Raw genomic sequence first — 57671 nt, 5'->3', positions numbered from 1 at the left:
CCTTGCTGTTGGCTTCAAATGCCGCATTGGCATCTACCAGGTGTGCGTTTTTATATTTGCTGCATAATTCCAGGATGATCAGATTCAGCCGGGAAGGCGCCCGGAAACGAAGGCCATCCAGGTCTCTCGCCTTATCGAAATATGCTTTTGCATTAGTAGTATCTCCTTTCTGAAAAAGTAATGTGCCCAGGTAATAATTACAACCGGCATGTACCGGGTAAATATTGTCTGCCGCCAGAAATGCATTTTGTGCAGCTGCGGAGTCGCCACTGGCTAATAACTGTTCTCCTTTTTTATACAGCGGTGTAAAGCCTGGAAACTTCGTGCTATCCGGTACGATGCTGATAAAAGGAAACAGGTCCTTTTCTGTGGACACCACGTTACTGAAAAAAACAGGCACCTGCGCTTCGTTGAGCAGTCGCAGGGTGTTGTCCATATTAGCAGTGAACTGCGTCATCCCCTTTTCGTATATGGCAGATCCGAAAGGGATTTCATGCTCGGCCACCATCAGCTCCATCCTTGTTTTACCTTCGCCTTCCGGGTTGGATGACTTCAGCGCGGATAATTGCTGCAAGGTATTCGCCATCAACTGCGTGATCCGGTACTCCCGCAATTGTAAGATCAGGTGAATCAGGAAAGGGCTGCCTGCTATCTTATCGGTGCTGCCGGTGCCGAGGCAACCATAGTACTCATTATGTCCGGTATAAATAAGTACGGCGTCCGGCTGATAAGGCAGTAATTCTTTTGCAAACCCCTCTACTGTATAGGAATTAACGCCCGTTAGTGATAGATTAATGACCTCTAGCCGCTTATCGGGGCAGTTATGCATTAACCGGTATTGCAGCCAGCGGTGAAACGAGCCATTATGAAAATAGGGATAGCCGATGGTAGTAGATTCTCCCAAAACAAAAATCCGAAGGGTATTGGTATCCTTTACTTTTTTAAATAACTCTCTGTTGCCGGTAGTGGCAATTTCCTGGTTGGAGAAATATTTACGGGAAGCATCGGGATTCAGTATATAATAGTCGTTGTTGCCGGGAGCAGTAATAAACAGCCGCAGGTCATGGCCATAGTGGAATAATCTTAGTCCTGATTCCAAACCACCCAGCAACATAAAGGGAAAAAGAATGCTGATGATTTTAATCACCAGCATTCTTTTCTTTTGTAATAAAGCGGCCTGAGTGCCATAGTCGTGGAATCTTGTCTTATTCATTTCAATGCAATTTATACGGCCAGCCTTAATAGCAGCACTAATAATGCACTAACAACAGGAAAAAATGAGAATTAAGTTTTAATTAAGTGGGGAGACAAAGGCCAAAGGTCTTCCTCTCCGCTTATTTGTCGCCTGAATAAGCAGTGAACGGATGCGGGAACTCTTCTCCGTACATGTGCAGGTATTCTTTGGTGAACTTATTGAAGGCTGTTTTCGACAGGGAGTGTCGGCCGAGCAGGACCAGGCTGCTACATTTCAGCCGCAGGGCTTCTTCATTGACCGGGTCAAACAGGAAGATGCTATCAGCAATTTCAATCAGGAGTTCCGGGTCTGTTTTAAACTGCAAAGCCGCTTCGGTTAAAATATCGAGGGCATTATTGGAGATCTCCGACTGAATATCTTCCAGCCAGCTGTAATTGGCATCAGGCAGGAAGGAGCCTCTCCGTAGAATACTCAGCAGCTCACGCACTGGTTGTTTTTGCAAAGGGCGCGGTGCCTGCAACAGGCGTTGAAAATCTGCCAGGTCCATGCGGATATCTGCAGTAGCATAGTGTAAGCTCCACCTGTCGGCTTCTTTCACGAATGCACAGGTGCCCAGCTTATCAAGTATAGCCTTCAGCTTCACCATATTTACAGACCTGTTGTTCTGTGCTTCCTTGCTGGATTTATCGCGCCATAAAGTAGCATATAGTTTATCAGAAGAAATACCTTTCCCGGAACGGATCGTATTAATGGCGATCAGCAGGAATAATTCCTTCAGTAATGGTGTAAAAAATTTGGTGACATCCTGTCCGTCTTTATCCTGTACTTCAAATGGACCGAAGAAAAAGACGTGGCCTTTTTTCCCGGCTTTAGGTACAGGAACGCTCTCTGCTTCTTCTATCAATGCCGGAGCTGGCGCCGGAGTAGCGGGTGCTGCAGGTATTACAGCCGCTGCTGTTCCTGCTGGCTGTCTGCGGCGCTTCTTCAGGAATAAAAGGATACCGAGCGCCCCCAGTGGAATCAGCAACAGGTAATACCAGCCGGCAAAATCCGGGAGACCGGAAGTATCAGTGATCATTACATCCGGTGGAAATTCCAGGGTGTATACTTTTACTGTAGTGATATTGTCTTTGGACGTGTACAGCGTTACTGCCACCAGCTTTTTACTGTCTTTGCAATAATATAGGTCGGCGAAAGATTTAATATCATGAAAAGAGTACGGGATCGCATCGGCCAGCGGAGCGTATTTAGGTTCCAGCAAAGATCCTTCAATCAGTTGCAGGGTGGTATTGAATTTATCATCCGGAAAAATAAGCGCATAGTAGGCTTTGGTATCCGGGTCTATGACCAGGCTGTTGGCAAAGCAAAACTGCGCCGGTGGTTCCGGTAACTGATAAATTTTATGAAAGGAATGGTCATTTACCGCAAAGGCCATTAAGTCGTAATAGTGCCGTGGGTTCACCACCTGGTTGCCGCTATTGCTGCCATATCCTCCCAGGATATAGGCAGTATCTCCATCCGGGGTGCTGCCAACGGCCGCCAGGTAGCGGGGAATGAGGCGTTCGCCGGTAGTGGGAATGGAATCCCATTTCCTGTCAGCGAAATGATAGCGTTGCACTGTATTTTTATACTGCATCTGGCCGTAGCCTCCCAGGACATAGAGCGATGAATCTGCTGCTGATATAAATTTATTGGCCTGCCAGAAAACGGTCAGCAGATCCGGCGAATAGGTCACGTCCCATTTACGGGTGGAAGAATCATATGCGCCGGCTTTCTTATGATCAATATAAAAGTTGTATAGTTTATTATTAAATGGATTGAACACCGACTGATTACCTGGCATCAGGCTATCCAGTCGTTGCGCGAGCCGGATGCCGTGCGTTTGTTCATTTTTAAAACAGATATTATACAAAGAGTCCGCGGATACAATATAAAGCACTTCCGTATTTCTGTCGAATGCCACACTTGGTGTACCATTGATTTCCCAATGCTCTACGAGGCTCCAGTTCCGATGTTTGGGTCCTATCCAGTTGGCGTTGTTGATAACAGCAGTTTTTCCTGCTACGATATCAGTGGCGGTATTGCCGGTATTTTCAGAGAGGGGCCAGTTGTACTTAACAGCGCCACTTTCTTTTACCAGTATATTCCGGAGGTTCATAGGTGGTATGTCTACCGTTTGAAATCCTTCGTAAGTATTGGTACCAAAAAATATGCGGGCACATACCGGTGCCCCTAATTTGGCAGGGCCCCTGGCAATAATTTTATCATTTACAGAGATAGCGGCTTCATTATGTTCTACATCAAACCGGATCGAAAAGTGCGTCCATTTGCCGAACAGCGCGAGTGAGTCTACTGCAAACGCCCGTGAAAAACTTTCTCCTATCAGAAAATTAAAGGTGCGTTCCTTTTGATTATATACCAGGTCTATATTCTGGTTGTTGGCCGCAATAACTCTTAGTACGTATCCGAAATAAGTTTCCTTATAGGGTAAGAAGTTCAGGTCGAAAGAAATCTCTGCGTCTTTCTTAAAACAGAGCGGCCCGGAGGAGGTGAGGTTCAGCGTTGTTCGTCTTTCCTGCACCACTTCATGACTAGAAAAGCGTAATCCATAGGACTGAGCATAACCAGCATTTGTAATCAGGTGAACAGATATAAATAGTAAAAGGATAAATTTCCACATACTCCGCTAAAAAACTAAAATAACTAACTATTTAATATTTTATAGATCTAACGCCACGTGGAATATACAAATAATAAACAAATTAGTGCTTTTTTATGCACTAATAATCAATGACAAATGTAAAATATACACGCTAAGCTGCCTATAACCTTCCTTATAAACAGTTGTTCTTTATTTTAAAAATTGGTTGACTAATACTTCCCATTCCTGCTCTTTCGTATAGGCAGGACGTTTGGTGCCAGCCCGGCGATACCAGTAGTCGGCATTTGATTCGTCTCCTTCTACCCTATGCAGATAGGCATGCACCCGGGCAGCCTCAGTTCCCGGTAAATCATCTACCAGGTMATGCGCTTTTTTCCAGTGGCCTTTGCCATCATACCACAGCGATTCCAGGTACACAGAAAGTTGCTTTGGAGGATGTGCATCCTGCAAGGATTGCTTAAATTCAATAAAATCCATCTTTAAATTTTAGCAGCTAATATAAATGTGGGATTCAAATATACGGAAGCAGGGACCAAAATGGCGCCTTATGATATTAAATTAGCACATAATCAATGATCTTCAACTGTAAGCGTCTATCCTATATTGTTTCCTTTCTTCCCCTTTCCCGAAAAAAAATACATTATTCTATCAGGTATCTTTTCAGGCCGGACTGGACGGAGTTTAAGCCGTAATAATTTTATGTTTTTATTTTTCAGGATTTTGTATTAATTTTTAGGTACTATTTGCTATGCAGATGGGCCCCAAAAATTAAGACAAGATCCTTTTTTTGACGCTGACATTGGCGGACACCTATAGTCTGGATACAGGAATCACTATTTGATTTTTAATTCAACCCCAAATAACTACTCATCTCCCCAAAAGGTTTTTATGCAAAACACAAAAGTTTTGATGTTACGCCCGTGCGGGCCAGTCCTGCTATTTCAACGGATCATGTGTAATTCACATGCTCTTATTTGTTAACTCTTAAAGCAGCAGGAGGCTGCAGCATATTATGCAACTCATCGTAACTGTTAAAAAACTAAACAAGCGGAATCGTGTCCCCGCCAAGCTTACCGACAAAAGCAGTATCATTGGCACGGTGCTCCAGGGATTTAAATTTGAAGGCACAGAAGTAAAAAACATCGCGGACCCTTCACTGGGCAAATGGTACAAAGACCGGGATGGTTATTTTTACTGGGGCGGCGGCCTGATGGCACTTCCCGAGCCTGCAAGGTTTCCATTGGAGGATTTGCCGATAAATCTTCCGGACAATTACCTGTTGGGGGCTGACGTTTCACATTACAACTCACGGCCCGACTGGGATGCGATGGTACATGCCGGTATCAGTTTTGTTTACATCAAAATTTCTGAAGGTGTAGGTACTCCCGATCAGAAAGCCAAAACGCATGCAGAGAATGCGCATGCAAATGGCCTCAAAACAGGTTATTATCATTTCTGCAGACCTGACACCCGGAACGGAGGCACACTGCAAACGGATGCCGTTGCAGAAGCAAATGCCGCGGTGATCATCCTGCAACAGCTCCCGGAACCGGCACTCCCGCTGGTGCTGGACCTGGAAGATCAAAGCAGCTGGGATACGCCCCTCTCCAAAAAAGATTACCTGGCCTGGATAGAAATATTCATTCAACAGATCATTCAATCTACCGGCGTTCCACCAGTGATCTATAGCAGGAAAGAATATCTCGACCGGAAGTTACCAAAGGACCATACATTGGGAAAATATCCCCTCTGGCTGGCCGCCTATTCCATCAGAGATGCGGACAAACTGAAATGCCCGGTAGGCTGGCAGGACTGGAGCATCTGGCAGTTCTCTGAAAAGGCACACATTGGTGGCAATACTATGCTGGATTTGAATATCATGAAAGACCTGACGGTGATAATACACTGATGATGGTTTTACCTGACCGTTTTTCCCGATGACAGGTGGCATCGGGTGTAATCTGCTGTGCGCTGCTTACTTAGCGTTCGATGCATTGCCCGCGCCGGAAAATTCCTTCACGGAATTATAGCCATTCATGGCGCTGATCGTAAAAACGCTATCTGCTACTTTATATTTTTTAAGTTGTTCTATGGCATGTGTAAACACGGTGGTCTCTATTACCTTTCCAACAGGCACCCGCGACTCCGTGACAGCTTTTACCGGCAGAAAAGAGGTTTGGTTGATATAATAAAACACCTTTACTTTTTTATTTCCGCCCCCCTCCATTTGCGGCATCAGCTTCCAGCATTTTTCACCGTTAACAACTTCCTCAGGCAGCAGCTGCATTTTATTAATAAGGCTATCTGCTTTATACTGCTGCAAAAAGATATTGGCAGAAATAATGAAAGGAAACAATAATTCATCGCTGCGCAGCCGTTTTACTTCGTCGGGATATTTACGTGCATCCGTTACCGTGGCTATTTTGTCAGATAGCTCCACAATCGTTGTTCCGTCGTATGCTTTGTGATAGGTACTATCATTCCTGACGGCGGCTAATTTGTAGCCGATCACCTTATCCTTACTATTTATTTTGAAATACGAGGTAGACACACTCACCGAATGAACCGGCCTCTGTCCGGGCACCGACTTTTTATAGTCCTCATTTAAGGTATACTGCCCTGCCGGTGTGCTTCCCACGGCGATATTGATCTTGTTAAGGATTTCCTTCAGTTCATTTTGTTGGGCAAGCGTAGTAAGACTATTCGCCAGCAGGATAAAAATAGGAATGATGTATTTCACTTGTTTAATTTATAGGGCATAGAAAAAATTCACTGCAATTTCCACACCTAATATATATAAAATAAATCATCCATTTGTTTTCAACCAATAAAAAAAGGTTTTCCTTACGATGCCTGGTTGATCTTTTGTTGCAGCCAGGCTTCAAAAGTCAGCAACGCGGGATGCCACTGCTGCAGGGCTGGAATATTTACCCGCAGGTCAGCGCTGTTCAGCCACTCCGCGGCTTCCGCGAGGCGCCCGTCTATTTGCTGTAAGGCTGCTGCCGGAATATTCACATAACTGATTTCCTTACCGGACAAACGGGCCATGCAGGCGGCTGTAGCGGCTACCGTTTGTGTATCTCCGGCCAGCTCGATGGATTGGCCGATGAAATATTGCGGTTGTGAAAATGCAATCGCGGCAAAGGCCCCGATATCTGTAGTACCTCATCATCCGCAGCAGTAGCGAATCCGGCCCCGTAGCGGTAAGCTATGCCCTCACGGAATATGGCCGCACCTTTATACCGGTGGCAGAAGCCATGCTCAACTGGGGATTGAATCACCGAAAAAAAGTGAAGGCAGCTATTTAATACTATCTCCATCATTTCATTTATTGTTATAAAAAAACAAGGGGCTGCAGATCAGCCCCTTCTATTATTACCTGATCAAAAGAGAATCTTCCACGATTCTATAGGTAGCCAGGGTTATTTTTTAAATTGTTGTTTAACGATGTTGAGATACAGTTCTCCGTAGCTCTGCGCAGGCTCCAGTTGCATATCTTCCTGCCAGTTATTAAATGCATCCACCATCACCATTCTTGTTTTACTGCTGGCATTCATTTTAGCCACATTACACAACTGCCTGAATAAAGCGCCGCTATCTGAACGCGGATAGTTTGGATTGGTACTGGTAGGGTTGCCTATGAGCCAGTTGTACGCTGGCGTAATATTCGGGACATAGTCCGCGCCGAAATTCTGCGCAAAATATTCTTTGGAATACTTCCAGTTCTGATCTATCGCCTGCGGCAGTACATACCTGCGGTCCCAGTTGCTGGGCTGTGAACTGAATGACTGGTGATAGATGGCATCTACACATCCTTTAAAGCGAATGGCGTAGCGTGCCGGCGGTGTCCAGCGATCCTGCATCCCTACAATGTAAGCCTGGATACCCTGTGCATTCAAACGATTCCTGAGGGTATCATAAATCGCTTTGTTATTATCTGAATACAGCACCTGTGCATTCTGAATATAGATCAGCAGCTTACCATCAATTTTCATGTAGTTGGCATCTTTCATATAAGGCACCGCCCTGCTGAAATCCTGAAAGAACTGCTCCAGCTTTACCTTGTCTTTTTCCAGCGGATTGGCAGCGCTGACGCCGTAGGATCCGGTAGAGAAATTATACATCATCGCAAACTTCATGTTGCCTTCGCCATCGGCATTGATAAATGAGCGGATCACGGTGGAATCCGATTTGAAATTGTTAGCGTCTCTGTTAGCCGAACGGAAAGAAAAAACAAAATAATCCAGTCCCGCTTTTTTACCGAAACCGATATGCTTTGCCATTACACCCGCAGTGGGCACACCACTGGGATAACCATAAGTGCCCACTACCGGCACTTCTTTAATGGCGCCATTCCAGCCACCAAAGCTGTAATAAAAAGCACCTACCACATAATCCTGTGTGACAGGTATTTCATTTATTTTATAATTCAGCACATTATCATCTACAGACGGTCCTGTCATGTCTTTCTTACATGCGTAAAACAACAGGCACACCACAGCAGCAAAAAGTATATTAAAACGTTTCATAATCACATTGTAGTTTATGGATGATAAGTCAGGGAAACACCATATCTGAAACCGTTGGCAGTGGCAGCTGCATCGAGCGACTGAATAGTGGTACCATACCATTTCCGCAGGAAAGCATAATCGTAGGTAGCGTTGGCGCTTGCCCAGTCAGGGATTTCGCGGTGTTTTGCAAAATGCAGCTCCTGGTAAATATCGTAATCATCTACACGGGCGGTACCTAAAGCTTGTAATGCACTCTGGTAACCAACAGGATTAAGATTCACCACAGATACCGGGTAGGACATTCTGCCAGGAATATCGGAATACGTTGGATTAGGCGAGTACGTGGCATTTCCACCAGGATTGGTATGTGGTGGCAGGTTAAACACCCATGTCCTGCGTTCCAGCGCCCAGCAATCAAAGCCGCCATCAGGGAAATAATTCAACCAGCGTTGTGTCCATATTTTGTAGTTATCATCCTGTGGAATATCAGTATTGACAAGGCTCAGGTAATTATTAAATCCTTTCCCTCTGGTGCCCCATTTAATACCATCCCTCGCCTTGTAAGCATCCCGCAGGGTGCTGTTGATTCCCCAGTAAGCAAAGTTCGCATCGATACCTGCATAGTAATATTGCTCCGGCGCCATAGCCCCACCATAGCCCAGTTTGGCCGCTTCGGCTTTCAGGAAAAGTGATTCAGAAAAAGACAACATAATAAACGGCCGGTTCGGCTGAAAGATGATCGGATTAGCATTTGAATAAGCCTTGATATCCACACCACCTACCACATCGGCAAGTCCGGCGAGATTGGTCCAGCCGGCCAGCTTCGTACCTGCTTTAGGCTGCCCCAGGTAAGGCACAGGATAAGTCACCACGCGCAGTGAATCGTCCAGGTCACTCGTAAGGGTATCTGTTACCAAAAAGCGATTAGCTAATGGTACTGTATCATAATAAACAGACAATCTCGGATCATTGTACGACCTGAAAAGTGTGAGCATATATTCGCTCAGTTTGGGCGCCTGCCCCGTAGCGGTAGGATTGTAAGGAAAGTAGCCATTGCCTTTGATATACTTTACGAAGTAAGGGTTTTCATTTCCATTCACATTTTCAAAACTCATCTTCGCGGTTTCCATTTCGTTACTGATGGTGGCTGCTTCTGATGCCATCACCTCCCGGATATGATCTGTGGCTACGCTACCCAGATTTTTCATGCACTGCAGCGCTATCTTCAACCGCAGCGTATTTGCAAACTTGACCCAGTTCTGCAGGTTACCGCTGTAAATAACATCATACGCCATTTTATCACCGGCAGGTTTTATTTTACCTGCTGCATCTTTTAAGGTAGTCAGCACATAACTGTATACGGCATCTTCACCATCGAATCCGATAGCGGAAAGATGTTCCGGATCATTGGCCTGTGTTAAGGGCACCGGGCCATAGTTACCTGCCAGGATGGAATACGCATAGGCTTTCACTATCCGGGCGATCTGCACCCGGTTATTAAAGGCGGAATCGTTTCCATAATTCAGCTCTATCTGTTGCAGATTCCCGAGTACACCCTGGTACATGGTTTGCCATAAACCGGCGTCCGTTACATCATACCGGTTGCTTTGCTGGCAAAGCAAATGGCCAAGATCCCAGTACTTGCTGGTATTGTGATTCGCCATCTGGATATTCAGGTTTTTTACAGCCGCCAGAATGCCGGCTTCCGGTGTAGCTTTTGTAAACTGTGTAGGATCAGTGTTGAGACGGGTAAAATCTTTTGTACAACCCCAACACATCATCACGATAAAAGAAAATATAACGACTGCTTTCATGTTACTCATTTAAAAAGTTACTTTCAGGTCAAATCCATAAATCGCATAAGGGAAAGATCCACCAGACTCAATACCCTGGGCATTACCCGTTGTATTAGCAGCTTCAGGATCTATACCCTGCGGCGTATGTTTAAAAAGTGTCCACAGATTTCTGCCTACAAAGGCCAGGCGGGTGCTTTTAAAAGGCGTGCCCTTTATGATCCTTGACGGAATAGTATAGCCGAATATCAGCTCACTGAGTTTAATGTTGGAAGCATTATAAGTAATGGCAGGCGTATTGTTTACTACCATATCCGAATTGTAAGTAGTGGGATTCATCCAGATGCTGCTTTTTATACCCGGCTGCATACGACCATCTTTATCGAGGATATATTTTCCCTGTTTATCTACCAAAGGGAAATAAGCGTCGGTATACCTGGCGCCTTTAGGTCTGTCCGCATCCTGGTAAGCCGTGTTACCTGTACTGGTGGCCTGCCCTACACCCATACGTTCCTGGTCGTTCTCACCCAGTATGACATTGCTCATCAGCCACTCATCCCTGCCAAACAAACTGGCGATGGTATTGCCCGCAAAATTGGCGCGGCCATAGGAAGCAGAATAAAGGATACCACCCCATTTCACGGTAAATAAAAACGATAAATCGAACGCGCCGTACTTAAAGTTGGATCCCAATGATCCAATCCAGTCAGGATGGAAATTACCCAGCAGTACATTCGGATCGGCAATCGTTCTGCCATTGGAGGGATTCACCAGGATAGTGTCGTGGCTTTTGTAAGGGGCATTACCTGTCAGTTGTCCGTAAGGCTGACCCACAATAGCATTGACAGTAGCACCTAGTGTGGTGCCGAGCGCCAGTTTATTAATACCCGGCGCCAGGGAAAGCACGGTATTACGGTTCATTGACCAATTGGCCAATACATTCCAACGCAGTTGCTTCGTTTGCAACGCTACCGCATTTACAGATACTTCCACACCTCTGTTCCTCATTTCACCAGCGTTCATCACGCGGGTAGAAAAACCTGTTTCCGTAGGGATCTGCGCTTTGATGATCTGATTAGTGGTGTTAGACTGATATACGTTGGTGGTTACCTGTAAGCGGCTTTGAAAGAAAGCCAGCTCCACACCCGCTTCGCGGGAAAATGTTTTTTCCGGTTTCAGTGCGTTGTTATTCAGCTGGTTACCGGAGCCATAGCTCAGGTAAGGAAAGCCCTGAAACAAGCCACCATAGGAGTAAGTAGTGATCAGCGATTGTGGCGGTGCTGCATTACCTACCTGGGCAACAGAAGCTCTCAGCTTACCATAATTCAGGATACTGGTTTTAGGTAAGAAGTTGGAGAAAATAAAACTTCCGCTCAGGGATGGATAGAAAAAAGAACTGTTGGCTACCGGTAAGGTGGATGACCAGTCGTTGCGAGCCGTAACATCGAAAAACAGGAAGTCCCTGAACCCAACGGTCGCACTACCGTAAATTGACTGCACATTAGACCGTACGTTGGATTCAAAAGCGAAGGGAAACGCGTTACTGTTTTGAATACTCGGCATATCATGTACCAACAGGGAAGAAATATTTGCGCCTCTGTTGAGATTATTGGTGGTCACGTATTCCGCTCCTGCGTTGGCTGTCAACGTAATGGATTTGCTTAATTTATTATTATACATGAACATTCCCTGGTAATCCCACATCTGGTTGTTCTGAGAAGAATTGGAGTAATATCCCAGCGGTGTTTTCAGTCCACCCAGCTCCTTATACTGATAAAAGCTGGCAAAAGCGATATCAGTAGATGCCTGCAAACGGAAACTCAGGTGACTGGTCAGTTTAGCCGTAGCCGTTATTCCTCCCAGAATCCTGTTGCGGGTATCTTCATTCTGATTTTCATATAACATCCACATAGGATTTTCCGTGTTGTTGACCGAGCCATAGGTAACAGAGTTACCATTTGCATCTGCCCACGGCATAAGTGCATCGATATTTAAGCTGCGGGGCATATACACGTAGGCCGACATAGGACTCGATGCGTCCAGGTTACGATAGGTACGGTTCTTTGTACCCTGATTGGTATACGTTATTCTTGTATCAATGTTGATGATATTTCCCAGCTTACGGCTGGCGGTCAATGCCAGGTTATGCCGCTTGATAATATTCTGGTTCTTCAGTACATCATCGCTGTTGGTAAAAGTGTAAGACAAACGGAAGGCGGAAAGCGCATCGGCCTTGCTGATAGAAATACCGGAAGCATTGGTGACACTGGGCTTATAAAAGGAGGTCACATTGCTGGGTTGAGGCGAGTAGCCACCTGGTATGGGTTTACCGTTAAAGTCGTTGTAAGGTTGTCCTAACATAGGCATGCCCCAGGTAGCGCCGTTGGTACCCATGCGCACCGCGCCGGTCCCCGGCACAATGTTGTTACCATTTCCCACCAGGAAGCCGTTGCCCCCCTCTCCATATACGTTCTGATAAGCGGGAAACTGTGTGATGCTATTGATTATAGTATTTTGATTAATTGCGATACCGAGATTGGCGTCTTCTATCTTGCCTTTTTTAGTCACCACGAGGATAGCCCCATTGGCGGCTCTTGACCCGTAAAGGGCCGCAGCATTAGGTCCCTGCAGCACCGTGATGGATTCCACATCATCAGGATTCAGATCGGCAGCGCCATTTCCAAAATCCAGTTTATCATCTGCGGAATTTTCACCCATATCATTGTTAATGGGCACCCCATCCACTACCCACAATGGCTGGTTGTTCTGGGTCATCGAGTTTTCCCCGCGGATCACCACCCTGCTGGAAGATCCCGGCTGCCCGTTGGTGGTCACCTGTAAGCCTGCTACCTTACCGGCCAAACCGTTTACGATGTTCAGGTCCCTGGCTTCCGTAAGGTTATCCGGGTTGACGGATTGTGAGGAATACCCGATTGATTTTTTTTGCCGGTTCAAACCAAGCGCACCGGATACAATCACATTTTTTAAATTAATAGCGGACGTCCTTAACGAAAACTGTACGGCTGTTTTCCCGTTAAGGGTAATTTCCTGGCTTTCATAACCCGTCATGGTTGCCCGTAAAATAATTTTCTCTGGCTCATTGACATAAATGGCGAAAGTACCGTCTTCAGATGTGGCCACGCCATTGCGGGTATCTTTGACCATAATACTAACACCAGGTAAGGGATTGTTTTTGTCATCAGTAGCCTTCCCCCTGATAAGGGTTCGCTGCGCCATTGCCTGCGTACAACAGAACAAGAGCAAGACTGGCAAGCAGAATTTCATCATTGATTGATAATTAATGGTTTAAAAAAGAAACGGGAATCGTGGAATTTTTTCAGAAAAAACGGTTGCTACCATGAAAAGATGGATAGGAAAGGACATCTTTCAGATCGTGGAATACAGTAACTAAGCGCATCGCTGAAAAAAAATAAATTATACTGCAAATCAATGATCTACACGCTAATAAATCCATTAACGATCGTATTAATGCGCCGTTAATCGATAGACTTTTTTTAAAAAAGAAGAAAAAAGGAGGATCAGGAGATGATTTCCTGGAAGTTCAAAACAAATGGTTCTCCATACATATGGAGGTAATCTTTGCAGAACTTTTCGTAAACAGACCGGGCGAGAGAAAGCCGGCCCTGCTGAACGAGACTTTTACATTTTATCCGGAGGGCTACTTCATGGATAGGATCAAAAACGAAAATGGCATTCGCTATTTCTATATAAGTTTCCGGAGTTGTAGTGGCGGGTAACTCATCTATGGCCATCAACAGCACATCCAGTGCTTTCGAGGAAATTTCAGATTTAATATCTTCCAGCCAGGCATATTCTGTGCGATACAGAAAGGTACCTTCTTTGACTATTTTCAATAAGGCCGTTAAACGTTCCGGCCCCAGCGCTCCCGACTTTACCAGCCAACTGAAATCTGCCAGGTCTATCCACAGCAATGCCGGATCGTACTGCATTTTCCACCTGCCCTCTTCCCTTAGCATTACACCGCTGCCCAACTTTTCCAGTATACCTTTTAGTTTCACCATGTTAACAGAGCGGTTGTTCCGCGCATCCCTCTCCGACTTATCATGCCAGAGCAGCTCATATAATTTTTCAGAAGAGATGCCTTTGCCTGACCATTCGGTATGTATGAGAATCAACAGGAACATTTCTTTGAGCAAGGGTGAAAACAAATGCGTCAACGAATTTTTGTCTTTGTCGATCACCTGGAATTCACCGAATAACAACAAGGCCGCTTTATTCTCTGACCGGTCGGGCCATCCCTCTTCAGCAGCAGCAGTGACTACTGGTGCAGGCGCCGGGGCGTGTACTACCGGCGCTTCTTCTTTTACAACAACAGGTATCACTTTTCCTTGCGGATTCCGCTTATATATATAATATATGATCACTCCCACCACGCTGGTGGCGGCCAGGAGTAACAGCCACCATTTCATCTTCATACCTGCTTTATTCCCCACAGGCGCCAATGACAACTGTCCGGGAGGAAAGGACAGGGAATAGATCCTTATTTCAGTAGACTTATCTCTGTCTGTTATCTGCGTTACAGCTATTAACTGGTTGCTGCGCGGGCAATAGAACAAATCCGCCCCGGAGCGGTTGTCCAGGAATGCATAGGGAATAGTGTCGGCTGTCAGTTGATACTCCGGGCGCAACAGCGAACCTTTGATCAGTTGGAGCCTTGATTTAAAGCGGTCGTTTGGAAACATCAGGGCGTAGTAACTATGATCGGTGGTATCGATGACCATAGAAGACGCAAATACAAATGGCTCCGCGGGTTCCCGTAAATTGAACAGCTTTTTAATACTTTTACTTTTCACATCAAACTGCAGCAGGTCGTAATAGTAGGTAGGGTTGAGCATCTGTTCTCCTGTACCACTGCCATAACCACCAAGGATATACGCGGTATCGCCTCCATGTGACGCACCCAGTGCTGCCAGGTATCTTGGCTTATAATCAGTTTGCTGCACGTTCACGATCTCCCATTTCCGGGTGGCAAATCCATAGCGCTGTACCAGGTTTTTATATTTCAGTTGCCCGTAACCTCCCAGAATATATAAGGCATTTTCACTGCTATTAATAAACTTATTCGTTTGCCAATATTCGGTGATGTCTACTGAATCAAATGACATATCCCAGTTGCGGTTGCCCGGCATATAGCCCGACAGTTGCCGCTGGTCGACATGAATACTGTATAAAATACGATCACCGGGATTATAGATAGCCTGAAATCCGGCAGAAAGATATACGGGTCTGATAAGCGCTTCGGACCGCATTACCTTATCACGCATGAGAAAATGATAGATGCTGTCGATACCCACGGCGTGTATTTCTTCTTCCGAAGGATCAAAAGTATAACTACCATTACCCTTCACCGTTAGTACCTGTAACAGTTGCCATTGCTGGTGCAAGGGCGTACCCCACACCGGATTATTGACAGTGGCTACTTTGCCATGGATACTGTCTACTGCAGTTTTTCCGCTCAGTTCATTCAGTGGCCAGTAAGCAAACAGTTGCTTGTCTTTAAACAACGACACCTCCTTTACCTGCATAGGCGGTAGATCCGTGGTTTTAAAATTATGCAACTGACAAGCACCAAAAAATATCCTGAAACACTGATCTTCCAGGTTTATTTTCGTACTGCCACAAGACTTCCCGTTCAGCGTCAGTGACAGTACCTGCTGATCATACTGCAGGGAACAGTTGTTCCAGCGATGAAATAGCGCAGCGCTGTCCAACTGAAAATCAAGATGGGCAAAGGTATCGCCGAAAATAATATTGAATTTCCTGTCTTTATGATTGTAGATAAGATCTATATGCTGCTGATGATTGTTAATCAATCTCACYAGGTATCCATAATAAACACTGCGATCGGGGAAAAAAGTAAAGTTAAACGATAAGCCAAAGCTGCCATCCAGACAAAGCGGTTCATTGCCATGCAGCACGAGCGATGTCCTTTTCTCCTGTACCTGCTCAAAGGAAGAGAAGACCAGGCCTTGCGATCTGGCAGGTAAACAATTGCCTGCGAAAAAAAATATCACTGCCCAAAAAATGAGAAGGGCTTTATGTGAGCAAATATTCATGGTGGAACACTAAAGGGCACATCGATCTGGTAACAGGCTGCAAGTTATAATATTAAATCATATCACCCTTGCCCACCCCATCTGCTAATAATGCCTGGATATACGCTTTATTTTGGTTGTTAGGGCTTCAAGGTAACAAAAGATCACCTGTTTTCCGAAAGGAGTTGTTTTATTCCTATTACTCTACTAATTTAGTAGAATAGTAACGTCAGCTTTTAGCCATTAGCTTTTAGCTTTTAGCTTTTAGTAAAATGCAGCGGAGATAAAAATATTTAAAATGCAGATGGACAACATCATTAGAAGAATTAAAGCGTTCACCCTTTTTTCTACAAGCTTGCTGCTGACTTCAGCGTCCATTCATGCGCAAAAGAAACCCAATATCATTGTCATACTGGCGGATGACATGGGCTTTTCTGACCTGGGTTGCTTTGGCTCGGAAATCCATACGCCTCACCTGGACCAGCTGGCAAAAGGCGGTCTGGTGATGAACCAGTTTTATAATGCCGGCAGGTGCTGCCCTTCCAGAGCGGCTTTGCTGACAGGCTTATATCCCCATCAGGCAGGTGTAGGCGATATGGTACAGAACAGAGGCTATCCCGCTTATCAGGGCTACCTGAACGATAGCTGCGCTACCATTGCCGAATTACTGAAAACGGCTGGCTATACCACCATCATCTCCGGCAAATGGCATGTAGGACTGGTACCTGCTGCATGGGCGGGCAACCGGGGCTTCGACAAATCCTTTACCCTGCAGAACAACGGGAGCAATTATTTTAATTCAAAGCCTCTGTATAACGATGGCAGAAAAGTGACCTTCCTGTTGAATAATAAAGAAGTGGTCAGAGAAGATACTTCTCTTTATTTAACACAGGCGATTACCAACTTTGCGGTAGAAGCACTGGAAGAGCAAAAAAACAAATCGAATCCGTTCTTCCTCTATGTAGCGTATAATGCTCCACACTGGCCCATACAGGCCCTGCCCGAAGACATTGCCCGCTACAAAGGAAAATACATCAGTGGCTGGGATAGCTTACGACAAAGCAGGTACGAAAAACTGATCGCTACCGGACTGATAAAAAAAGAGTGGCTGCTATCTTCCAAACTAACGAAGATACCGGCATGGAATACCTTGTCCGATGCAGAGAAAGACAAACAGGATACCAGGATGGCCATTTATGCTGCCATGATAGACCGCATGGACAGGGAAATAGGTCGATTGCTCGATAAACTGAAAGCTATTCACCAGGATGATAACACACTCATTCTTTTTCTGTCTGATAATGGCGGCAGCGCTGATGACGTAAAAAACTGGGATTATGTGATCCAGCAATCCGGTACGCCTGGTTCCGTAGCGTCTATCGACAGCTATGAAATTCCCTGGGGTACAGTGAGTAATACGCCTTTCCGGGGATTCAAAAAAAATACGCATGAAGGTGGCATCTCCACTCCTTTCATTGCTTACTTTCCCGGTGTGATTAAGGCAGGGACCATCAACCACCAGGTAGCGCATGTGATAGATATTATGCCTACCTGCTTAAATGCAGCCGGCATCCCTTATCCTGCTTCCTTCCATGAGCGAAAACTTACCCCGTTACCGGGTACTTCTCTTTACAACGCCTTTCGCAATAAACCGTTTAAAGAGCATACCACGCTGTGTTGGGAACATGAGGGCAGTCGCGCTGTGAGAAAAGGCAAATGGAAACTGGTTGCCGAAAAAGGGGATGTATGGGAATTGTATGACATGGAAAAAGACCGATCCGAAACACATAATATCGCCACACAAAACCCGGTCAAAGTGGCCGAGCTGCAACAGGATTATAATGCCTGGGCCGCCAAAGTGGGTGTGGTAGATTTGCCGTAACATCATACCGGCTGCACGTGTTACCGGATCATTCATATCACTGCTGACTTCTTTTTATAACAGCTCACCATAAATCCAATCGCTATCAGGAAGCATAACAGCGAAGGCAGGTACTGGCTATGTGGCTGGTACTGCGTTAAAACAGTACCGGAAAAAGCAGACAGCAATCCACTGAAAGCGCTGACCATTTTTAAAATATGCTCGTACAACCATATGTTAGCATTGGCATATCTGGCGGCAGGAATCAGGTAACGGACAAAATCCCAGGTCACTATAAAAACAAGGTATCCTACGCTGCTGTACATCACTACAGGTGCCCATATCATACCTATAGATCTGAAATAATACAGCACATACAGCACCGTTGCCACTGCCAGCAATGCAATACCTACATCCAATAGCTTTGGCTGGTTGGATCTGGTTTGTAAAATACGATAGCCCGAAAAACCCATATACCCGCTTAGCACCGTGATCAACAACAAAAATGTATTTCTACCAAAAACGAAGACACCCAGCAAACCGGTGATGATCACGATAACTAAAAGCCACAGGAATACTTTTCCCAACCGCCGGTGAAACCGGCCTCCTTTTCTGGCAACTAATGTCATAATACCCATTAATAAGGCGGCTGTGCCGCTCCCGATATGCACCAAAATATTGGCCTGATGTAATACTTCCATTGTCATCTTTTTTTAATGAGGAGATGATACAAATGAAAGATTTTTAACCCGCTCCGGGGTCCTGCAAGGTAGGGATGGACCAGTAAATACGGGCATTTTCAGGATTTCTGGTATTGAGACGGCGTAATGCCTACCATCTCTTTAAAAATTTTATTAAATGACGATTTTGACCGGAACCCGCAATCGTATCCGATATCAATAATAGCATAATGTGCGTAAGCAGGATCCTTTAACCGCTCTTTGACGGCAGCCACCCGATAGCTGTTGATGAAGGTAAAAAAGTTGACAGCCGCCTGCTGATTGATCACCTGCGACAGTTGATTGGTGGTCATTTCTAATTGGTCTGCCAGGGTCGCCAGACTCAGGTCCTCTTCTAAATAAGGTTTGTGCTCGTCCATATGCTGTTTCAGTTTATCAAACAGCCCGGCTGCCATCGTTTCATTCAGACCGGAGTTTTTATAGCTGGGCGCAGCAGTGTTTCCGGCAGCTTCCGGTATATTGGTAAAAATCACGGTCTGCCGCAAGCCAAAATAACCAATAAAGAAAATGTATGCCGCCAGGACACTTCCAACCACGGCAAACAAATCAGCATAAGTCAGCAGCCCGGTATCCACGCCAAACCTGATGAGGAGAAATAACACCACAAACTCTATGAGTAAAGAAATAACTACCCACTTCAACCAATTCAGATTTACTTCTTCTGTATAGGAATAGCTATCCGGTAACAATCGCTGATACAACAGCAATACCCGCAAACTCAATATGACATAGGTTCCCGGAACAATGGCCAGCAGCATATTTAAAGCCCCAGCTAACCAACCGGGTACACTTGTTCCAAAATGCAGGAACCCATTTGCCGCATGCACATTACCCGGATGCATGCTCACCAAACCTGCAATCACCCCATTGAATAGCACATAAGGCAATACATGCGCCCAGGTTCGCCGCCATTTAAATGCAGGCCCGAAAGCCAGGGAATAAATATACAGATAAAGCACAGGAGCACTCAGCAAGGGAAGCGAAAATCCCAATAATTGCAGGTATTCAGGAGCTACAGGATATGCAGAGAGGTTGTCATAATAGAATAATAATTGCAACGCTGTGGTCCCCAACCAGCCCATCAACAGCCGATCGGTTGTTGAATTCCTTCTTTTGGCATTCAACAGTAGTATGAGAAAGCATCCCTGTATAGCGCCGGATAGTATAATTGATCTAAGCAGCATTTATTCCTGTATTTTTAAAAGAAGCAAGCGCATTATTTCCCTGCTATGATCACCAAATCAGTCGTGGGCGTACCATCTGCCGCCGGATATACTTTGCGCGTAAGTGATATTATGTGAAAATCATTTGCTGTCAGCGCCACCGTTAAATAATCCGCCTGATGGTAATAGGTATAGGTAGTATCACCGGTACTGACAGATCTTTTAATACCTGATTTGCTGTAATCATCTTCCATAGTACTGATGTAAAGTATACCGGCAGCAGATAGTAATCTGGCGGCATCTGCAATAAATGTGATGACTTCTTCCTTTGACAAATAAGGAAACCCAAAACCACATATGATGGCATCATAGGTCCGGCCAATTTTACCGATATCCCTGGCATCCATTAACTGAAAAGTCGCCGCCGGGTTATTCAATGCAGCCAGCCGGATCATATTAGGCGCCAGATCAGTGCCGGTGATATTAAGGTCCGGCCGCTTTTGCAACAGGTACTTAGTGATATTACCAGGTCCGCAGGCCACATCTAAAACATTGGCCTGTTTCCGTGGAATGCTGTTACAAAACAAATCGAATGTATCATGATACAAATCTACATTCATGAATTTTTCCTGATACAGGTCCGCACGTTTATTGAATACATCAACGGACATCTGGTTATTATCCATATAGGGGTATGTTTGAAAAGCGGCTCCTGCAGCACTGATTACTATAACGCCGGAATAATGCGTTTGCCGATTAATTCAATAGCGTTTAATAATTTTTCGTGAGAAAGGCCTGCGTTATCCATTTGAAAAGTCACTCTTGAAATACCACCCAGGGCTTCGCTATGACGTTTTATTTTTTCGGCTACTTCTTCCGGGCTGCCGATCAATAAAGCGCCGCGGGCGCCTGCCTGCGCATCGAACTGAGCCCTGGTAACCGGAGGCCATCCCCTTTCTTTTCCAATCCTGGTGAATGTTTCTGCATAGCCGGGGAAATAATCTTCCACCGCCTGTTGTGTGGTATCTGCTACATATCCCAATGAGTGGAGACCTACTTTTAATTTTTCCGGGGCATGTCCGGCTTTGGCGCCGGCTTCGCGGTACAGATCTATCAGTGGCCGGAAGCGATGTGTTTCTCCTCCGATGATGGCTACCATGAGTGGCAGTCCGAGTGTACCGGCGCGCACAAATGATTGCGGTGTGCCACCTACGCCCAGCCAAACCGGCAAAGGATCCTGTACCGGCCGCGGATAAATGGCTACGTTGTTCAGCGGTGGCCGGAATTTGCCTTTCCACTTTACCACTTCATGGTCCCTGATGTGCAGAAACAAGTCCAGCTTTTCTATAAACAACGCATCATAATCTTCCAGGTTATACCCAAACAGCGGGTAGGCTTCCACGAAGGAGCCACGGCCCACTACTACCTCTGCGCGGCCACGGGAAATAATGTCGAGTGTAGCAAAGTTCTGGAAAACCCTTACCGGATCAGCGGCACTTAAAACTGTTACCGCACTCGTGAGCCGGATTTGTTTGGTGCGGGCTGCTGCTGCCGCCAATATCATGGTGGGGGCTGAATCCAGGAATTCTTTACGATGATGTTCTCCTATACCAAATACATGTAAACCTGCCTTGTCGGCCGCTTCTATCCTTGCCAGTAAACTGGCCATTTCATTCATATTGCCTGCCGCATCCAATGCGGTGTCTCTTGCATTTGTAGCTGCAAAGCTGTCGATTCCTACTTCCATAAAATGTGCTTTATTAAACTATCTGTAAGATATCCAATTTTTTGCGAGCACCATTGCCTGGCATGCTATGCTATTGCATACCGGCTTACCTCTTTTTATTCTCTTTTGGAAAATTGTAAATAAATACTAACTTGATCAATACTAATCACAAACGATCATAAACGATCATTTAAAAAACATCATGATATGAAACAGATGCTGACTATTTTAATTGCAGGCCCCTATCGTTCAGGAACCAACGATGATCCTGTTTTAATGGAACAGAATTTAAGGAAACTGGAAGAGATGGCGCTGCCTATATTCCGGGCAGGGCATATCCCTGTGATCGGGGAATGGTTTGCCTTACCGCTGCTGAGAGCAGGAGGCTCCACACGTCCCGGTGATGCGGTGTATGAAGAAATCCTATATCCTGTTGCTGGCCGCCTGATTACAAAATGTGATGCGGTATTAAGAATAGCAGGCGCCTCCAAAGGAGCGGATGAGGATGTACGCATTGCGCAGGAACGCGGACTACCGGTTTATTATKCCCTGGAAGATTTATTGGCGGCAGGGGCATAATTATCATTTCGGTATCTTGTAGAAAATTGACGCTATGAAATTTTTCATCAACGAAACAKATCAGATCGTGAATGAAGCAATAGATGGATTATTGACGAATCCGGATCTGGCGAAATTAGATAGCTTCCCTGCCATCAGGGTAGTGATACGTAAAGACTGGGACAAATCGAAAGTAGCTGTCATTTCCGGTGGAGGTTCAGGTCACGAACCCGCCCATGCCGGCTTTGTAGGAAAAGGTATGCTGACAGCGGCCGTATGCGGCGATATTTTTGCCTCCCCGAGCGTAGATGCTGTATTATCTGCCATCCTCGCAGCAACAGGTCCTAAAGGCTGTTTGCTGATCATAAAAAATTATACCGGCGACCGGCTTAATTTTGGTTTGGCTGCCGAACAGGCGCGCGCCCTGGGACACGAAGTGAGAACCGTTACCGTAGATGATGACGTGGCACTGGGACCCGATGTAAAAAAACGTGGCGTGGCAGGTACCCTGTTTGTTCATAAAGTAGCGGGACAACTGGCAGAAGAAGGAAAGTTACTCGATGAAATTGCGGACATCGCACAACAGGTGATTGATCGCACTTCGTCTATTGGTTTATCGCTGACAGAATGCCGGCACTTAGGCCAGCAAACTATCTCCCGCCTGAGCGATGAACAGGTGGAATTAGGCTTAGGCATTCACGGAGAACCCGGTATCAAAGTGATTGCATACGATAAGGCAGATCAACTCATGGCCATTGCCATGAAGACACTGTCGGAGAGCTTACCGGAAACAAACAACAGATATGCCCTGCTTTTTAACAACATGGGTAGCGTAAGCCCTGTTGAAATGAGTGTGCTGGTGAATGCTTTCCGTAAAACACCGTTAGGTGATAAAGTAGATTACATGATCGGTCCTGCCGCGTTGATGTCGTCTATCAATATGAGCGGATTTTCCGTGTCTTTACTTCAACTAAACGGGGTGATTGAAAAAGCCTTACTGGCACCGGCAACACCTGCTGCATGGCAGTTACAGGCATTTAAAAAGCCGGCCAGTATTGCCGCACCATCACTGCCTGCCACTCTTCCTTTCGAACCTTCGGATAATAGCCGGGTACAGGAAATTATTGCCTCCACAGGTAGCCTGCTGGTAGCCATTGAAAAAGAAATCAATGACCTCGATGCCAAAGTTGGTGATGGTGATGCCGGATCTACTTTTGCACTCACCGGCAAACGCCTGTTATCTAACATTTCACAACTACCATTGAACGATACCGGGAAACTACTACAAACCATAGGTCGTATCCTTGCCAGGGAAGCAGGGGGCTCCAGCGGAGTACTGCTATCTATTTTGTTTACTGCCGCCGGCAATACATATGCCACCCAACCCGATCTCGGCGCAGCATTGCTGGCTGGCTTGCAGAAAGTAAAAGATTATGGTGGCGCCCAGGCAGGCGACAGAACCATGATTGATGCCCTGCAACCCGCTTTTGAAGCACTGGCTGCCGGGGAAAGCATCAGCACGGCCGCTCAACAGGCACGCAAAGGAGCCGACGATACGAAACATATTATTCGTACAAAATTCGGTCGCTCATCTTATCTTTCTGAAGAAGTATTAAAAAATATTCCGGATCCGGGTGCAGAAGTAATTGCCAGGGTATTTGAAAAAATCGCGGGGTTAAAATCAGCCACGCATTGAAACCAAAGCGCCCTATCTACACATATCTCCAAAACGAAATACGTGTAGACAGGGCCTTTGGTTGCAGGATGTTGATATGTCATTCAACCTGCCGTAGCTATTTCTTTACCGCAGTAAATATATATTTCAGCAACACATCATAAGAACCTTCTCCATCTTCATTATAATTTCCGGCAGTAAGCACCACTTCCATATCAAGTGCGGGCACCATACAGATAATCTGTCCACCGTTTCCTTCTGCCATCGTAATGGGGGTTGGCTGGGCTGCTATCACTGGTTTGGCACACCAGAACTGGTAGCCATATCCTTCCGGTATATCGTTGGTATTAAGCTGCCACTTCATGGCTTCGCTGACCCAATCCGCCGCTATCAGCTGCTGATTATTCCAACGTCCCTGCTGCATGTACAAACGTCCGATCTTCAACATATCAATTGGACGCATGCGCAAACCTGATGGCGCCCATACTGTACTATCGTCTCTTACTGCCCAGTTAAAGTCCTTAATGCCCATTGGTTCAAACAAATACTTTTTAGCAAAAAGATGAACAGGCATTCCCGTTACCTTTTGTATCAGCTGCGCCAGGAGCTGTGTACATCCTCCGTTGTAATTAAACACAGTACCTGGTGTAGCCACACTATTCCGGCTCAGTACAAAATCTACCACATCTGCCGCCGCCATCAGCTGTCGTTCTCCATTCTCCGGATCTGTGTAGGGTGTGTGTTCATTCCACTCCAAACCAGCACTCATCGTGAGCAGGTCTTTAATAGTAATCCCTCCCCTGGTTCCGGTAGCATACTTTTTATATGCCGGAAAATAATGGAAAATGGAGTCGTTGATACTCCTGATCTTCCCTTGCCCGACTGCAATGGCTACACAAGACGATACAATACTTTTAGTTACACTACGACAATCATGTAAACTATCCCTGGCATGCGCTACTTTGCCCACTGGCGTCGGAAATACAGCATCCTCACCCGGAAAGTAATGTTCATAAATCAGTTTATTGTGTCGCAAAATCAGGATACTATGCGTATTAAATTTGCCGCCGCTGATCTCCTGTTCCAGACTAATGATTTTACGCTTATCAATATTGGCTTCTTCAAAAGAGCCTGCTTCAAATCCTTCTACCGTGGTATCAGGCACCGGCGTGTGATCATTACGGCAGGCAAAAAAGATAATCGCTAAAAGCGCTATGGCCAGGTATTTCATAATATGATGCTGGTTTCGGTGATGAACAATCTTGTATATCACCTATACGACACCATTAAAAGATATTACCCCCACGGTTTCATAAAAATTATTACCGCTTGTTTACCTGTTTTCAAAATACTCAAACGCATCAATCAAATCCAGGTAAGCGCCGTCAAAATGACTGTCAATAATTTTCTGTACGTAAGAAGTGCTATTGCCGTAAATAATATCCTGCCAGTCTTTGTTCCAGTATTCCGCGTAAAAATTGCCTGCCCAATCGGGATCCTCTGCGCTGATAAACGGAGGATTACCTACTTTCCAGCCGGTTTTCCAATAGTAGCGGTAATTTTCCACCTCTCCTATTGACATATAACTTACCACCAAACGTTTCCCCCCGTTGGCTTTGTGCTTAAGCAGATCTATGTCTGCCGCAGTGAATATAGTCGTGCTGTCAAAAAAAAGATCCATGATAATCAGATCATAATTAGTGGCACGGACTGCTGTAATAAATGCGTTCTTGCTCGCGTACTTTCCCGGATCAATGATGTAAAGAAAATTCTTTGCCAGCATAATGTTATTGATATCCGTATTGTTTACACCATATGGCGTAGCCGGATAAGAAGGAATATTATCCAGGCCGCGATGGTCTGCCGCAAAAGAAATATAGCCGTTGGCGTTATTAGTCGTGTACGACTTGCCCATGTTTACACTTCCGTTGCAATAATCCGTTACCAATACTTTTTTGGTCGTTTTAATCCTGTTCAGAAATCCCTGCATCCAGTTTTTATCGGCAGTGGGAGTAGGTTTGTTATCGCCCGTGTAGCCGAACAAAAGATCTTCCCGGCCTACTGCATCAATGGCCTGTACATAAGCAGTGGCAAGAGGTCCGGTAGATTCTCCATCAGTAGTAACAAGGTCTTGTCCGTTTTGTGGGATGATGGCAAATTGTGTGTTCCTTGCTTTGGCATACTGACTGATCCCGATAACGAAGTTTCTCATTTCCTGCCGGTAATCAATGGCTGCTGCTGTTATTTTTTTCTGCAGATCCGCGGCGCCGGGACGCGCAGGCGTTTGTAACATTTCTTTTGAAGTACACCCTGTAATACTGCTGATCACTACGGAAGCCAGCAACAGGTGTCTGTTTAGTGTTTTCATAAAATATATGTTATGGTTATTAAAGATGCTGATATAGTTATGCTACGGCAAAGGTTTACCAATAGGGCTTTTCATCATGGGTCCGTTTGTTTATAAAAAATATTCGTATGGTACAGATGTGATAAATGTAGGCGTTTATTTTAAACATTTGCCCCAAAACCTTAGTCAATCGTTTGACTGAAATATGCATATGCGACACAATAATAGCGCACACCCAAAAGGCAGTTCTTTACAGATCCGCCGCCCATATTATTTGAATGTTGTACCTTTGGACATGTCTTCCTACATTGCATTACAAAGCTTTTACAACAGTATTGCTGAGCAGCCTTCTGAGCTGAGCAGGAATGAAACCGGTCATTTCAATATTTTTAAGATAGAAGATATCCTGCTTCCGAAACACAGCCGGGAAGGGAGTTACAGCCGCCGCAGTTTTTATAAGATCAGCCTGGTTACGGGGCATAGTAAATTACACTATGCTGATAAAACGATTGAAATCCGGGATAGTGCGCTGGTATTTACCAATCCACTGATCCCCTATCGTTGGGAAAGGATCAGTAAGAAGCATACAGGATATCTCTGCATCTTCACCGAAGCTTTTTTCAATCGCTTTGCAAATATCAAAGAGTATCCTGTTTTCCAATCTCCGGACGCCGCTATCCTACCACTCAGCAAACAACAGCTGTCTCCTTACCTGGCATTGTTTCATCAAATGCACAGCGACATACAAAGCAACTATGTTTATAAATACGACCTGCTGCGTAATCTGTTAATGACAGTGGTACACTCCGCGCAGAAAACACAACCGGCTGCCATGAATAGTTATGCCGGCTCCAATGCAGCAGAAAGAATTACCATCGGGTTTGCAGAACTACTGGAAAGACAATTCCCCATTGAGATGACCTACCAGGTAATTAAGCTGAAGTCGCCAGCCGATTTTGCCACACAATTAAATGTGCATGTAAACCACCTGAATAAAGCGTTGAAGGAAATTACCGGACATACTACCTCACAACTCATCACTGACCGCATTCTGCAGGAATCAAAGATCCTGTTAAAAAGCACCAACTGGAGTATCAATGAAATTGCCTGGAGCCTGGGTTTTGAAGAGCCCAATCACTTTTCCGGATTCTTTAAAAGTAGAAATAATATTACCCCGAATCAATTCCGGCAGTCAAATTGATTGATTTCTGTACTTTTTGATTTCATTTTAGTATCGATATTCTTCGCCATTCCACTGAACTTTGCATCATAAACAAGTATAAGTTATGTGGACAAAAAACAACATACCTGATCTATCCGGCAAAACAGCCCTTGTCACCGGCGCCAATACAGGCATTGGTTTCGAAACTGCGTTGGCCTTATATGAAGCTGGCGCACATGTAATACTGGCCTGTCGTGATATTCAGAAAGCAACAGCAGCCCTTCAGAAAATACAGGAACATAGCAGCAAAGGCAGCCTGGAAACCGGTCAGCTGGATCTGTCTGACCTGATGGCTGTAAAAATATACGCCCAGGATTTTCTTCAGCAGCATACACAGCTGGATATCATGATCAATAATGCCGGTATCATGATTCCACCTGCCTCCAAAACAAAGGATGGTTACGAGTTGCAATTCGGTGTTAACTTCCTTGGACATTTTGCACTTACCGGTTACCTGTATCCGCTGCTGAAAGCTACTCCCAAAGCCAGGATTGTAACCGTCAGCAGCATGGCCTATCTCAACGGCGTCATTGATTTCGCCAACCTGCAATCCGAAATTTCTTACGATGCGATGCGCGAATATTGTCAGAGCAAACTGGCGGACCTGATATTATCAGTAGAGTTGCAACGCAGAATAGTGGCTACCGGAGACAATGTGCTTTCTATTGCAGCACAACCTGGTGCCAATCAAACGGAGCTATCCAGGCATATGGATAGCGGCGAATTTGAAGCAGCGGTTCAGCGCATTGGTGAGCTGATGGCGCCCTGGCAGGGTGCTTTGCCATCCCTGTATGCAGCCACGAATCCAAAGGCCATTGGTGGCGCATTATATGGGCCGGATCAGGACGGCGGCTATCGTGGCTATCCTGCACAGGCAGTGATTATGGCTAATGCGTTAGATGAAGCTGTGGCGGAAAAATTATGGCTTCTTGCGGAGCAAGTGACAGGGGTAAATTTTCCTGGCTAAAAAGAATCGTTGTATAAACCCTTTCAAAAAACAGTAAGCCCCGCGTTAAACGCAGGGCTTACTACTTGTGAACAACCGATATAACTGATCCGCTTATTTTTCCTTGATCTTCACCCTTTCCTTTTCAGGGGAAGCCGTATTTTCTGCACTGCGTTCCGTCAGCTTAGCCCCGCTGCGGAAGCGATAGGTAAAGATTACCCGCAGCGCCTGCGTTTGCCAGCGGTTTAATGCGTATACATCTACATTCTGGTAACGGCTGGAGGCTTCGTATTTGTACCATTTAAAAAGATCCACACCGTTGATCCGCAGAGTAGCCATTTTGTGCCACAGGTCTTTTTGCACACCTATGCTGAAAGTACCTGCCGGCCGTTGTATAAAGGTACCGTCAATCACGCTGGAAGTATACATACCTGCCAGTTCCACCATCCAAGTATCTGTTAACTTCACCTGTTGTCTCAGCTGTCCTGAAAAAGTATTATTGGACAGCGAAAAAGGCGCGTTGTTAATGGTGCCATCATATTTATAATGATTGAGCTCCAGGTATACCACGGTGGTTAATTTATCGCTCAGCGGCAACTGCAGATTGGTGTTCACCCCTGCGATGCTGCGTGTGCTGATATTCTCCGGACGAATAAAGGTTTCATTGGTGGCGGTGCGCTGCTGTACAATTTCCTGTATTACATCCGTTGTTTTGTTGTAAAGCAAGGTGGTGGTGAGTGCGCCATCCATGAATATATGACTCAACTCTATGTTGTTACTGTATTGTGGCAACAGGTAAGGATTACCTTCCGTATAGGTATATTGATCCACATAAAAGCGGAAAGGATTCAGGCTCAGGTAATCCGGTCTTTCAATACGGCGGCTGTAGTTAAGACTAAATTTATTTTTTTCATTGAGCGTATAAGCCAGCATAGCAGAGGGAAACCATTGCAGAGAGTTACGGTCAAATGAAGCGCCTCCATTCAGCTGATGGCCTTTCATCTGCATCTGCTCAGCGCGCACGCCCGCCTGGAATTCCCAGTCCCTGATAGTTTTCCGGTAATTCAGGTAGCCGGCATACACGTATTCCTTATACAAAAAGTGATTGCTGAGGGAGTCGTTGCCAACCCATTTATCATTTATACGGTCGGAGTACATGGCATTATTATCGGTGTTTACGTAGCTGAACTTCGCACCAGCTTCTATTTTACCATTCTTGCCGACAGGCACGGAGTAATCTGCTTTGGCGGTGTAAATATGAATCTCCCCAGGCATATCCGTCATAAACCGTGTAGGCGTTTCCGTTGGCTTTCCTTCCCCATCGAAATAGTTGTTATTAAAATGCTGCAAACTGGCCGTATTATATTGCAGGTAACTTGCATCGATTTGTAATTCATGGTCACTGGAGTCGAAACGATGTTTGAGGGATAAGTCGACTTCCGTATTATTCCACTTACCATTCATATCGGCAGGCGCGACTATCTGTGTCTGTACTTTATTATCTCCTCCTTTAAGCAGGGTGTTGTTATCTGTTGTTGAGCGGGATGGATTGTGAAAACCACTTACGGCCACACCCAGTGTGGTGCGGTCGGAAACATCGTAATCCAGTCCAAGCTTACCAGTCAGACTTTGATTGGTACTCCGTGTAAAAGAGTGTTGGTCATAGATGGTTTTGATGCCACCGTTGGCTTCTGTGCGGAAGTTGCGCAAAATGTAAATATCCTCAAAGCCTTTGCGATAGCTGTAGCCTCCATTTCCAAAGAGGTTAATGCGGCCAACACGATAATTGAAATTGAGGTTTTGCGTGGTACCGGGGTAACGTCCTTGCAGATAAGCCAGGGCGATACTGCCATTAAAACCTTTGTTATTGGTCTTTTTGGTGCGGATGTTAATCACGCCGTTGCCGGCAGCGTCATATTTTGCGGAAGGGTTGGAGATGATTTCTACCTGGTCCAGCTGACTTGCCTGCATATTACGGAGCATGCCTGCGAGGTCGGCGCCGGTGACATACGTAGCCCTTCCATCAATAAATACCTTTATCCCCTGCTTTCCCCGGATGGTGATGTTTCCCTGTTTGTCTACCGCCACACCGGGCGATTTTTCCAGTACATCCATGGCGGAGCCGCCTGCTGCGGACACTACTCCTTCTACATTCACCACGGTGCGATCGGCATACTGCTCAATTAATGCGCGTTTGCCCGTTACCGTTACACCTTTTAATGTTTTGGACCCGGTACCCAATATTCCCGGTTGTAGCTCCAGCAGCGGACCGGCTACTTTCACCGGTTGCAATACTGCCTGCTGATAACCAATACTGCTGATTGTAATAAAGTAATCGCCATATGCGATCTGTTCGAAGGTATAAACACCTGCTGTATCGGATAAAGCAGCCTTTACCAGCGAAGAATCAGTTACCTTCCGCAGCACTACCGTGGCGGCAATGACGGGTTGCCGGGTGTCGTCCTTTACACTCCCGATAAGCTTTCCCGTGACTTCCTGTGACCAGGCATTAAAAGAGGTTCCGGTTAACAAAACTGCCAATGCAGCAATAAATAAGGCTTTCATTATTTTTTATTAAGATGATTATTATTTGTTCGAGATAGATACATTTATGTTCAGCCAAACAGGTGTGTTTCCGGCATATTTATCCCCGCATACCTGATAGCCCTGTCTATCATATCTTCTGCGGGCGCATACTGCAATAGTGGCAGCTGGCTTTCTGTACACAGTATGGCCACATACTCTGCATGCACAGGCAATGCCTGATAATACCATGTTTCAAGACCATTCCCGGTGTTAAGGATACCACGATCCGTATACAGGTGTATGGTATTCAGATCTATAGAAAGCCCTGCTCCTTTTGCTTTCACCAGGCTTTCTTTTTTGATCCACAGCTGATACAATGCCTCGTTTGCAGGCTTATTTTTAAGCTGTTTCAGTTCATCCGGCCGAAGTGCAGCGGCAATGTCATCCGGTTGCAGACATCCCTTCTTTTCCACGTCCACGCCTACACGTCCACAACGGGATACCGCCACCATCACCAGGTTACCTGAATGTGAAATATTAAAATCGATGCTGTCATCCAGGAGAAGTTTACCGTATGGATTTGCGTATACCCGTTCCAGTGAATCAGGATCATATCCTTCCTGGCAAAGCAGATCCCTCAACAATAACTTCCCAAAAAGATGATTCTGCCGGTCCTCCCAGCGATGATAGGCCCCTATTACAGGACGCATCTTCTCCGGGATACATTGCAGCAGCGTATCATACAGGTGTGGATTCAACTGTTGGGTGTATAAAAAAAAGGAATACGTGATCATAAGTAAACAGCTCCTTTAGTTTCTTTATTAATCAACTCCGCCAGTTTTTCAAAATGATGGAGTATGAAAAAATGGTTCCCGTTCATGCGCAGGATGTTGGGAGGATACACCGACTCATCTGCCCAACCGGCGGCCATTTCATCTGAAATAGGTTCCTCGGTGCCACAGATAACCGTCAGCGGTACTTCATAACGTCCCAGTGGCTGATATTGATACAGCTCCAATGCCTTCATGTCTACCCGGATGATGGGCAGAAAAAATTCCATGAGGTCATCGTTACTCAACACCTCTTCCGGCAAACCACCCAGTATCCGCAATTCTTCCTTTAACCCATTATCCGGCAAACGATGACGGATAGTACGCAGATGATTGGATTTGGGGCTGGCACATCCTGTCACAAAGAAATGAAGCGGCAACCTCATCCCTGCTTCCTTCAGGCGGTGCAGCAACAAATTACCGAGTATGCCTCCCATAGAGTGCCCATACAGTATATAATCTTTATCTGTATGTCCGCTTACCTGCAATAACAGGTCATCTGCCATGCGGTGAATATCTTCCAGCAATGGTTGCGCCATGCGCTGTCCGCGGCCAGGCAGCTCTACCGGCACAACCGCAATGCTATTGTGCAGAAAAGGCTTCAGTGTGTTATATGCATATTTGTTGCCGCCTGCATAAGGCAGTGTGATCAGGTTTATTTTCATCTTCCTATACTTTAAAAAAGCGGATATTATTGTACCTCTCTGCTTACCGCCGCTTTTTGCGAAATAAGCTGTAGCTGTGTTTTGAAATGCTGCATATCCTGATCGCTGCAGTAAGCTTTGTTATAGCCAGCCTCCTCCAGCTCTACGGCATACAGATAAGACATGTTGGCGTCTGTACTGAGCTTACCACCGATAAACACAGGCCTTTCTTTCATAATATCGAGGGCTCTCACCCGTTTGATCAGTTCCTTTCCTTCAATATAGCCGTGACCGTTAATAGTGGAAACGATGAGCAGATCCGGCTGATGCTGCACACAGGCATCCAGCAACAAATCATAGGGAACGCTGGGTCCCAGGTTCACGACTTCAAAGCCGTTTTCCTGTAAAAAAAGCTGTATAAAAACCAGGTTCCAGTTATGGGAATCCGATGGAATGGTTGTTAATAATGCAATAGGCTTCATGTGATGTTATTTTATAAACAGGATAATATTTCTACTCATAAAAAAATAGGGTTCAGGGTGTGTATAGCTGCTCCTGCGGCACATACAGTCCATCGTACTTTTGTTGATTGAATGACAGCATGTGTAACAATTCACCGGAAGAAAGTTTCTTTTTCCGCTTCACTGCATTGTTGCGGATATGCGGAGGAAAAGGAATTTTACCCGGATCAGACCAGTATACGTATCCCGCTTCGTCCAGCTGTGCACTGGTAAGGCGGCGGTTATCCGGATGCAAACAATAGGGAACATCCCAGTAACCCATTTTAAATGCCTTGGCCATGCTCTTTTCCAGGTTGCTATCCAGGTTAAGTAACAGGTCTATGAGGAAGTCGGCTTCTTCATAAATCTGGGTAGTCCACTCTTCCACACCAGCATGCTGACTGGGCGTTATCCGTTCTGCAGTAGCCGCCTGATGGCACCAGCCCAGTGAATCGAGGTTGTCTTCTATCAATGGTATCTGATGCGCCTCCTTTACCGTTTTAACAATCAATCTTTCTGCGCCGCCTTTCACCGCTGCATGGGCACTTTCTTCAATCAGTGCTTTTGAGCCGTGGTACGACTGCGGAAATTTTCCCATGAATGTATAAAACACAATATGCCATTCACTTTGCGGGCCAAGGTATTTGACACCCAGCTGCCGTAATGCATGCAGTGCTGCCACATCCTGCGATGTATGTGTGCCCTGCGCCAGGCTGAGAGAATAGGATTTCACCCCATTACGGATCATAAAGATGGCTTCCGCAACTGTGATAGCAATCAGGATGGCGGGCGGACATAGCTGCCCCATCATACATCCCCCAAAACTTTCTATATGCCAGGGATCATCACTGGCATCGGCAAACAAACGGCAGCAGGTACGCCATGCCTCCAGGCTGCGTGCCAACGGAATACGACCATAAGGAAAACAATAGGAAACGGGGCCGCCTTCAATCGCATCAATCCCCGCGGAGATAGTCGCTTTGAAGATCTCCACCGGCAACGGGCTACCATGTCTGATCTGTACCGGGAAACCTGGCTCCCGCAAGCCGGCTATCAGTTGTTCATTTTCTTTCTGCGGATAACTTACAATGGGATAACCATTCAACATCATTCCTTCTTCCACTGCTTTGGCGGCACTACGGAAATCACCACTGCGGGTAAAACTATCCAGTGTAATAGTGCCTATGGTTGGTGCGTCCAGCTGCTTCACTTCCTGTAAACCATGACGCATTTTTGCCTTATCACTAAAGCCCATACGGGGTTGTACCACCAGCCGTTTATTGCGTGCGTTCTCTTTTACGTAGTTGTGAAAAAATGCCGTACTCTGATCCATAAAAACGTTTGTTATTGGTCAACAATAAAATAGATGCCGCTATGCTGTCATCACCGGCTGTTTCACATCACTCTGCACACGTCCATAGTCAAAGCGCAACAATCTTTCTGCATAATCGAAATAGGCATCGTCATGTGATACTGCGATYACTGTCTTACCCATCATTTTCATTTCCGGCACCAACACTTTATAGAAGTAGGCGCGGAAAACAGGGTCCTGTTCAGCCGCCCACTCATCCAGTACAATGATGTCCTTTTCTTCCAGCAATGCATATATCAGTGCTAACCGCTTCTGCTGACCTTTGGACAAGGTGGCTTTAATCACATTTTTGCCTTCATTAAAAGTCACGATATCTGTCAGCCTCATTTTATCCAGCAGATGCATCAGTCTTTCATTGTTACGGTCCAGTTGATAATTGTCGTAGTTTTCCGTAAACAGACAATGATCTGTGTAAATAGCGACCATCTGATCGCGGTACCAGGGGTAGGTTTCCGGGGTAACACGTACATCGTTGAAATAAATGTTGCCGGATTTTGGCATAAACAAGCCAGTAAGTAAATGCACGAAAGTGCTTTTACCACTGCCATTACCGCCGGTAATGAAAATGCTTTCTCCGCTGTTTATTTCCAGGTTCAATGGTTGCAGCCGGAATGTTTCTGACCTGATCTCATCATAATATTCATACACCACGTTTTCAAAACGAATACTGCGGAAAGATTTTTCTGTATTCCCTACACGGCCATGTCCCAACGCAATGGTTTTGGAAGCACTGATAATTTTATCAAATTCTTCCAATCGCTTTACCGCGATATGCATCAGGGTGAACTCACGTATTTCTGTGATGATAATCCCCATGGGGCCCATGAGATATAGCAGTGTTACAATAAAGTTGCTGTTGGCACCGGTAGTGGTATGCAGCAAAGCCGGCAGCAGAAAGAGAATGATACCGATCATCAGGTACCATACATAGCTACCCATCAACTCATTGCCCATATGCCGGATGAGGGTTTTCACGGTAAGATCCTTTGCCCTGCTTCTGTTAACGGTGATGTGTTCATGATAAATATTATCACTGCGCAGGGTGCTCATCTTGATTTCCCGGAAACCACGGAGAAAGTCGTTTACATTCTGCTGATACACATTGGCCAGGTCCCTAACTGTCGTCATATCACGATGCACAGCCTGGTTGCGGTAATAATAAATACCTGCCAGCATTCCAAGGATAAGGGTAATCAGCGCAGCACCGGCCAGGTTGATATAAAAAAGATAGAGTACGCCTATCACCACCATTACTACCGCATTAAAGGTTTCTATAAATGCCTGTGGAAAACGTTGTAATGTGGTTACATCGGCAACGGATGTACGAACTTTTTCATCACCCAGCTTCATGTATTCCTCGTAATTGGTGAATCGTAGTTTATTGAATATAGACAGGCCCAGATCATTGCCCAGGTTGTAGGTGAGCCGGATCATATACGACTGAAAAAACCTGGCGGTAACAAAAGCCAATACGATGAGGACACAATACATTTGCCAGTCATATCCTCCACCAAACGGTAAAGGTGTATTGGTAATCTTGTTATTAATCAATAATAACAAAGTACTGCTCCATATACTGTTGATTAACCCCAGTAAGGCCAGCAGCCAGAAGAACGCTTTCGATTTTTGCTGGAGTAATTTTAACATGCTCATTTTTTTGTTGATTAGCGGTAGTGATGACTTATTTTGATTTACGGGGTTTTTCGCTGGTAGTTGCAGACAACGATATTCTTTTTCGTTGTCCGATACCAGTTGCTTCAAAGGCCGATTTCAGCTGCTGTGGTGTGATAAGCCGGAATTGAGTAACCGGCTTGTCCGGATTTGTCAGTAGCTGCAACAGCATTGTTTTAAAATGTCCGCTGATGATGTTGACGCTGACATCACTCAATAAGCTGCTGTTGTAATTAAAACGAACTACCAGCTCACTGCCTACTCCTACAAAAACAGACAACAGGTAATTATTATGCTCGTTCATCTCCAGGTGAAGAATCTCCGGCTGCCGTTCCTCTTTTTCACTGACTTCTCCCAGCGGATAGTTCTCAAAAAATAGTACACTATCGAACAGGTCATCCTTGATGTTCGTCCAGGTGCGGATATCAGCCAGTCMTGCATGCTGATAACTACGGGAAAGACTATGTGTATCCTGCAATTCGCGGAGCCAGTCTCCCAGTGGCAAAGCCGTTACATCTGCACGTACCGGAATGATATTGATATAAGGACCTACCTTTTGTTCTACCTGGTCTATTTCTGCCGGCCGGGTAGAAACAGTAGCTCCAAATACTACTTTTCTGTTACGGTTATACCTGTACAACAGGGTAGCCCAAACGCCCTGTATCAGCGTATTCACCGTGATGTGATGAGCTTGTGCAAACTGCTGCATATCGGACGTGATGGTTTCATCGAGTACCAATCTCACATCGTTAAACACTCCCGGTAGCTTATTTCTGTCGGGGCGATCATCTGCAAAAGGCAACCACTTAGGCGCTGTAATGCCTTTCAGGTGCTGCTTCCAGAAAGCCGCTGTTGCGTGACGATCGGTTGTATCGTGAAAACGGATAAATGCTTCATACTGATCAACTGTTCCATTGCTGATGGCATCGCCTTTCAGCAGGGCGTTACAGGTGGAGAGCCATTCATCTATCACTACCGGCATTGACCAGCCATCCATAATAATATGATGACAGGTCCACACCATCCTGGTATTGCCACCTGGCAACTGAATAAATGTAACCCGCATGAGTGGCGGTGTAGCCATATCGAAGTCGGTACGTTTATCTTTCAGCAGGAAGGCCGCCAGCGCTTTTTCCAGTTCTGCAGGTGTAAGACCGCTATAGTCCAGTTCTGCGAAAGGAAGCCCCACCGGGCTGTATACGGCTTGTAGCGGCGTACCTCCCACATCATGAAAAGCCGTACGTAAAATGCTGTGACGGGCAATCACATGTTCCCAGGCTTTTTTCATCAGCCGGATATGAGGGAAGGAAACTTCAAAACCTACCTGGATAATGTAAGTGCCGGCATTCACCGATGAACGGCTGTAGCGGTACATTTCCGATTGCAAGGGGCCTAACTGGTACAATGTACGCAGCTGTGTTTGATGTAAACTTCCATCCTGCTGTGCCGCCTGGAAGTTGTCCAGCTGCTGTATACTGAGCAGGCCGGATAAACCATAGTCAGATGGCGTAGGCGCCGCCGTTTCCTGTACAGCGGCAACTGCAATCAGTTCCTCCAGCAAAGCAATATTGCTTTGAGCGAGTTGGGCTATTGCAACCGGGTTGTATTGATCCGGACTATAAGTCCAGGACATATACAACTGTCCTCCTGATACGGAAGCCGTAATTTCCAGCTTACTGTTGAAGGTATTGTTGCCACTTACCGCATCGCCGGTAGATTCATCTGACAGGCTGATATCTCCATCTGCGTGGAGTAAATTATCCAGCTGTCCGAGGTAATTAAAAAGAATATCAGTAGCCGGCAGATGTAAACTTTTTCTGACAGCATCGTCCGGATGCAGATAACGGAGAGCGGCATAGCCCATGCCTTTTGCCGGCACCATCCGTAACTGTTCTTTCACGGATCTTACCAGCGCCGTGGAAGCACTGTCTGGTACTTCCAGCAATACCGGGTACATATTGGTGAACCAACCCACCGTTTGTGTAGTATCCAGTTCGGGGGCGATGGCTTCCCTGCCATGGCCTTCCAGGGTAATCAATACTTGATTGTTGCCGGTCCAGTTACCGATGGTATGTGCCAGGCTAGCCAGCAGCCAATCGTTTATGCCGGTATTATATACCTGCTGCACCTTACCCAGTAAATGACGTGTAGCCGTTTCTGATAGCAGCACGGTATGTGTATCGGTTTCTTTACGCAATACTTCTTTTATGTCTTTAGATACCGGCAACGGCGTATACCCGTTTACGATATGCTTCCAGTAGGGCAGCTCTGCCACCGTAGCCGGTGCTATGGCATAACGGCAAAGTGCCTGTTGCCACTGGCGTACAGAGGAAGTTTTAGAAGCCGGCTGCAGTACCTGTCCTTTAGTAACCGCATCCAGGTATATCATCAGGTCTTCCAGTATAATGCGCCATGACACCCCATCTACCGCAAGGTGATGGATCACGATGAATAAGCGGTGATGGGCATCTGAATGCGGTGTTTTTATCAATACGCATTGCCAGATTTTACCGGCGCTTATATCCAGTTGTTCCTGGTAGTGCTGGCATATGGCTGTTATCGCCGTTTCATCTGTGGCCTCTTCGCTGGTGACGCCTGACAACAGGTAACCATATTCCTGTATCCAACGATCTCCCTCCCTGCGATAGCGGCAACGCAGCGCATCGTGACGTTCGGCCAACGCGGCTGCTACTGCATTCAGTTTGCTTACGTCGAGTGCTTTGTCAATATTCAGCAGGATAGCCTGATTGAAATGATCTTTTTCGGTGAATGACTGGTCAAAGAACCATTGCTGAATTGGCAGCAAGCCTGCTTCACCGTTGAGGATACCTTGTTCTGTTATCACCTCTCTGCTGGTAGTCACCGCGCCTGCCAGCGCAGCAATCTGCTGATGCAGGAACAGATCTCTCGGATGCAGCAGGTAACCCGCCCGGCGGGCCCTGCTCACCATCTGTATGGTGATGATGGAGTCTCCACCCAGCTCAAAGAAATTATCGTATATGCCTACCCGTTCTACTCTCAGCAGTTCCTGCCAGATACGGGCCAGCTCCCGCTCCGTTTCATTCCGGGGAGCGGTATAAGTGCTTTCAGAGAAGGCTGTTTCATCCGGGTTGGGTAATGCGCGCCGGTCTATTTTACCACTGGTGGTTACCGGCAATGCGGCCATTTCTATCAGCAGCGATGGCACCATATAGTCTGGTAGCTGACCTTTCAGGTAAGCGAGGATGCCGTCCTTATCGAATGGCCCTTCCGGTACCACGTAACCTATCAGCCGCATTTTGTGGCGGTTGTTCTTATGTACCACCACTATTCCTTCTCTTACCAACGGAGATTGCAATAATACCGTATTGATTTCTCCCAGCTCTATGCGATAGCCGCGGATCTTCACCTGGTCATCTATCCTGCCCAGAAACTCAATGCTGCCATCAGGCAACCAGCGTCCCAGATCACCGGCACGATAACACTTTCCGGTAGCACCGGGATTAAAAATATTGCCGACAAATTTCTCTGCGTTCAGGTCATCACGGTGCAGGTAACCCCGTGCCAGTGAATCTCCTCCTATGCATATTTCACCGGCCACTCCTATCGGACACAGGTTATTATACCGGTCTGCGATATACACCTGTACATTGGGCACCGGTACCCCGATCACAACAGCATGTGGCTTAACCGGATCGTCTGTATATGTAGCGATGATCGTATTTTCCGTAGGTCCGTAAGCGTTAATAAGGCGGATACCTTTTTCTTTGAAGTAACGTGCGTCTTCTGTATTCAATGCCTCTCCCGCGGAAACGATGGTATGTAGTGTACCTGTTTTCTCCCTGATGGCCCGCTGATAAGACGGTGGTAACACCACCAGTTCCACCTGGTGCCTGTCGACCACAGCTTCAAAACCCTCTGCCGACAATAAATCTTCGCGTTTGGGTAATACCAGGCAGCCGCCGCTGAGGACCATGCAAAACAGCTCATAACAGAAAGCATCAAAACCAAAGGAAGAGAATTGCAGCATTCTCAGTCCGGGCTTTAATCTCAGCGCTACGGTTTGCCCCTGTACCATGTTTACTACGCCTTTGTGCTCCAGTTGCACGCCTTTGGGCTTTCCGGTACTACCGGAGGTATAGATGACATAGGCCAGTTGATTATTTACAGATGGTATCTCCAACGGCTGATCCGTTGTTTGGCTGATAGCATCCCAATCGCTGTCTGCTTTTATCACCCGGATGTGTTCCGGATAATTCACCAGACCTTCGCAGGCCTTGCTGCTCAGCAGGATGTCAGCACCACTGTCTTCCAGCGTGTACAATATCCTTTCTGCCGGATATGCAGGATCAATGGGCAAATAGGCCGCGCCGGCCTTCAAAACGCCCATGATACCAATAATCATTTCCGGTGAGCGCTCCAGGCATACAGGAACCAGTGTTTCCGGGCCAACACCCAGTTGACGCAGATAGTGTGCAAAGCGATTGGAACGCCTATCCAGCTCGTTGTAGGTTAAGGTAATATCTTCGTATACGAGTGCGGGATTTTGCGGATACAAGGCCACCTGTTGTGCAAATACTGAGAGGATATTTGTGTTGGCAGGGATATCAAATCCAGGTATCGTTTTATTGAAATCCTGTAGCTGCTGTTTTTCCCCTTCAGATAACAACGGCAGTAATCCTATGGTAGTAGCAGGAGCCGTTGCGATGGCCTGTAATAATTGTTTGAAATGCGCCAGCAATTGCACAATGGTGTCCTGCCTGAACAGATCTGCGCAATATACCACACTGCCCTGTAATCCTTCCGGCGTTTCTTCCATGGAAAAACTGATGTCTGTTTTCGCAGTAGTTTGCTCTATATCTTCTTCGGATAACTGTATTCCTCCCAGGTCCATTCCATTTGCACGGGGAGCATTCTGCAAGGCAAATACCGCCTGAAAAAGAGGGCTCCTGCTTAGTTCGCGGGAAACCACTACTTCATCTACCACCTTTTCAAAAGGCACATCCTGGTGATCGTAGGCTTCCAGGGTAGTTGCTTTTACCTGTTGTAATAATTGCAGGAAAGAAGGATTACCGCTCAGGTCACTGCGCAGCACCAAGGTATTTACAAAGAAGCCCACTAACTGTTCCACCTCCTGTTGTGTTCTGCCGGCTATCGGTGCTCCCACACTGATATCATCCTGACCAGTATAACGGTGCAGCAATACTTTAAATGCAGCCAGTAAAGTCATAAAGAGAGTTGCGTCCTGTTGCCGGCTCAGTTCCTGTAATTGCGCTGTCAGTGCAGCATCTATATGGAAGCTAACGTAGGAGCCCCGTGCGCTTTGTATGGCAGGGCGCGCATAATCTGTCAGCAGATTAAGCGGGGTTACTTCATCGAGTTTATGTTTCCAGTATTGTAACTGTTTATCCAGTATTTCACCGGAAAAATGCCGGCGCTGCCAGATGGCAAAGTCTGTATATTGTACGGATAATACCGGCAATGCAGCGGTTCGCTGTGTGGTATACGCATTATACAATTCCGTCAGTTCACGGATAATAATACCCATAGACCAGCCATCCGTAGCAATGTGATGCATCACGATCAGCAATACATGTTCTGTTGCGGCGACTTTTATCAGCCTTGCACGCAGCATGAAGTCGGCAGACAGGTCGAAAGGTGCGGCCACCCATTCTTCTACGGCAGCATGTAACAATGCCGGATCGGAATAAGCAGTATCATTTGTCAGCGCGAGTTGCCACTCATCACTATCCCGCGTTTGTTGATAGCCCCGGCCATCTTCCTGCAGGATCACGGTCCTCAGCACTTCATGCCGGTCTATCATTTCACGAAGGGCATATGTCAGCCCGGCGGTATCCAATGTACCTTTCAAGCGCAACAGCACCGGCATATGATATTGTACGCTGCCTTCCAGTTGGTCAATAAACCAAAGACGCTCCTGTGCAAAAGACAATGGCACCTTACCCTTGCCGGTATAGCGACTGATAGCTGGGAGCTTCTCCTTCGCGGGAGCTTCCAGCAGCGGCGACAACGTAGCAATCGTCTGTTGTATAAATAGTTCCTTTACAGTCACTGCGCGGTTCATCTCACTACGGATCGCTGATACCAGTCTCGTTGCCAGCAGGGAGTGCCCTCCCAGCGCAAAGAAATTATCGTATATGCCTATCGGTGACACCCCTAATAATCTTTCCCAGATCGTCACCAGCGCTTGTTCTGTTTCATTGCGGGCTCCCTGATAAGCTTCTGTTATCAGCTGCGGCTCCGGTAAGGCGTTGCGATCCGTTTTACCGTTGGCATTCAGTGGTATCCTGTCCAGTATAATCAGTGAATCAGGCACCATGTAAGCAGGCAATAACTTACCGAGGTAGCTTTTGATTTCATCCCGTGTAGCCGTTTCCGTGAGCGTATAATAGCCTGCCAGTATTTTATCACCATTGCTCTTGCGGTGTACAATCACGATCCCTTCTTTTACGGCAGGATGCGATTGCAATACAGTAGCCACTTCATCCGGCTCTACCCGATAACCGCGGATTTTCACCTGTTCATCTATACGGCCAATAAATTCAATGCCCCCATTTTCTGTCCAGCGGGCCTGGTCGCCTGATTTATAAAAACGGTCGCCTGCAAGTGTAATAAACTGCTGCGCCGTACGTATTTCATCCTGTATATAACCCCGGCTTAATCCAGCACCACCCAGCAACATCTCTCCAGGAATACCTTTGGGTACTGGTTTCCCGCGACGATCTACAATCAACACCAGGTCATTCTGTATAGGCTGCCCTATTGATACCGGGCCACCGCCATATCCGTTCATTTCCGTGCAGGTGCAGTAAGTAGTTATTTCTGTAGGCCCATAAAGATTCATTACACGCAGCGCCGGGCATTGCGTTATCAATTTACGTATATGCGATACCGATACTTGTTCCCCACCGGTGTATATATGTTGTAATGGCATAAACATCTGCGGGTCATGATCTATCAGCTGATTTAACCAGGAAGTAGTAAAAAAAGCCAACGTCACCTGTTTCTCCCGGAGAGTGGCTGCCATGCTGGAAGGATCCAGCAGATGCTGCAGCCCCATCACAATCACCCGTGCACCATTCAGCAATGCCCCCCATACTTCCAGTGTGGCTGCATCAAAAGACAATGCCCCTGTCTGGAGTATCCTGTCCTTCTCTGTGATAGCAGACGGAGGGTTTTCTCTGACAAGATTAATAATACTATGATGTTCTATCATCACCCCCTTGGGCTTACCTGTTGTGCCGGAGGTAAACATAACATAGGCTAATGAATCACCATCTGCCACCGGCAGCTCCGGTGTTACAGCAGCATTTGCATCAAGGTCTATGTCCGGTAAATACAACACGCCTGCCCCGCTTTCCAGATGCGATAAAATGGTTTCATCATCAGTGATCACGGCCACTGCCTGTGTATATTCCAGCAGTTGCGTGATGCGCCCAACGGGCGTTTGGGACTCTATCGGCAGATAAGCGCAACCTGCTTTTAAGATAGCCAGCATTGCGGTCACAAAATCTGCACCGCGGCTCATTACCACTGCTACTACTCCTTCTCTGACTGCATAAGGCGATAAGGCTGCTGCCAGCTGGTTGGCGCGATTATTCAACTGTGCATAGGTCCAGGCAGACCGTTCATCTTCCAATGCAACGGCATCCGCGTATTGCGCAGCTATCTTTTCAAAAACATGATGTACGGTGGCGGAAGACGATGGCGTGAAACTTCCGTTAAAAGAGCGGATCTCCTGCTGTTCTTCTCCCGTCATATAATCTATATCATCCAGTAGCTCATACGGATTATCCGCTATGGCACGGATGATATTGCCCAGGTGCTCCAGCATACGATTGATGCGTGGTGCAGCAAAAAGATCCGTATAATATTCAATACCCAGTACCAGCCCTTCATTGGTTTCTTCAAAATCTATGGTCAGATCAAACTTGCTGACAGGGCGCTGGTTGTTAAAAGGATAAGCTTTCAGCTCATTCATATCCAGCAGCGCATTGCGGGTGCTGTTATTATTCTGCATCACCACCATTACATTAAACAGCGGAGAGCGKCTCATATCTCTTTCCAGTTGCAGATCATCTATCAACTGATCAAACGGATATGCCTGGTGCTGATATCCTTCCAGCAAACTATCCCTGATATCTGTTTTTACAAAGTCGTTGAAAGATGCTCCATTACTGATCTTTGAGCGGATAGCCAGTGTATTCACATAACAGCCTATCTGGTTCGCCAGGCTCACATGTTCCCGTCCGGCTACCGGAGTACCCACTATCAGATCCTGCTGCCCCGTATAACGGTATAACAGCGTTTTTACAGCACCCATCAGCACCATGTACAGACTCAGGTTATTGGCAGCCGCATATTGCAGCAGCTTTTGCTGTATATCACCCGGTAAGTGGCAGGAAATATAATCTCCGTTAAAGGTCATTACCCTGGGGCGGATAAAATCTGCCGGCAACTCCAATACCGGCCGTTCGCCACCTAACTTGCGGAGCCAGTAATCACGATACTTTGTACCAGCAGCCCCCGACAACAATTCCTGCTGCCAGGCCGCAAAGTCTTTGTATTGTATGTGAAGCGGCTCGGGTAAGGCTGTTTCTTTTTTGCTGAAAGCGTAATACAGACTAAGTATATCTGAGAAAAACACCTGTGTAGACCATCCATCAGAAATGATATGATGTAACGTAAACAGAAAGGTATACCTGTTGTCGGAAATCCGCAACAACACGGCCCTTACCAGTGGTCCCTTCTCCAGGTCAAACACGGTTCCTGCTTCTGCTGCAGCAATATCAGCTGCTATGTTTTCACGTTCCGGTTCAGATTGCAGATCTTTATACACCAACGTAAACCCGGAATCAGCAAGGGTTCGCACCTGCTGTCTTGGCACACCGTTTTTTGTAACGAATACGGTACGTAGTATTTCATGTCGTGTTACCAGTGCATCCAATGCATTGCGAAATGCATCTACATCGATGTTGCCTTCCAGCACGGCGGCATGCGGAATATTATAACTGGTTTGTTCTTCTTCCATTGCTGCCAGCAGCCACATTCGCTGTTGCGCATGCGACAGGCTGTAATCTTCCTGTTCACCTACCGGCAGAATATCGGCAAAACCATCTTTGCCGCTGGCATCTACCAACACCGCCTGCTCTTCAATAGTAGCGTGCAAAAAGACTTCCCTTAAAGGCAGCAGCACCTGCATTTTTTTATGGATCTGCGCAATGAGCTGTGTGGCTTTCAGCGAGTGTCCTCCTATCTCAAAAAAGTTATCTGTTACCCCTACTCCTGAAATATCCAGCAGGGTTTCCCAGATCTGTAGCAGCAACGCTTCTGTTGCAGTACGCGGGGCAACGGCTGCACCCTGGAATTGCGGGCGGTAGTCACCTGCATCCGGTAATGCCCGTTTATCTATTTTACCGTTGGGGGTTAAAGGAATCCGTGCTAACGGTATATAATATACGGGGAGCATATACTCAGGCAACCTGCCTTTCATAAACTCCTGCAGGGCCGGGATATGCGGTTCATTGTCTGTTACTATATAAGCCGCCAGCTGGTCCTGTCCATCTTTAGTATATACCAGCACGATCGCATCACGTACATCCGGATAAGCTTTCAGTGTTTCTGCTACCTCATCCAGTTCAATACGATATCCTCTTATTTTAACCTGGTTATCGATACGACCAAAAAATTCAAGCGTACCCGAAGGTAGCCAGCGGCCATGATCTCCTGTTTTATATAATTTTCCACCGGGAGAAAAAGGATCATCGATGAACTTACGCGCCGTCAGTTCTTCCCGGTTATAATATCCTTTGCCAACACCTACACCACCAATGCATATTTCACCGGGCACGCCTACCGGAAGCAGTTCATTACTACTGTTCAGAATATATACCCGCTGATTATCGAATGGTTTTCCCAACACCGGCTGACGGGCAAAATCATCGATGCTATGCTCACGTATCCACCAGGCCACAGAGCCAATGGTGCTTTCGGTGGCACCATAGTGATTCCCCAGTTCAGCATGCGGATAACGCTGAAGATATTTACGGAGATTTTTTACGTTGATGGTTTCGCCTCCCTGCTTGATCATACGCACTGAACTACATACTAACGGATCCTCATCGAAAGTGGCACTGTTTACCAGTACACCAAAAGTAGAAGGCACCATTTTCAGGAAGGTGATGCCTTCCTGTTTAATATACCGCAGCGTTTTTTCCGGATCAAAAAAGCTATCATTAGGCACGTGAAGTGTGGCACCAGCGGTCAATGTAGCCCATATATAACTATAACATCCATCAAAGCTGTAGGAGTTAATGAGCATGGTACTGTCTGCCGGTGTAATAGCAAACCGTTTACGGAACCAGCTGACATGATTGGCCAGGCCCAGGTGATGAATCATCGCCCCTTTTGGTTTCCCGGTAGTACCTGACGTATAGATCATGTAGGCCAATTCATGCGGATCACGCTGAATAACGGGATTATCCGCTCTCTCATCAGTTAGCTCATCAATCGCTACATATCCGAGTGCTGCAGCATCCGGCGTTTGTTCTATCAGTGCTTTTTCAGTCAGCACAATAGCGCATTCACTGTCTTCCAGGAAAAACCGCACACGCTCAGGCGGTGAACTCAGGTCGATCGGAATATATACCCCGCCGGCTTTGAGAATACCAATAATACCGATGATGATTTTTTCAGAACGATTCACCATCAGTGCTACTTTGTCCTGATGGAGTAACCCGCGCGTTTGTTTCAGATAATAAGCCACCTGGTTGGCCCTTTCATTCAACTCTCTATAAGTAAGTATTACATCACCGCTTTTAACTGCTATGCTATCAGGTGTAAACAAGGCCTGCTGCTCAAACTGCTCTATCACAGCCTGCTCACAGAAAGCCACAGCCGTATCATTAAAACTGCCATGAATAAACTGGTGATCTCCTGCTGTAATAAAATTAATATTCCCTACAGGCGTAGAAAGATCATGACTGATAATTTCCAGTGTTTTAAGGAGATGCCCACCCAGCAGTGAAAGATATACTTCTTCATACAATGCAGCATTATAATCCAGCTGTAATGTAAGCCCCTCCTCGTCCCGGCTGAAAAGGAAAAATATATCTGCCTGATATAACTCCTCCTGCAATATGGTAACCGGTTCATAACCAAAGCCGGTAGTAAAAGCATACTTTGCCCACTCCTGCTGCTCTTCTTTCAATACTGCCGCCAGTCTGGAAAAATCATAATCGCGTTGGATAATATTGGCCTCCAGCTCAAGGTGTATTTGTTTCAGCAGCTCTCTTGCTGACATCTCTTCCTCATAAGACACCGCAAAAAACAGCAAGGCAGGATCACTTATTGGTAACTCTTCGTCAATACGCACACCGCCTGTAGTAAGTAACAGCTCCGGGCGTTGACTGTATTTGCCCAGTACGATATACAATGCGGCCATTGCCAGTTTATAGATATTGATATCTTTATCTTTTGCAGCATGGGTAACTGCAGCCGACAGCGGCGCAGGAAACCGCAGCGTATATTGCTGTCGTTTTGCATGGCCGGGAAGCGGCAATATATTGTAGAAGGACGCGCCTCCTGCATTTTTTATTTTATTAGTCCAGTAACTCGTGGTAGCAGACTCCTGTAAAGTAAACTCGCTCATAAATCTAAACCAGTTATAATAGGGTTATTAAGGATATCGGATTAACTGAAATCATCTTCAAGACTAAACACTTTTGGTCTTGTTGTTTTGGGAAGCAGGGTATGCAAGGGTACCTGCGGATCTTTTACTATCTGTGTCGCCAGTGTTTCCAAACGATGCTGCACCGCCATCATCGTATCTTCATAAAATAAGGCGTTGTTATACACCAGTCTTATACTGATACCGGCTGCCGGGTCTGACTCAATGAAGAAAGTAATATCATATTTGTTTAACCTTTCTTCCTGTGGCAATTCGGTGAAACTGAGTCCGGCCGGGGCATCGGGAATCTGCGTACCGAAGCCATCGTTGAATGCAATCATGACATCAAACAAGGGGTTTCTGCCCAGGTTCCGCTTCACTCTCAGCTTTTCTATCAGCAAATCAAAAGGATAAGATTGGTGCTCGTATGCTGCCAGCGTGGTTGCTTTTACTTTCTCCAACAAGCTGAAGAAAGTATCGTCTTCCTGTAAAACCGTACGCAATGCCAGCACGTTGACATAAAATCCCAGCTGTTGTTGTAAGTCCGGATGCTCGCGGCCTGCGGTGGTGGTACCTACCACAATGTCGTTGGTATGCAGGTACTGTTGCAGCCATAGCACGATCAATGACTGACATATCATAAACAAGCTGACCTCTTTTTCACCGGTCCAGTCGCGGAATGTTTGCAGCGTAGCCGCGTTCAGGTTAAAGGTCAGGGTGTTGCTGCCATAGGTACGGGTGCGGGTACGATCCCTGTCCAGTGGTAAGTCAGGGTATTCTCCTGTACGCTGTAACTGTTGCAGCCAGTACTTCTCATCATGGGAAGTATCCTTCAGTAATTGTTGTTGCTGCCAGGCGGCAAAGTCTTTGTACTGTACACGAAGTGGTGGCAAACCGTCAGTGTTTCCACTCACCTGTTGTATATAGCCTTGCAGCGCTTCGGTATAAAATAACTGCAACGACCATCCATCACTGACGATATGGTGCATATTCAGCACCAATACCTGCTCTTCACCGTTGGTAAGCAACCGGAAACGGATTAACGGCCATTCATTCAACCGGAACACATGTTCTTCTTCTTCCCGCAGCAATGCCGTGCCCTGTTCAATAATATCCGTTCCAGTGGCGACCACCCTTACAGGCAAGGTAACGGGACAGTCTGCCGTATCCAGTATGTGTTGATAAGGTGTTCCGTCTTTCTCTACAAACACCGTACGTAATATTTCATGCCGCGCTATCACCTGTCTGAATGCCTGTTCGAGCACAGGTGCGTCCAGCTTGCCGCTGATGACAAAAGCGCCCGTGATGTTAAAGGCATTCTTTTCTGTTTCCAGTTTATCTACTATCCACAAGCGTTGTTGCGCACGCGAGGCTTCGTACAATGCTGCGGCAGGCGCCAATGGTATGCTGTGGGTATCCTGTTGCTCCTGTTCATCTATCCAGGCAGCGAGCGAATGGATATCGGGATGCTTGAAAAATGTAGCCAGGCCTATCTTAACACGCATCACTGTTTCAACACGGGTAATAATGCGATAGGCAGATAAGGAACTACCACCTGATTCAAAAAAGTTATCCTGCATACCAATGCCTTTCCGGCCCAGTACTTCTTCCCATAGTAAGAGCAGCTGTGCGGCTGTTTCGCTGTGAGGAATATCATCGCTTTGCTCCTGCTGCGCTAACCATTCGTTGATGCCCGGCAATGCGTTTCTATCCAGTTTTCCGTTTTTGTTCAATGGCGCCTTCTCCAGCGGTATAAACAAAGCAGGAATCATATAATCGGGCAGCTCTGCTTTGAGTGCAGGTTTAAAGGCAGTAATGCTTTTTTCTGCTGCAGGTACGTAATAGCATACCAGCATTTTATCACCATTCGTATTTTTTTCTACCAATACAAATGCTTCTTTCACGCCGGTTATACGTTGTATAGCATGCGCGATTTCTCCTGGCTCTACGCGGTAGCCACGGATTTTCACCTGGTCGTCCGTTCTGCCGAGAAAAGCCACCATGCCATTTTCCAACCACTTGCCCAGATCCCCGGAACGATATACTTTTTCACCGGGAAGGAATGGATGTGCGATAAATTGTTGTGCGGTACGTTCCGGATCGCCCATGTAACCAGTGCTTAGTCCTTCTCCGCCCAGCAATATTTCACCTGGAATGCCTATGCCCACTGGTTGCAGATGACGATCCACTATATACACGGTGCTATGGCTGATAGGTCTGCCCAGTGGCACAGGTGTATCGGGAAGCAGGGGCACTTCACCGCAAATAGAGAAAGTGGTATTTTCCGTAGGTCCATATCCGTTAGTAATAATAATATTAGGGCAAGCCACCTGTACTTTTCGTATATGCGCAGGTGATAATTGTTCTCCTCCTGCCAGTACATGGGGGAGTGGCCTGAAAAGCGATGGGTCCTGATCTGCCAGCTGATTAAACCAGGAGGCAGTGAACCACATCGTGGTAATTTTCTTTTCGCGGATAGCAGTGGCCAGCCGCGGCGTATCCAACAGGTGCATCAGGTCCAGCAAATGCACCTCTCCGCCATTCAGCAGCGCACCCCATATTTCAAAAGTGGCTGCATCAAAAGAAAGTGATCCTGTTTGTAATATTTTATCAGCTGCGTTCAGCCGGATATAGTTGGTATCTTTTACCAGGCGAACAATGCTCTTATGCGTTACCATTACACCTTTAGGAGTGCCGGTGGATCCGGAGGTAAACATAATATAAGCCAGTGAATCACCGTTAATAGCCGGTGCTAAAGGATATACTTCAGTGGAGGTGCTAAAGCATGCTTCTTCCGGCGTCAGCACTGCTATATCATCTTCCAGTGTAGCTTTTAATACCACATCATCTGTAATCAGTAAAGCAGCGTTGGTTTGGGCCAACAGGAATTTGATTCTATCAGCTGGTGTATTACGCTCCAGTGGCAGATAAGCAGCACCTGCTTTCAATACCGCCAGCATCGTGGTAATAAATCCGGCTGTTCTGGACATCACCACTGCCACTACATCTCCGGTTGCCACAGCGTGATGCCTGCTGATATAAGCTGCTAAATTGCCGGCACGCTCATTCAGCTCCCGGTAAGTGTATGCATGTTGTTCATCTGCCAGGGCCGGTGCATCCGGATAGCGCGCCGCGGTTGCCTCAAACAACTGCGTTACAGTACTGTCCTGCGGCAGCTTTCTGCTATCACCGGAAAGTACTTCGAGGATATGCTGCTTTTCAGTAGTGCCGATGTATTCCAGTTTTGCTACCGGCAATTGAATATTGTCCGCAACCGCTGCAAGCAGGTTAGTATAATGGGTAGTCATGCGGGTAATACGGGCTTCACTAAAAAGGCCGGTATTATATTCGAATGACATCTTCAGACTACCTGCTGTTTCCCACATCTCAATGGTAAGATCAAATTTGCTGCTCTGCAGTTCCAGCGGATATTCCTTTATATCAAATCCGTCATATTTTTCCGGGAGATGAGTACCGCTGTCTGCATTCTGCAGCACCAGCATAATATCAAAAAGCGGAGATCTGCCGGCTTCTCTCTTTATCGCCAGTTCTTCTACCAGCTGATCAAACGGATAATGCTGATGTTCATATGCAGCCAGGGTATTTTTCCGTACTTCTTCCAGCAATGCGGCGAAGGATGCATCTGCATTGAATCTGCTCCGCAAAGCCAGGGTGTTGATGTAAAATCCTACCTGGTCATCCAGGTCGCTATGTTCACGGCCTGCTGCAGGGGTACCTACTGTAATATCCTGCTGACCGGTATAACGGTACAGCAATGCTTTAAAGCCTGCCAACAGCAGCATAAAAAGACTTACGCCTTGTTGCCCGGCTATACTTTTCAATTTATCTGTCAATGCTGATGGCACGGTGGCATATACTACCCTGCCTTGTTGTATTCCACTGGTTTGCCGTGGATAATCTGCCGGCAACTCCAGCACATTCACCGTTTCGCGGAAATGATCCAGCCAGTAACGGCGGTGTTCCTGGTAAACAGGTAAAGCCGCTTGTGCATGGTCCCATACAGCAAAGTCTTTGTACTGTATTTTTAAAGCGGCAGGCAGCACATTCTTATGATCCAGCAAGCCGCTGTAAAACTGCATCAACTCTTTCATCAAAATACCGGTAGACCAGGCATCTGTGATGATATGATGTATGACCAAAAGAAATACATATTCCTGCTGGCCGGTTTGCCACAGATGTGCACTGAAGAGCGGAGATTGTTCCAGGTCAAATACCTTTCGCGTAGCCGCTGCCACCCGGTCTTTCACATCTTCTTTTCCGCGCAGATCTTCTACCTGTAATCCGAAACGGGCATCGTTGAAAACTACCTGTTGACGGGGTTCTCCGTTGACTGTTATAAACACCGTACGCAGTATTTCATGCCGCGCTACCAACAGGTTAAAGGCAGCTGATAATGCAGCAACATCGAGCGCTCCGCTGAAGGTGCAGGCAACAGGGAGGTTGTAATTAGCACGATCTTCCTCCAGCTGATAAACAAGCCAAAGCCGTTGCTGCGCATGCGACAGCGGGTAATTGTCCTGTACCGGTGCAAGCGGAATAGCTGTATATGCATTTTCTCCCCCGCCAATATTCTGCGCCAGCTGCCGGATAGTAGGATATTGAAATACAAGCGCCACTTTTACGGCGGCGTTCAACTGTTTGTTGATAGCGGCAGTGAGCCGAATGGCAGAAAGGGAATGACCGCCCAATTCAAAGAAATTATCGTGCACGCCTATACGCTCCACGTGTAGTAGTTGCTGCCAGATACCTGTCAGCACCTCTTCTGTTTTACCAACCGGCGCTACATACCCTGTAACAGATACGGCTGCTGCATCCGGATGTGGCAATGCTTTACGATCGGTTTTACCATTGGATGTAAGCTGGAAATACGGTAATGGTATCAGGATGGCCGGCACCATATAATCAGGCAGTCTGTCTTTCAGATAAGCCAGTAATCCGTCACGGTTGAAGATACCTTCGGGTACCAGGTAAGCCACGAGCCTTTTAGCACCGGTGGCATCATTACCAGCCATCACTACGGCCTGTTTCACAAAACCACTCTGCTGCAAAGCCGTTTCAATTTCTCCCAGCTCTATGCGGAAACCGCGGATCTTCACCTGGTCATCGATACGACCCAGGTATTCGATATTGCCATCTGGCAGCCAGCGGGCAAGATCGCCGGTTTTATATAAACGGGAATTATTTTCTTTGTTAAATGGGTTAGCAATAAACCGCTCCCGGGTAAGTTCATCACGATGCAGATATCCTCTGGCGAGGCCTGCCCCGGACACGTACAACTCTCCTGGTATGCCGGCAGGCGATAACTGCAAACGGGCATCGAGTATATAAAGCCCCAGCGTAGGAATAGGCATCCCTATTACGCTGCTGCTACTGGCCATTTCCGCTTCCCCGATTTCCTGGTAGGTAACATGCACCGTGGTTTCTGTAATACCATACATGTTAATCATACGGCAGTCCGGATATAATGATTTCCATGGCCTGATAGCCGCAGGATTCAATGCTTCCCCGCCAAATATGACGTAACGTATTTGCAAAGCAGCTGGGTTAGCTACCATATCATCCTGCAATACATAAAAGGCGGAAGGCGTCTGGTTAAGGATAGTTACGCCTTCTTCCTGTAACAATGCGGCAAACAAAGTTGTATCCTTCGCCACTTCCTTCGGCACTATGACCAGGCGGCCACCGTAAAACAGGGCCCCATACATTTCCCATACTGAAAAGTCGAAACAGAAAGAATGGAACATGGTCCATACATCCTTACTGTTAAAGTCGTACAACGGCGCGTCTGTTTCGAATAAACGTACTACGTTGCGGTGTTCTATCAGCACGCCTTTGGGCTTGCCGGTAGAACCGGAAGTATATATTACATAGGCCAGGTGGTGCGGAGCAGCCACCGGAGCAGGATTATGTGTACTTTCTTTACTGATCTCTGCTGCATCGCTGTCCAGCAGAATGATGGTGGCATTTGTAGCGTCACTTACCGCAGCTACTACGGATGACGCAGAAATAACCACTTTCGCAGCGGTATCTTCCAGCATAAAGGCAATGCGATCCTGCGGATAAGCCGGATCCACCGGCACATAGGCCCCACCGGCTTTCAGAATGCCCAGCAATGCGATAATCATTTCCAGGCTCCTGTCGATGCATACCGGCACCAGCGTATCTGCTGTTACTCCTTTTCTACGAAGGAAATGTGCCAGCTGATTCGCTTTTTCATTCAGTTCCCGGTAAGTTAGTTGTAAGGTACCTATGTTTACTGCTACATTATCTGGTGTAGCAGCTACCTGTTCTTCAATAAGATCCGTGATAGTTTTGTGATACGGATAGCCGGCTGTTTTTTCTGCAGAAGCCTGTAACAGCTGTGTTTCTTCAGGTAAGGTGAGCATCTTCAGCGTATCGTTTCTTTGCTCAGGATTTCTCAGTATATCCTGCAACAACTGCTGATAGTGTCCCAGCATCCGCTCAATGGTGGCAGCGGTAAAAAGATCGGTTGCATATTTTACAGAGATGTGCAGACCAGCTTCTCCGTCCCTGAACTGCATTTGCAGATCATAGTCGGTATAGTCATCTCCGGAAAATAATAAAACAGAAGTGCTGTCTTCTACACCAAATGTTACCCGGAAAAGTGCGCCGGGGTTATTATTATCGGGTATACCTAATGATGCAGCTATATCTGGTAAGGATACATCCTGGCATGCTATCGCCTCCCGGATATGATCCTTTACCTGTTGCAGCAGGTTTACAAACAGCGGCGCATGACTGATGTCCGCACTTAACGGCAGCAACGTGTTTCCACGTGGGGCAGGAATACCGGAACTGATCACCTGCTGACCTGTATACCGGTACAGCATGACGTGAAATGCCGTCAGCAACACCTGGAACATGGTCGTATTTTCATCCATTGATAAAATGGTCAGGCCATCCCGGATATGATCGGGCACTTTGTACTCCGCTACTGCTGCATACGTACCCGCTATGGGTGGACGGGGAAAGTCTGTTGGCAACTGCAATGGCTCTACACCATTCAGCTGTTTCTTCCAGTAAGCCAGCTGATAAGCCGGTTGTGATGTTACTTCCGAAGGAATATCTATCGCTATTTCTTTTACCGGAATATCTTCATTTGCCAGTACCTGATCTACGATCCTTTCAAACTGTTGCAGGATCTCATTCATGTAGACAGTCGTATAACAGGCAGGGTTATACGATAAAATCACTTCCATTTGTTCTCCCAGTACTACGTTGATATGAAAGTGGTAGTTGGTTTGTTCAAACATCTTCACTTCCTTCACATCAAATATATCGCCGGTGCTGCCGGACTGCATGATACCTTCTTCCAGCGGATAGTTCTCCACTGCAATGATATGTTGGAGCAGCTCCCGTTTCAATGCAGTACCAGCCTGTATTTCCGCCAGTGGTGAATAATGATAGGGCAATCCTTCGATCGCATCATGATGCACCTGTTGCAGCAACTGGTTAAACCTTGTTTCGTGGCCAAAGCGGATACGCAGTGGTACGGTATTGATAAACAGCCCCAGGATATCCTGTACGCCTGGTATTTCCGCCGGACGACCAGATACCACGTTGCCATACACCACGTCATTTGTATTATTATACGCTGCCAGGAGTATGCCCCATACCGACTGGAACATTACGTTCATGGTGGTATGTTCTTTCCTGGCCAACGTTTCCAGCTGAGCAGTCTTTTCTTTTGACAGCTGTAGCTTTTCTACGGCGGTGACATGATGCGCTACTTTCCCTTCCGGAAAGAGTACCGGAGGCACTCCTGCTATATTCGTATATCCATTCAGGTAATTAGTCCAGTAGCTGGATGCTGCCGCCTTATCCTGTTTCTCCAGCCATTGTATGTAAGCAGCAAAGGATACTGCCGGTGGTAATTTTACCGGCTGCCCGGCCGCCAACGCCCTATAAATGGTAACCAGCTCATTCAACAGCACAGGTATACACCATCCGTCCAGCAGGATGTGATGATGGCTCCATACAAACTCATATTCGTTGTCGGCCATTTTTATCACAGACAGCCGCATCAATGGATCTTTCACCAGATCAAAGCTGCGGAGAATATCCTGCTGCCGGAAGTCTTCCAGGAATGCTTTTGCAGCCCTGGTGTCGAGGTGAGAAATATCAGTGGTATAGAAAGCAATACGACGATTTTTTAATACTACCTGTATCGGTCTTTCATTCTTCTCATATACAAAAGAAGTTCTGAGGATATCATGCCGCAGGGAAAGTACATCCAGGCTTTGTTCCAGCAAAGCGGTATCCAGGTGACCGGAAGTGCGGTAACACACCTGGTTAAAGTAGGCATGATTACCACCGTATAGTGTATGGAACAGCATCCCCTCCTGCATGGCGGTCAGCGGATATATCTTCTGTATATTATGCTTGTCGTTCATTGGATAGTTTTTTATAGGGCAAATATTAGCGGGCAGCCGGCGTACTTATAATACCGCCACCCTTTCTCCGTTTACAGCGGATTCGCATATTTCCAGCGCGGCTTTCATTACATCAAGGGCTGCATCGATAATAGGCATAGTGATGATCAGTGGAGGTACCAGGCGAACCACATTGTTATAATGGCCACCCACTTCGAAGATCAACCCACGTTGCATACACTCATTCCTGAAATGTTTTACCATGCCAGGGAAAGGTTCTTTCGTGTGTTTATTTTTTACGAACTCCACACCTATCATGAGTCCACGGCCTCTTACATCGCCGATGTAACTGCTGTTCTCCTGCAATTCTTTCAATCCGTTGATCAGGTATTCACCTGCTTTTTTCGTATGATCGTTTACGTTATACTTATCAACGAAATCGAAAGCGCCGTTGGCGCCGGCGAGACTGGCCTGATTACCTCTGAAGGTACCGATATGTGCACCTGGTCCCCAGGCTTCCACGTCCTTGCGATAAATGAGTCCTGCCAGCGGGAGACCTACACCACCCAGGCCTTTAGATACGGTAATAATATCCGGAACAGCGCCGGTATGCATCCAGGCTAAAAATTCGCCGGAGCGGAAAAAGCCGCTTTGTATTTCATCAAAGATCACCAGCACATCATGTGCATGTGCCAGTTTTACCAGTGCTTCCAGGTAACCTTCTCTTGGCACAATATTGCCTCCTTCGCCCTGTATAGGCTCAATCACAATAGCAGCAGGTTTAGGAACACCGGAATGTCCATTCTCCAGCACATTTCTGAGGTAATCCACGCAGGCCATTTTGCAGTTCTTTTCTTCCAGCTTAAAAGGGCAACGATAGCAATAGCTATAAGGCACAAAGTGTACGTTGGGCATCAGGGAGGTAATCCGGTTGCGGAAACCGGTATCGGAGGTGAGCGACAACGCACCTGCTGTCATACCGTGATAACCGCCGGTGAAAGCAATGATGGTATCACGACCGGTTTTAATCTTGGCCAGTTTGATAGCCGCTTCAATGGCATCTGAACCGGTAGGTCCGCCAAAGCTGACCTTGTACTGATCCCTCAGTTCTTCCGGCAGATGGGCCAGTATTTTTTGAATAGCAGATAATTTATTTTCCGTAGGAAAGTCCAGTGCGTGGATCAGCTTTTCCTGCTGGGCAGTTACATAGGCCAATACTTCTTCGTTGGAATGACCCAGATTCACCACGCCGGCACCGGCAAAAAAGTCGAGGAACTGATTGCCGTCCACATCCTCTATAATAGCGCCTTTGGCACGTTCGATGGCAATAGGAATACTCCTGGGGTACGACACGATGCTTCCTTCTATTTGCTGCTGTAATGCCAGCAATTCCTGTGAGCGGGTACCTGGGATGGCCGGTGTAACGATCCGGGGTTTTTCAGAGAGATGAAATCCAGAGAAAACAGACATGATAGTTATTGGTTTATGGGTTTAGATAGTTTGGTTTGTTAGTGTTATTCAAACATTGAATTCAGCGCATCTAATTCTTCCAGGGATAGTTCTTTATAGT

General features: G+C 46.5%; 32 protein-coding genes (2 of these 32 running past the window's edge). 7 read left to right on the top strand and 25 right to left on the bottom strand.

The annotated features are described in order from the left end of the window. The 3 genes from AC1DCV_RS24775 to AC1DCV_RS24765 all read right to left on the bottom strand — a co-directional run. A protein-coding gene (locus AC1DCV_RS24775; protein ID WP_477025681.1) for an SGNH/GDSL hydrolase family protein crosses the window boundary here: on the bottom strand, positions 1-1213 show its 5' portion. 845 nt of this gene lie to the left of the window's left edge; only the first 1213 of its 2058 coding nucleotides appear in the window; its start codon is at positions 1211-1213; the stop codon falls past the left edge of the window. 121 nt (positions 1214-1334) lie between these two features. Further along, a complete protein-coding gene (locus AC1DCV_RS24770; RefSeq protein ID WP_477025680.1) occupies positions 1335-3875 on the bottom strand; it encodes a bacterial transcriptional activator domain-containing protein in 2541 nt (846 codons plus the stop codon). A gap of 171 nt (positions 3876-4046) precedes the next feature. Then, positions 4047-4334 (bottom strand): hypothetical protein, encoded by a 288-nt coding sequence (locus AC1DCV_RS24765; RefSeq protein WP_477025679.1) that lies wholly within the window; start codon positions 4332-4334, stop codon positions 4047-4049. A 535-nt stretch (positions 4335-4869) separates the two neighbouring features. On the opposite strand from AC1DCV_RS24765, the gene AC1DCV_RS24760 reads away from it, so the two are divergent. Then, complete coding sequence (locus tag AC1DCV_RS24760) at positions 4870-5766, top strand: glycoside hydrolase family 25 protein (protein WP_477025678.1); 897 nt, start codon at positions 4870-4872, stop codon at positions 5764-5766. 66 nt (positions 5767-5832) lie between these two features. Here AC1DCV_RS24760 and AC1DCV_RS24755 read toward each other — a convergent pair whose 3' ends face one another. Further along, positions 5833-6597 carry a hypothetical protein gene (locus AC1DCV_RS24755; RefSeq protein ID WP_477025677.1) on the bottom strand — a complete coding sequence of 255 codons (765 nt, stop codon included), beginning with the start codon at positions 6595-6597 and terminating at the stop codon, positions 5833-5835. Positions 6598-6701: 104 nt separating this feature from the next. Continuing rightward, positions 6702-7010, bottom strand: coding sequence for a hypothetical protein (locus AC1DCV_RS24750; protein WP_477025809.1), 309 nt, complete (start codon positions 7008-7010; stop codon positions 6702-6704). Positions 7011-7024: 14 nt separating this feature from the next. Here AC1DCV_RS24750 and AC1DCV_RS24745 point away from each other — a divergent pair, with 14 nt between their 5' ends. Further along, entirely contained in the window at positions 7025-7165 is a 141-nt protein-coding gene (locus AC1DCV_RS24745) for a winged helix-turn-helix transcriptional regulator (protein ID WP_477025808.1), read from the top strand. 114 nt (positions 7166-7279) lie between these two features. Here the strand turns inward: AC1DCV_RS24745 and AC1DCV_RS24740 are convergent, their stop codons facing one another. From AC1DCV_RS24740 to AC1DCV_RS24725, 4 genes are all read right to left on the bottom strand, one after another. Then, positions 7280-8386, bottom strand: a complete 1107-nt coding sequence (locus AC1DCV_RS24740) for a glycoside hydrolase family 99-like domain-containing protein (protein WP_477025676.1) — start codon at positions 8384-8386, stop codon at positions 7280-7282. A gap of 14 nt (positions 8387-8400) precedes the next feature. Further along, positions 8401-10182 carry a SusD/RagB family nutrient-binding outer membrane lipoprotein gene (locus AC1DCV_RS24735; RefSeq protein ID WP_477025675.1) on the bottom strand — a complete coding sequence of 594 codons (1782 nt, stop codon included), beginning with the start codon at positions 10180-10182 and terminating at the stop codon, positions 8401-8403. Between the two features lie 9 nt (positions 10183-10191). Continuing rightward, positions 10192-13449 (bottom strand): SusC/RagA family TonB-linked outer membrane protein, encoded by a 3258-nt coding sequence (locus AC1DCV_RS24730; RefSeq protein ID WP_477025674.1) that lies wholly within the window; start codon positions 13447-13449, stop codon positions 10192-10194. A gap of 251 nt (positions 13450-13700) precedes the next feature. Then, the gene (locus AC1DCV_RS24725; protein ID WP_477025673.1) at positions 13701-16217 is read right to left on the bottom strand and encodes an AfsR/SARP family transcriptional regulator; all 2517 of its coding nucleotides are present in this window, start codon (positions 16215-16217) and stop codon (positions 13701-13703) included. A 325-nt stretch (positions 16218-16542) separates the two neighbouring features. Here AC1DCV_RS24725 and AC1DCV_RS24720 point away from each other — a divergent pair, with 325 nt between their 5' ends. Beyond that, complete coding sequence (locus AC1DCV_RS24720) at positions 16543-18120, top strand: arylsulfatase (protein WP_477025672.1); 1578 nt, start codon at positions 16543-16545, stop codon at positions 18118-18120. A 32-nt stretch (positions 18121-18152) separates the two neighbouring features. On the opposite strand, the gene AC1DCV_RS24715 is transcribed toward AC1DCV_RS24720, so the two are convergent. From AC1DCV_RS24715 to AC1DCV_RS24700, 4 genes are all read right to left on the bottom strand, one after another. Continuing rightward, entirely contained in the window at positions 18153-18800 is a 648-nt protein-coding gene (locus AC1DCV_RS24715; RefSeq protein ID WP_477025671.1) for a DUF2306 domain-containing protein, read from the bottom strand. Positions 18801-18898: 98 nt separating this feature from the next. After that, positions 18899-20023, bottom strand: coding sequence for a helix-turn-helix domain-containing protein (locus AC1DCV_RS24710; RefSeq protein WP_477025670.1), 1125 nt, complete (start codon positions 20021-20023; stop codon positions 18899-18901). Positions 20024-20055: 32 nt separating this feature from the next. Further along, on the bottom strand, positions 20056-20688 hold the full coding sequence (locus tag AC1DCV_RS24705; RefSeq protein ID WP_477025669.1) for a class I SAM-dependent DNA methyltransferase: 633 nt from the start codon (positions 20686-20688) through the stop codon (positions 20056-20058). A gap of 41 nt (positions 20689-20729) precedes the next feature. After that, positions 20730-21749: an LLM class flavin-dependent oxidoreductase gene (locus AC1DCV_RS24700; protein ID WP_477025668.1), complete on the bottom strand. Its 1020-nt coding sequence runs from the start codon at positions 21747-21749 to the stop codon at positions 20730-20732. 186 nt (positions 21750-21935) lie between these two features. Here AC1DCV_RS24700 and AC1DCV_RS24695 point away from each other — a divergent pair, with 186 nt between their 5' ends. Together AC1DCV_RS24695 and AC1DCV_RS24690 are read left to right on the top strand one after the other, a co-directional pair. Beyond that, entirely contained in the window at positions 21936-22307 is a 372-nt protein-coding gene (locus AC1DCV_RS24695) for a hypothetical protein (protein WP_477025667.1), read from the top strand. A gap of 34 nt (positions 22308-22341) precedes the next feature. Further along, positions 22342-23982 (top strand): dihydroxyacetone kinase subunit DhaK, encoded by a 1641-nt coding sequence (locus tag AC1DCV_RS24690; RefSeq protein WP_477025666.1) that lies wholly within the window; start codon positions 22342-22344, stop codon positions 23980-23982. 97 nt (positions 23983-24079) lie between these two features. Here the strand turns inward: AC1DCV_RS24690 and AC1DCV_RS24685 are convergent, their stop codons facing one another. Together AC1DCV_RS24685 and AC1DCV_RS24680 are read right to left on the bottom strand one after the other, a co-directional pair. Then, entirely contained in the window at positions 24080-25192 is a 1113-nt protein-coding gene (locus tag AC1DCV_RS24685; protein ID WP_477025665.1) for a serine hydrolase domain-containing protein, read from the bottom strand. A 102-nt stretch (positions 25193-25294) separates the two neighbouring features. After that, the gene (locus tag AC1DCV_RS24680) at positions 25295-26329 is read right to left on the bottom strand and encodes an endo alpha-1,4 polygalactosaminidase (RefSeq protein WP_477025664.1); all 1035 of its coding nucleotides are present in this window, start codon (positions 26327-26329) and stop codon (positions 25295-25297) included. Positions 26330-26519: 190 nt separating this feature from the next. Between AC1DCV_RS24680 and AC1DCV_RS24675 the strand changes: the two genes are divergently transcribed. After that, the gene (locus tag AC1DCV_RS24675; protein ID WP_477025663.1) at positions 26520-27509 is read left to right on the top strand and encodes a helix-turn-helix domain-containing protein; all 990 of its coding nucleotides are present in this window, start codon (positions 26520-26522) and stop codon (positions 27507-27509) included. 85 nt (positions 27510-27594) lie between these two features. Next, entirely contained in the window at positions 27595-28497 is a 903-nt protein-coding gene (locus tag AC1DCV_RS24670) for an oxidoreductase (RefSeq protein WP_477025662.1), read from the top strand. A gap of 93 nt (positions 28498-28590) precedes the next feature. On the opposite strand, the gene AC1DCV_RS24665 is transcribed toward AC1DCV_RS24670, so the two are convergent. The 10 genes in view from AC1DCV_RS24665 to AC1DCV_RS24620 are tightly spaced (at most 52 nt apart) and all read right to left on the bottom strand, a layout consistent with a single transcriptional unit that may run on beyond the window. Beyond that, entirely contained in the window at positions 28591-31041 is a 2451-nt protein-coding gene (locus AC1DCV_RS24665; protein ID WP_477025661.1) for a TonB-dependent receptor domain-containing protein, read from the bottom strand. Positions 31042-31091: 50 nt separating this feature from the next. Next, positions 31092-31796 (bottom strand): 4'-phosphopantetheinyl transferase family protein, encoded by a 705-nt coding sequence (locus tag AC1DCV_RS24660; RefSeq protein WP_477025660.1) that lies wholly within the window; start codon positions 31794-31796, stop codon positions 31092-31094. Further along, on the bottom strand, positions 31793-32497 hold the full coding sequence (locus tag AC1DCV_RS24655; RefSeq protein WP_477025659.1) for a thioesterase II family protein: 705 nt from the start codon (positions 32495-32497) through the stop codon (positions 31793-31795). The genes AC1DCV_RS24660 and AC1DCV_RS24655 overlap by 4 nt, the downstream gene beginning before the upstream one ends. A gap of 26 nt (positions 32498-32523) precedes the next feature. Continuing rightward, positions 32524-32958 (bottom strand): cobalamin B12-binding domain-containing protein, encoded by a 435-nt coding sequence (locus AC1DCV_RS24650; RefSeq protein WP_477025658.1) that lies wholly within the window; start codon positions 32956-32958, stop codon positions 32524-32526. A 52-nt stretch (positions 32959-33010) separates the two neighbouring features. Further along, entirely contained in the window at positions 33011-34309 is a 1299-nt protein-coding gene (locus AC1DCV_RS24645) for a hypothetical protein (RefSeq protein ID WP_477025657.1), read from the bottom strand. A 39-nt stretch (positions 34310-34348) separates the two neighbouring features. Beyond that, positions 34349-35995, bottom strand: a complete 1647-nt coding sequence (locus tag AC1DCV_RS24640; protein WP_477025656.1) for a cyclic peptide export ABC transporter — start codon at positions 35993-35995, stop codon at positions 34349-34351. Between the two features lie 34 nt (positions 35996-36029). Further along, on the bottom strand, positions 36030-47669 hold the full coding sequence (locus AC1DCV_RS24635; RefSeq protein WP_477025655.1) for a non-ribosomal peptide synthetase: 11640 nt from the start codon (positions 47667-47669) through the stop codon (positions 36030-36032). 41 nt (positions 47670-47710) lie between these two features. Next, entirely contained in the window at positions 47711-56122 is an 8412-nt protein-coding gene (locus AC1DCV_RS24630) for an amino acid adenylation domain-containing protein (protein WP_477025654.1), read from the bottom strand. A 45-nt stretch (positions 56123-56167) separates the two neighbouring features. Continuing rightward, on the bottom strand, positions 56168-57571 hold the full coding sequence (locus AC1DCV_RS24625; RefSeq protein ID WP_477025653.1) for an aspartate aminotransferase family protein: 1404 nt from the start codon (positions 57569-57571) through the stop codon (positions 56168-56170). 44 nt (positions 57572-57615) lie between these two features. Next, positions 57616-57671 carry the final stretch of an amino acid adenylation domain-containing protein gene (locus AC1DCV_RS24620; protein ID WP_477025652.1) on the bottom strand. 4726 nt of this gene lie beyond the right edge of the window, so only the last 56 of its 4782 coding nucleotides appear in the window; its start codon lies beyond the right edge, outside the window; it ends in the stop codon at positions 57616-57618.

This window comes from Chitinophaga sp. 10T418, assembly GCF_056394125.1.
This window is presented reverse-complemented; position numbering and strand designations above follow the sequence as displayed.

Coding starts and splice junctions, on each gene's coding strand:
- AC1DCV_RS24770 (WP_477025680.1), bottom strand. CDS start 3,875: ATGTGGAAATTTATCCTTTTACTATTTATATCTGTTCACCTGATTACA.
- AC1DCV_RS24760 (WP_477025678.1), top strand. CDS start 4,870: ATGCAACTCATCGTAACTGTTAAAAAACTAAACAAGCGGAATCGTGTC.
- AC1DCV_RS24740 (WP_477025676.1), bottom strand. CDS start 8,386: ATGAAACGTTTTAATATACTTTTTGCTGCTGTGGTGTGCCTGTTGTTT.
- AC1DCV_RS24735 (WP_477025675.1), bottom strand. CDS start 10,182: ATGAAAGCAGTCGTTATATTTTCTTTTATCGTGATGATGTGTTGGGGT.
- AC1DCV_RS24730 (WP_477025674.1), bottom strand. CDS start 13,449: ATGATGAAATTCTGCTTGCCAGTCTTGCTCTTGTTCTGTTGTACGCAG.
- AC1DCV_RS24720 (WP_477025672.1), top strand. CDS start 16,543: ATGGACAACATCATTAGAAGAATTAAAGCGTTCACCCTTTTTTCTACA.
- AC1DCV_RS24715 (WP_477025671.1), bottom strand. CDS start 18,800: ATGGAAGTATTACATCAGGCCAATATTTTGGTGCATATCGGGAGCGGC.
- AC1DCV_RS24710 (WP_477025670.1), bottom strand. CDS start 20,023: ATGCTGCTTAGATCAATTATACTATCCGGCGCTATACAGGGATGCTTT.
- AC1DCV_RS24705 (WP_477025669.1), bottom strand. CDS start 20,688: ATGGATAATAACCAGATGTCCGTTGATGTATTCAATAAACGTGCGGAC.
- AC1DCV_RS24700 (WP_477025668.1), bottom strand. CDS start 21,749: ATGGAAGTAGGAATCGACAGCTTTGCAGCTACAAATGCAAGAGACACC.
- AC1DCV_RS24685 (WP_477025665.1), bottom strand. CDS start 25,192: ATGAAATACCTGGCCATAGCGCTTTTAGCGATTATCTTTTTTGCCTGC.
- AC1DCV_RS24680 (WP_477025664.1), bottom strand. CDS start 26,329: ATGAAAACACTAAACAGACACCTGTTGCTGGCTTCCGTAGTGATCAGC.
- AC1DCV_RS24675 (WP_477025663.1), top strand. CDS start 26,520: ATGCGACACAATAATAGCGCACACCCAAAAGGCAGTTCTTTACAGATC.
- AC1DCV_RS24670 (WP_477025662.1), top strand. CDS start 27,595: ATGTGGACAAAAAACAACATACCTGATCTATCCGGCAAAACAGCCCTT.
- AC1DCV_RS24665 (WP_477025661.1), bottom strand. CDS start 31,041: ATGAAAGCCTTATTTATTGCTGCATTGGCAGTTTTGTTAACCGGAACC.
- AC1DCV_RS24660 (WP_477025660.1), bottom strand. CDS start 31,796: ATGATCACGTATTCCTTTTTTTTATACACCCAACAGTTGAATCCACAC.
- AC1DCV_RS24655 (WP_477025659.1), bottom strand. CDS start 32,497: ATGAAAATAAACCTGATCACACTGCCTTATGCAGGCGGCAACAAATAT.
- AC1DCV_RS24650 (WP_477025658.1), bottom strand. CDS start 32,958: ATGAAGCCTATTGCATTATTAACAACCATTCCATCGGATTCCCATAAC.
- AC1DCV_RS24645 (WP_477025657.1), bottom strand. CDS start 34,309: ATGGATCAGAGTACGGCATTTTTTCACAACTACGTAAAAGAGAACGCA.
- AC1DCV_RS24630 (WP_477025654.1), bottom strand. CDS start 56,122: ATGAACGACAAGCATAATATACAGAAGATATATCCGCTGACCGCCATG.
- AC1DCV_RS24625 (WP_477025653.1), bottom strand. CDS start 57,571: ATGTCTGTTTTCTCTGGATTTCATCTCTCTGAAAAACCCCGGATCGTT.